57 protein-coding genes are annotated in these 56,735 nt (G+C 69.5%); 29 read left to right on the top strand and 28 right to left on the bottom strand.

The genetic code is table 11. The features are described from left to right. The first annotated feature begins 28 nt into the window (after positions 1–28). Genes OG205_RS17400 through prcA form a run of 3 tightly spaced genes read left to right on the top strand, consistent with a single transcriptional unit; the run spans position 29 to position 1,920 of the window. Positions 29–223 carry a ubiquitin-like protein Pup gene (locus OG205_RS17400; RefSeq protein ID WP_319973119.1) on the top strand — a complete coding sequence of 65 codons (195 nt, stop codon included), beginning with the start codon at positions 29–31 and terminating at the stop codon, positions 221–223. Between the two features lie 49 nt (positions 224–272). After that, positions 273–1,121: a proteasome subunit beta gene (gene prcB / locus OG205_RS17395; protein WP_330277293.1), complete on the top strand. Its 849-nt coding sequence runs from the start codon at positions 273–275 to the stop codon at positions 1,119–1,121. A 34-nt stretch (positions 1,122–1,155) separates the two neighbouring features. Continuing rightward, on the top strand, positions 1,156–1,920 hold the full coding sequence (gene prcA / locus OG205_RS17390; protein WP_330277292.1) for a proteasome subunit alpha: 765 nt from the start codon (positions 1,156–1,158) through the stop codon (positions 1,918–1,920). 54 nt (positions 1,921–1,974) lie between these two features. On the opposite strand, the gene OG205_RS17385 is transcribed toward prcA, so the two are convergent. From OG205_RS17385 to OG205_RS17370, 4 genes are read right to left on the bottom strand one after another with little or no spacing between them, the layout of a single operon-like run. Next, complete coding sequence (locus OG205_RS17385; RefSeq protein WP_330277291.1) at positions 1,975–2,607, bottom strand: alpha/beta fold hydrolase; 633 nt, start codon at positions 2,605–2,607, stop codon at positions 1,975–1,977. 9 nt (positions 2,608–2,616) lie between these two features. Continuing rightward, positions 2,617–5,253 carry an FtsX-like permease family protein gene (locus OG205_RS17380; RefSeq protein ID WP_330277290.1) on the bottom strand — a complete coding sequence of 879 codons (2,637 nt, stop codon included), beginning with the start codon at positions 5,251–5,253 and terminating at the stop codon, positions 2,617–2,619. Continuing rightward, on the bottom strand, positions 5,250–5,954 hold the full coding sequence (locus tag OG205_RS17375; RefSeq protein ID WP_330277289.1) for an ABC transporter ATP-binding protein: 705 nt from the start codon (positions 5,952–5,954) through the stop codon (positions 5,250–5,252). Before OG205_RS17375 ends, OG205_RS17380 begins: the two co-directional genes overlap by 4 nt. Beyond that, positions 5,951–6,496 (bottom strand): PadR family transcriptional regulator, encoded by a 546-nt coding sequence (locus OG205_RS17370; RefSeq protein WP_330277288.1) that lies wholly within the window; start codon positions 6,494–6,496, stop codon positions 5,951–5,953. Before OG205_RS17370 ends, OG205_RS17375 begins: the two co-directional genes overlap by 4 nt. Positions 6,497–6,701: 205 nt before the next feature. Between OG205_RS17370 and OG205_RS17365 the strand changes: the two genes are divergently transcribed. Then, complete coding sequence (locus OG205_RS17365) at positions 6,702–7,244, top strand: GNAT family N-acetyltransferase (RefSeq protein WP_330277287.1); 543 nt, start codon at positions 6,702–6,704, stop codon at positions 7,242–7,244. Here OG205_RS17365 and OG205_RS17360 read toward each other — a convergent pair. After that, positions 7,234–7,842 (bottom strand): maleylpyruvate isomerase family mycothiol-dependent enzyme, encoded by a 609-nt coding sequence (locus tag OG205_RS17360; RefSeq protein ID WP_330277286.1) that lies wholly within the window; start codon positions 7,840–7,842, stop codon positions 7,234–7,236. The two genes, OG205_RS17365 and OG205_RS17360, sit on opposite strands and share 11 nt — an antisense overlap. A gap of 77 nt (positions 7,843–7,919) precedes the next feature. Here OG205_RS17360 and OG205_RS17355 point away from each other — a divergent pair, with 77 nt between their 5' ends. Together OG205_RS17355 and OG205_RS17350 are read left to right on the top strand one after the other, a co-directional pair. Next, positions 7,920–8,339, top strand: a complete 420-nt coding sequence (locus OG205_RS17355) for a MarR family winged helix-turn-helix transcriptional regulator (RefSeq protein WP_330277285.1) — start codon at positions 7,920–7,922, stop codon at positions 8,337–8,339. 126 nt (positions 8,340–8,465) lie between these two features. Continuing rightward, positions 8,466–8,660 carry a hypothetical protein gene (locus OG205_RS17350; protein ID WP_330277284.1) on the top strand — a complete coding sequence of 65 codons (195 nt, stop codon included), beginning with the start codon at positions 8,466–8,468 and terminating at the stop codon, positions 8,658–8,660. On the opposite strand, the gene OG205_RS17345 is transcribed toward OG205_RS17350, so the two are convergent. From OG205_RS17345 to OG205_RS17330, 4 genes are read right to left on the bottom strand one after another with little or no spacing between them, the layout of a single operon-like run. Beyond that, positions 8,657–10,177: a glycerol-3-phosphate dehydrogenase/oxidase gene (locus tag OG205_RS17345; protein WP_330277283.1), complete on the bottom strand. Its 1,521-nt coding sequence runs from the start codon at positions 10,175–10,177 to the stop codon at positions 8,657–8,659. The two genes, OG205_RS17350 and OG205_RS17345, sit on opposite strands and share 4 nt — an antisense overlap. Next, entirely contained in the window at positions 10,170–11,660 is a 1,491-nt protein-coding gene (glpK, locus tag OG205_RS17340) for a glycerol kinase GlpK (protein WP_442916788.1), read from the bottom strand. Before glpK ends, OG205_RS17345 begins: the two co-directional genes overlap by 8 nt. A gap of 46 nt (positions 11,661–11,706) precedes the next feature. Beyond that, positions 11,707–12,462 carry an IclR family transcriptional regulator gene (locus OG205_RS17335; protein ID WP_330277281.1) on the bottom strand — a complete coding sequence of 252 codons (756 nt, stop codon included), beginning with the start codon at positions 12,460–12,462 and terminating at the stop codon, positions 11,707–11,709. Positions 12,463–12,503: 41 nt separating this feature from the next. After that, on the bottom strand, positions 12,504–13,868 hold the full coding sequence (locus OG205_RS17330) for a bifunctional phosphatase PAP2/diacylglycerol kinase family protein (RefSeq protein ID WP_330278176.1): 1,365 nt from the start codon (positions 13,866–13,868) through the stop codon (positions 12,504–12,506). A 116-nt stretch (positions 13,869–13,984) separates the two neighbouring features. Between OG205_RS17330 and pafA the strand changes: the two genes are divergently transcribed. The 15 genes from pafA to OG205_RS17255 all read left to right on the top strand — a co-directional run bounded on the left by pafA (position 13,985) and on the right by OG205_RS17255 (position 30,073). Then, entirely contained in the window at positions 13,985–15,343 is a 1,359-nt protein-coding gene (gene pafA, locus OG205_RS17325; protein WP_093587937.1) for a Pup--protein ligase, read from the top strand. A 32-nt stretch (positions 15,344–15,375) separates the two neighbouring features. Beyond that, positions 15,376–16,380, top strand: coding sequence for an oxidoreductase (locus OG205_RS17320; RefSeq protein ID WP_330277280.1), 1,005 nt, complete (start codon positions 15,376–15,378; stop codon positions 16,378–16,380). A 13-nt stretch (positions 16,381–16,393) separates the two neighbouring features. After that, a complete protein-coding gene (locus tag OG205_RS17315; protein WP_330277279.1) occupies positions 16,394–17,026 on the top strand; it encodes a uridine kinase family protein in 633 nt (210 codons plus the stop codon). Between the two features lie 58 nt (positions 17,027–17,084). Then, positions 17,085–17,936: an alpha/beta fold hydrolase gene (locus tag OG205_RS17310; protein WP_442916787.1), complete on the top strand. Its 852-nt coding sequence runs from the start codon at positions 17,085–17,087 to the stop codon at positions 17,934–17,936. A gap of 61 nt (positions 17,937–17,997) precedes the next feature. After that, positions 17,998–18,963 carry a helix-turn-helix transcriptional regulator gene (locus tag OG205_RS17305; protein WP_330277277.1) on the top strand — a complete coding sequence of 322 codons (966 nt, stop codon included), beginning with the start codon at positions 17,998–18,000 and terminating at the stop codon, positions 18,961–18,963. Next, entirely contained in the window at positions 18,960–19,931 is a 972-nt protein-coding gene (locus tag OG205_RS17300; protein WP_319973100.1) for a helix-turn-helix transcriptional regulator, read from the top strand. Before OG205_RS17305 ends, OG205_RS17300 begins: the two co-directional genes overlap by 4 nt. An 18-nt stretch (positions 19,932–19,949) precedes the next feature. Next, the gene (locus OG205_RS17295; protein WP_330277276.1) at positions 19,950–20,222 is read left to right on the top strand and encodes a bacteriophage holin; all 273 of its coding nucleotides are present in this window, start codon (positions 19,950–19,952) and stop codon (positions 20,220–20,222) included. Next, positions 20,215–20,505 carry a Sec-independent protein translocase subunit TatA gene (tatA, locus tag OG205_RS17290; RefSeq protein WP_330277275.1) on the top strand — a complete coding sequence of 97 codons (291 nt, stop codon included), beginning with the start codon at positions 20,215–20,217 and terminating at the stop codon, positions 20,503–20,505. The genes OG205_RS17295 and tatA overlap by 8 nt, the downstream gene beginning before the upstream one ends. A gap of 112 nt (positions 20,506–20,617) precedes the next feature. Then, the gene (gene tatC / locus OG205_RS17285; protein ID WP_330278175.1) at positions 20,618–21,526 is read left to right on the top strand and encodes a twin-arginine translocase subunit TatC; all 909 of its coding nucleotides are present in this window, start codon (positions 20,618–20,620) and stop codon (positions 21,524–21,526) included. Next, complete coding sequence (locus OG205_RS17280; protein ID WP_330277274.1) at positions 21,523–22,383, top strand: diacylglycerol/lipid kinase family protein; 861 nt, start codon at positions 21,523–21,525, stop codon at positions 22,381–22,383. Before tatC ends, OG205_RS17280 begins: the two co-directional genes overlap by 4 nt. Before the next feature lie 43 nt (positions 22,384–22,426). Further along, the gene (htpG, locus tag OG205_RS17275) at positions 22,427–24,271 is read left to right on the top strand and encodes a molecular chaperone HtpG (protein WP_330277273.1); all 1,845 of its coding nucleotides are present in this window, start codon (positions 22,427–22,429) and stop codon (positions 24,269–24,271) included. A gap of 115 nt (positions 24,272–24,386) precedes the next feature. Continuing rightward, the gene (locus OG205_RS17270) at positions 24,387–27,134 is read left to right on the top strand and encodes a DEAD/DEAH box helicase (protein WP_330277272.1); all 2,748 of its coding nucleotides are present in this window, start codon (positions 24,387–24,389) and stop codon (positions 27,132–27,134) included. Between the two features lie 96 nt (positions 27,135–27,230). Continuing rightward, entirely contained in the window at positions 27,231–27,959 is a 729-nt protein-coding gene (locus OG205_RS17265) for a DUF4333 domain-containing protein (RefSeq protein WP_330277271.1), read from the top strand. Positions 27,960–28,014: 55 nt separating this feature from the next. Further along, positions 28,015–28,866 (top strand): hypothetical protein, encoded by an 852-nt coding sequence (locus OG205_RS17260; RefSeq protein WP_330277270.1) that lies wholly within the window; start codon positions 28,015–28,017, stop codon positions 28,864–28,866. A gap of 37 nt (positions 28,867–28,903) precedes the next feature. After that, complete coding sequence (locus OG205_RS17255; protein WP_330277269.1) at positions 28,904–30,073, top strand: GNAT family N-acetyltransferase; 1,170 nt, start codon at positions 28,904–28,906, stop codon at positions 30,071–30,073. On the opposite strand, the gene OG205_RS17250 is transcribed toward OG205_RS17255, so the two are convergent. Further along, a complete protein-coding gene (locus OG205_RS17250) occupies positions 30,070–31,014 on the bottom strand; it encodes a 5'-3' exonuclease (RefSeq protein WP_330277268.1) in 945 nt (314 codons plus the stop codon). The genes OG205_RS17255 and OG205_RS17250 overlap by 4 nt on opposite strands. A 28-nt stretch (positions 31,015–31,042) precedes the next feature. On the opposite strand from OG205_RS17250, the gene OG205_RS17245 reads away from it, so the two are divergent. Further along, positions 31,043–32,164, top strand: coding sequence for a M24 family metallopeptidase (locus OG205_RS17245; RefSeq protein ID WP_330277267.1), 1,122 nt, complete (start codon positions 31,043–31,045; stop codon positions 32,162–32,164). After that, positions 32,161–32,607, top strand: a complete 447-nt coding sequence (locus OG205_RS17240; RefSeq protein ID WP_319973090.1) for an Lrp/AsnC family transcriptional regulator — start codon at positions 32,161–32,163, stop codon at positions 32,605–32,607. Before OG205_RS17245 ends, OG205_RS17240 begins: the two co-directional genes overlap by 4 nt. Here the strand turns inward: OG205_RS17240 and OG205_RS17235 are convergent. From OG205_RS17235 to OG205_RS17185, 11 genes are read right to left on the bottom strand one after another with little or no spacing between them, the layout of a single operon-like run. Next, on the bottom strand, positions 32,580–33,197 hold the full coding sequence (locus tag OG205_RS17235) for an ATP-binding cassette domain-containing protein (protein ID WP_330277266.1): 618 nt from the start codon (positions 33,195–33,197) through the stop codon (positions 32,580–32,582). The genes OG205_RS17240 and OG205_RS17235 overlap by 28 nt on opposite strands. Then, the gene (locus tag OG205_RS17230) at positions 33,194–33,754 is read right to left on the bottom strand and encodes an ATP-binding cassette domain-containing protein (protein ID WP_330277265.1); all 561 of its coding nucleotides are present in this window, start codon (positions 33,752–33,754) and stop codon (positions 33,194–33,196) included. The genes OG205_RS17235 and OG205_RS17230 overlap by 4 nt, the downstream gene beginning before the upstream one ends. A 35-nt stretch (positions 33,755–33,789) precedes the next feature. After that, positions 33,790–36,234, bottom strand: coding sequence for an ABC transporter permease (locus OG205_RS17225; protein WP_330277264.1), 2,445 nt, complete (start codon positions 36,232–36,234; stop codon positions 33,790–33,792). Between the two features lie 21 nt (positions 36,235–36,255). Next, complete coding sequence (locus tag OG205_RS17220) at positions 36,256–36,930, bottom strand: hypothetical protein (protein WP_330277263.1); 675 nt, start codon at positions 36,928–36,930, stop codon at positions 36,256–36,258. Then, positions 36,931–37,797 carry a hypothetical protein gene (locus OG205_RS17215; protein ID WP_330277262.1) on the bottom strand — a complete coding sequence of 289 codons (867 nt, stop codon included), beginning with the start codon at positions 37,795–37,797 and terminating at the stop codon, positions 36,931–36,933. It lies immediately after the preceding gene. A gap of 17 nt (positions 37,798–37,814) precedes the next feature. Further along, positions 37,815–38,807, bottom strand: a complete 993-nt coding sequence (locus OG205_RS17210) for a proline racemase family protein (RefSeq protein ID WP_330277261.1) — start codon at positions 38,805–38,807, stop codon at positions 37,815–37,817. Then, positions 38,804–39,697, bottom strand: a complete 894-nt coding sequence (locus OG205_RS17205) for a dihydrodipicolinate synthase family protein (RefSeq protein WP_330277260.1) — start codon at positions 39,695–39,697, stop codon at positions 38,804–38,806. Before OG205_RS17205 ends, OG205_RS17210 begins: the two co-directional genes overlap by 4 nt. After that, on the bottom strand, positions 39,694–40,887 hold the full coding sequence (locus OG205_RS17200) for an FAD/NAD(P)-binding oxidoreductase (protein ID WP_330277259.1): 1,194 nt from the start codon (positions 40,885–40,887) through the stop codon (positions 39,694–39,696). Before OG205_RS17200 ends, OG205_RS17205 begins: the two co-directional genes overlap by 4 nt. Next, positions 40,884–41,066, bottom strand: a complete 183-nt coding sequence (locus OG205_RS17195) for a 2Fe-2S iron-sulfur cluster-binding protein (protein WP_319973081.1) — start codon at positions 41,064–41,066, stop codon at positions 40,884–40,886. Before OG205_RS17195 ends, OG205_RS17200 begins: the two co-directional genes overlap by 4 nt. Next, a complete protein-coding gene (locus OG205_RS17190; RefSeq protein ID WP_330277258.1) occupies positions 41,063–42,142 on the bottom strand; it encodes an NAD(P)/FAD-dependent oxidoreductase in 1,080 nt (359 codons plus the stop codon). Before OG205_RS17190 ends, OG205_RS17195 begins: the two co-directional genes overlap by 4 nt. Positions 42,143–42,169: 27 nt before the next feature. Next, positions 42,170–42,715, bottom strand: a complete 546-nt coding sequence (locus tag OG205_RS17185; RefSeq protein ID WP_330277257.1) for a helix-turn-helix domain-containing protein — start codon at positions 42,713–42,715, stop codon at positions 42,170–42,172. 30 nt (positions 42,716–42,745) lie between these two features. Here OG205_RS17185 and OG205_RS17180 point away from each other — a divergent pair, with 30 nt between their 5' ends. After that, positions 42,746–43,132 carry a hypothetical protein gene (locus OG205_RS17180; protein WP_319973078.1) on the top strand — a complete coding sequence of 129 codons (387 nt, stop codon included), beginning with the start codon at positions 42,746–42,748 and terminating at the stop codon, positions 43,130–43,132. 16 nt (positions 43,133–43,148) lie between these two features. Here OG205_RS17180 and OG205_RS17175 read toward each other — a convergent pair whose 3' ends face one another. Beyond that, positions 43,149–44,015, bottom strand: a complete 867-nt coding sequence (locus OG205_RS17175; RefSeq protein WP_330277256.1) for a DUF4231 domain-containing protein — start codon at positions 44,013–44,015, stop codon at positions 43,149–43,151. Between the two features lie 182 nt (positions 44,016–44,197). Here OG205_RS17175 and OG205_RS17170 point away from each other — a divergent pair, with 182 nt between their 5' ends. From OG205_RS17170 to OG205_RS17160, 3 genes are read left to right on the top strand one after another with little or no spacing between them, the layout of a single operon-like run. Further along, the gene (locus tag OG205_RS17170) at positions 44,198–47,071 is read left to right on the top strand and encodes a CBM35 domain-containing protein (protein ID WP_330278174.1); all 2,874 of its coding nucleotides are present in this window, start codon (positions 44,198–44,200) and stop codon (positions 47,069–47,071) included. Positions 47,072–47,115: 44 nt separating this feature from the next. Further along, positions 47,116–47,955: a hypothetical protein gene (locus OG205_RS17165; RefSeq protein ID WP_330277255.1), complete on the top strand. Its 840-nt coding sequence runs from the start codon at positions 47,116–47,118 to the stop codon at positions 47,953–47,955. Between the two features lie 36 nt (positions 47,956–47,991). Then, positions 47,992–48,822, top strand: a complete 831-nt coding sequence (locus tag OG205_RS17160) for an oxygenase MpaB family protein (RefSeq protein ID WP_330277254.1) — start codon at positions 47,992–47,994, stop codon at positions 48,820–48,822. Here OG205_RS17160 and OG205_RS17155 read toward each other — a convergent pair. The 3 genes from OG205_RS17155 to OG205_RS17145 form a co-directional block, all read right to left on the bottom strand. After that, the gene (locus OG205_RS17155; RefSeq protein ID WP_330277253.1) at positions 48,819–49,061 is read right to left on the bottom strand and encodes a hypothetical protein; all 243 of its coding nucleotides are present in this window, start codon (positions 49,059–49,061) and stop codon (positions 48,819–48,821) included. The genes OG205_RS17160 and OG205_RS17155 overlap by 4 nt on opposite strands. A gap of 168 nt (positions 49,062–49,229) precedes the next feature. Beyond that, positions 49,230–49,826, bottom strand: coding sequence for a hypothetical protein (locus OG205_RS17150; RefSeq protein WP_330277252.1), 597 nt, complete (start codon positions 49,824–49,826; stop codon positions 49,230–49,232). A 19-nt stretch (positions 49,827–49,845) separates the two neighbouring features. Beyond that, positions 49,846–50,610 carry an alpha/beta fold hydrolase gene (locus tag OG205_RS17145; protein ID WP_330277251.1) on the bottom strand — a complete coding sequence of 255 codons (765 nt, stop codon included), beginning with the start codon at positions 50,608–50,610 and terminating at the stop codon, positions 49,846–49,848. A gap of 94 nt (positions 50,611–50,704) precedes the next feature. Between OG205_RS17145 and OG205_RS17140 the strand changes: the two genes are divergently transcribed. Continuing rightward, complete coding sequence (locus tag OG205_RS17140) at positions 50,705–52,186, top strand: chitinase (protein WP_330277250.1); 1,482 nt, start codon at positions 50,705–50,707, stop codon at positions 52,184–52,186. Between the two features lie 39 nt (positions 52,187–52,225). On the opposite strand, the gene OG205_RS17135 is transcribed toward OG205_RS17140, so the two are convergent. Next, complete coding sequence (locus OG205_RS17135) at positions 52,226–52,867, bottom strand: transcriptional regulator (RefSeq protein WP_330277249.1); 642 nt, start codon at positions 52,865–52,867, stop codon at positions 52,226–52,228. Positions 52,868–52,936: 69 nt separating this feature from the next. On the opposite strand from OG205_RS17135, the gene OG205_RS17130 reads away from it, so the two are divergent. After that, positions 52,937–53,263 carry a DUF6204 family protein gene (locus OG205_RS17130; protein WP_330277248.1) on the top strand — a complete coding sequence of 109 codons (327 nt, stop codon included), beginning with the start codon at positions 52,937–52,939 and terminating at the stop codon, positions 53,261–53,263. Here the strand turns inward: OG205_RS17130 and OG205_RS17125 are convergent. Both OG205_RS17125 and OG205_RS17120 read right to left on the bottom strand, forming a co-directional pair. Beyond that, positions 53,238–54,488 (bottom strand): amidase family protein, encoded by a 1,251-nt coding sequence (locus OG205_RS17125; protein ID WP_330277247.1) that lies wholly within the window; start codon positions 54,486–54,488, stop codon positions 53,238–53,240. The genes OG205_RS17130 and OG205_RS17125 overlap by 26 nt on opposite strands. 60 nt (positions 54,489–54,548) lie before the next feature. Beyond that, the gene (locus OG205_RS17120; protein ID WP_330277246.1) at positions 54,549–56,678 is read right to left on the bottom strand and encodes an RICIN domain-containing protein; all 2,130 of its coding nucleotides are present in this window, start codon (positions 56,676–56,678) and stop codon (positions 54,549–54,551) included. Positions 56,679–56,735 lie beyond the last annotated feature (57 nt).

Genomic DNA, 56,735 nt, shown 5'->3' with positions numbered 1-56,735 from the left:
TTGTCAGGCGAGTGAGCGGGAGGCCGAGATGTCCCAGGAACAGAAGCAGCGCCAGGGTGGTGGCGACGGCGACGACGGTGGCGACGACGCCGCAGGAGCCGGTCAGGAACGCCGCGAGAAGCTCGGCGAGGACGTGGACGCGATCCTCGACGAGATCGACGACGTGCTTGAGGAGAACGCGGAGGACTTCGTCCGCGCCTACGTGCAGAAGGGCGGTCAGTAGGCCTTCGGGGGCCTGTTGACCACCTCGGGGACGGGAGAACAACCAACACATGGACCACAGCTCGACCGGGCGTTACCCGGCCGCGGCGCTGCCCTCGGCGTACCTCACGCCGGGCTCGTCGTCGTTCACGGACTTCCTGCGGGCCCAGGCACCCGACATGCTGCCCAGTGCCCGGAAGCTCCCGGAGGGGACCGTCCAGGCCCCGCACGGGACGACGATCGTCGCGGCCACCTACAAGGGTGGGGTCGTGATCGCCGGTGACCGGCGCGCGACGATGGGCAACGTCATCGCCCAGCGCGACATGAAGAAGGTCTTCGTCACCGACGACCACTCGGCCGTCGGCATCGCGGGCACGGCGGGCATCGCCATCGAGATCGTGCGCCTGTACACGGTGGAACTGCGCCACTACGAGAAGATCGAGGGCGTGCCGCTGTCGCTCGACGGCAAGGCGAACCGTCTCTCGGCGATGATCAGGGGCAACCTCGACGCGGCCATGGCCGGCCTCGCCGTGGTGCCTCTGTTCGCCGGGTACGACACCTCGGCCACCGACTCGGAGCGTGCGGGCCGCATCGTGTCCTACGACGTCACCGGTGGCCGTTACGAGGAGTCGCAGGGCTACCAGGCCGTCGGCTCGGGCTCGCTGTTCGCGAAGTCGGCGCTCAAGAAGCTCTACGACCCGGACGCGGACGTCGAAGCCGCGATCCGCTCCGTCGTCGAGGCGCTCTACGACGCGGCGGACGACGACTCGGCGACAGGTGGCCCGGACCCGGTCCGCCGCCTCTACCCGATCGTGGTCACCATCAACGGCGCCGACGGTGCCGTCGAGGTGCCGGAACCGCAGGTCGCCACGATCGCGAACGCGGTCGTCGAAGGCCGCCGGTCCCGCCCCTCAGGCTGAGTCCCCCACCGGTTCGACGTCAGGAGCACCACCCATGACGATGCCGCTGTACGCATCGGCGGAGCAGGTGATGCGCGATCGCTCGGAGTACGCCCGCAAGGGCATCGCCAGGGGTCGCAGCGTCATCGTGCTCAAGTACGCCGACGGCATTCTCTTCGTCGCGGAGAACCCTTCCAGCACGCTGCACAAGGTCTCGGAGATCTACGACCGCATCGGCTTCGCCGCCGTCGGCCGCTACAGCGAGTTCGAGAACCTCCGCCAGGCCGGCATCCGGTTCGCCGACGTGCGCGGGTACCAGAACGACCCGCGCGACGTGACGTCCCGGTCTCTCGCGAACGTCTACGCCACCACGCTCGGCACCTACTTCACCGAGCAGATCAAGCCGTTCGAGGTGGAGATCGCCGTGGCCGAGGTCGGCGACACCGCCGCGTCGGACACGCTGTACCGCCTGACGTACGACGGGTCCATCGTGGACGAGCCCCAGTTCATCGTGATGGGTGGCACCGTCGACGCCGCCAACACGGCGCTGAAGGAGGCCTTCGCGGACGGTCTCACGCTGGCCGAGGCCGTTCCGGTCGCGGTGAAGGCGTTGTCCGCCGGGTCATCGTCCACCGCGAACAACGCCTCCGAGCTCCTTCCGGCCGCCAAGCTGGAGGTCGCGGTGCTGGAGAGGGCTCGGCCCCGCAGGGCGTTCCGGCGGATCGCCGGTGCCGCGCTGGACGGACTGATGCCCGCGCCCACCAAGGACGGCAAGTCCGTCGAGGACGTCGAGCTGCCGTCGGACGACGAGTCCAAGTAGGTCTGCTTGCCGCGAAGGCCCCCGGTTCGCCGGGGGCCTTCTGCTGTGTGGATGTCAGGTCGCGCAGGCCATCAGCAGGTCGGCCAGCTCGTTCGGCTTGCTCAGCGACGCGCAGTGGCCCGCCGCCAGTTCCACCGGCTCGACGCCCAGCCGGTCCGCCACCACCTCGCGCATGAAGTCCGGGGTGAAGAAGCGGTCCTCCGTGCACAGGACGAAGTGCGTCGGCACGTTCGGCATCGCGTCCAACGGCCACGGCTTGGCCATCGAGTTCTTGGACATGCCGCGTTCCCGCTTCTGCGCCTCCGCGACCAGGTCGGCGGGGACGTCGTGGAAGAACTGGTCGTCCAGGCCCGAGCTGGTGTAGCCGGTGTTGGCCCACCAGTCACCAGGAGTCTCGCCTGGACTCGGCACCATCGCCGTCACCAGGACCAGGGCCCTGGCGTTGACGCGGGCGGCGACCAGGGGAGCGACGAAGCCGCCGAACGAGTGGCCCACCGCCACCACGTCCGAAGTGGACGGGAGGGCGTCGACGATCGTCGACGCCCAGTCCGTCAGGTCCTTCGACTCGTCCTCGATGGGGAGGTCCGGTGCGACGACGGTGTGGCCCTTGGCCCGCAAGGCTTCTGCGACCAGGTGCCACGACCAGCCGACGTCGCCCCCTCCGTGCGCTATCGCGAAGGTCGTCATGGCCGCAGCCTATTCGCGGCGCTCGATCGGCAGGCGGGAACGGGTGAAGAGGGCCGCGCCCAGCATCGCCACGGCCGGGACCACCAGCAGTGAGATCGCGATGGTGGGCCAGGGGACGGTGAGCGGGTTCGGTTCCGGTTGGGGCCAGAAGCCGGAGTAGCCGACGTTGAGAGCAGCCAGCAGAGCCAAGGCAGAGCCCGCGCCCGCCGCCGTGCCCAGGAAGCCGCCGATTCCGGCGATCACGCCCGCCTGGCTCAGGGAAAGGAGTTTGCGCAACGTCGGTGTCGCGCCGACCGCGGCCAGCGTCGTGAGGTCACGACGGCCGTCGGCTGCCGCCAGGCCCGTGGCGAGGGCGGCGGCCGCGAGGGTGATGATGCCCGCCACCAGGCCGAGGACGGTCAGGGCCTGCTGCACGTCGGACTCCGTCGGGCGGTCGACGTTCACCTCGTACTCGCCGCCCAGTGCCGCGGTCAGGGCTTCCTGTTCCGCCTCGGTGGGCATGCGGGTCGTGGTGGCGTACATGGTGAACGTCGTGACGTCGTAGCCCAGTGATCGGGCGGTCTCCTCGGTCATCACGGCCAGCGGCGCCGGATGTCGTCGGGGCGCGGCGAAACCTGGGGCCGGGGTGGTCGTGGCCTGGGTGCCGGTGGCCAGGAGGACCTGGTCGCCGGACACGAGATCCGGGTCGTTGACGACGATCCTGCCTGCGCGCAGGGCTGCCTGGGCCGCCGCCACGTCGTCGGAACTCAGGTGCAGCAAGGACTGGACGGCCTCCGGAGTCGCCACCACCAGGAAGCCGTTCGGGGTGGTGTAGGTGCCGAAGTAGCGGTGGGTGCGGCCCGCGCCGGCACAGCGGTCGTCGGCCAGTGCGGATCGCTGTTCTGGCTCGGTGGGATCGCGGTGCAGGACGTCGAGGGTGTACGGGCATTCGCGGTCCGCCGGCGGGCGGACGTGGGCGAAGCAGGGGCCGCCGTCGCACGAGAGGAGTTTGAGCTCGTGGGTCTCGGCCACCGGCATGGTGTTGCGGAGGGCGCCGGCCACCGAGGGCGGGATGGGGGCGGTGCTGGACTTGGTGAGGTCGTCCAGGCGGTAGACGGTGACGTCGCCCATGCTGCCCGCGAGCTGGCCCGCCTCCTGCTGGGACTGCGAGGTGAGCAGGACGCTCACGGCCACCGCGCCGATCACCGCGGCCATCACGGCCGAGATCGCGGGGGCCGCGGCGGTGCGGTTGCGGGAGGCGTCGCGCAGGGCGATGCGCAGTGCCACCGGCAGCCACCGGCCTGCGCGTGCCAGCAGGCCCAGCAGCGACGGGGTGCAGAGGACCAGGCCCACCTCGGTGAGGACCAGGGCCGCCAGGATGCCGACGAACTGCATCCGGATCGCGCTGAGGACACCCACGGCGACACCGGCGGCGACGAGCGTCAGGCCCAGCACCACCCAGCGGCGGCGCGAGCGGGTGATGCCCCGCCTGCCCGCCAACGCCGTGACCACGTCCTGGCGGGACGAGATCCACGCGGGAACGAGCGCCGCGAGGACACCGGTGACGATCGCCAGCAGGGCCAGAGCGGCCAGAGCGGACGGGTAGAAGCGCTGGGCGGCGAACCGTTCGGCCAGCAGCCACTCGATCAGTGGACGGCCGGCCACCGCCGCCAGGACACCCAGGATCACGCCGCTCACCGCCGCCACCGTGCCCATGACGACGCCGTCCGCCAGGACGATGCGGCGGACGTGCGCGGGAGAGCCACCGACCGCGGCCACCAGCGCGAGGTCGCGTTTGCGGCGGCGGGCGCCGACGGCCAGCGCGGAACCCGCCAGCAACGACATCTCCAGCACGGCCAGGCCCGCCACCAGGACGAGGACGTCCGCGGTGATCTCGTGCGAGCCCGGGAGTTCCGGGTAGCGCTCGGACGCGGGCGGCAGGTCGTTCAGCACGGTGCGGGACAGCGCCGCGATGCCGACCTTGTTGAGCTCCTTGACCTTCGACCACGACAGCGGCGTGGTCACCAGCCAGGAGCGGTCGGTCCGCTCGAACGTGCCGGGCAGCGCCACCAGAGTCGTGTTGTCGAGGCGGTCCGGTTCCTCGACGACGCCCACCACGGTGAACGTGCGGCCGTCCTCGGTCGTGAGGGTGCCGCCGAGCGCGGCGCCGGTGCGGTCCATCGCCTTGCGGGACAACGTGATCTCGGTGGCGTTCGCGGCCGCCCTGCCCTCCAGCACCGTGATCATGCCGTGGGTGACCGGGTTGGTCAGGTCGAGCATGCGGACACCGGCCCGGCCGACACCGGCCGTCGTGTGGATGCCGGCGCCACCGCGGTCGACGGGAACGAGTTCGGTGCCGGGGAGCAGGGCCTTCAGGCGTTCCTCCGACGGGTCCTGGCCCTCGGCGTTCGTGGTCGGGATCGCGAAGTCCCTGGTCGGTTCCTGGATGACTGGACCTCGGTAGGGCCAGCTGACCAGGGCCTGCGCGGCGCCCATGCGGCGGTCGGCGTCCTCGTCCGGGGTGAGGCTGGTCGAGTCGTGGACGATCGCGGTGAACGACAGCGCGGCGACCGGGACCGCGATCAGGGCGATGACGAGAGCCGAGCGGCCAGCGGACCTGCGGGCCTCCCGCCAGGCGATGCGCAGTGCCGCGCGCCACCCGTTCACGGCGTGCTCAGCAGTTCTTCTGGCTGGTCGCGGGACGAGACGTCGACCACGACGCCGTCACGCAGGAAGACCACGCGGTCGGCCCAGGCGGCGTGCCGGGCGTCGTGCGTGACGAGGACGGCGGCGGCTCCGGCGTCCACTTTGGAGCGCAGCAGCCGGAGCACGGTCTCGCCGGTGCGGGAGTCGAGGGCGCCGGTCGGTTCGTCGGCGAGCACCAGGCGGCGTTCGCCGATCAGGGCGCGGGCGATGGCGACGCGTTGCTGCTGGCCGCCGGACATCTCGTCGGGGAACCGGTCGGCGTACCCGTCGAGGTCCACCTCGGACAGTGCCTGCTCGGCCTGCTGCCGCGACTTGCGGACGCCGTCGAGGTCGAGGGGGAGCACGACGTTCTCGGCGGCGGTGAGGCTCGCGATGAGGTTGAGGTCCTGGAAGACGTAGCCGATCCGCTTGCGGCGCCAGGCGGCGAGCTGCTTGCGGGACAACGACCGCAGGCTCGTGCCGTCGACCAGCACCTGTCCGCTGGTCGGGCTGTCGAGGCCGCCGCAGAGGTTCAGCAGCGTCGACTTGCCGGAGCCGGACGGGCCCATCACGGCGACGAGCTCACCCGGTTCGACGGTGAGGGACATGCCGTTGAGGGCGTTGACCGCCGTCTCGCCGGTGCCGTGGACGCGATGCACGTCGCGCAGTTCGAGGACGGTCATCTCGGCACCTCGACGTCGGTCGCCGCGGGGACGGCCTTGGGCTCGTAGCGCAGCAGGCTCGACTCGCAGTGGTCGAGCCAGCGCAGTTCGGCCTCGCCCTGGAAGATCATCGCGTCGAGCACGAGCAGCCACGGCAGGTCGCCTGGCTGGGTCTTGAGCCTCGTGTACTCCTGCAACGTGCGCATCGTGGCCGTGCGCTGGGTCATCACGACCTTGGCGACGTCGACGCCCGGCGTGGTGATGGCGAGGGCGAGCTTGATCGCCACCTCGTCGCGCGGCCGGTCGCCGCGCTGGACGGGAGTCGCGAACCACTTCTTCAGCTCGTCACGGCCCTGCGCGGTGATCTCGTAGGGCCGCTGGCCCTCGTTCTCGGGCAGCGCGGCGACCAGATCGTCGCGCTCCAGGCGCGACAACGTCGTGTAGACCTGCCCGATGTTCAACGGCCACGTGCCGCCGGTGGCCGAGTCGAACGCCACCCGCAGCTGGTAGCCGTACATGGGCCCGCGCTGCAACAACGCGAGCAGACCGTGTTTGACCGACATACCTACTGAGTATGCATACCGAGTATGTTCCTGGCAAACGGTGACGCGGAAACAGGAGTGCGAGCGGTCCCCGCATCAGGAACCCTGGACCGTGCCGGAGACGTCCGGCGGGAAGTGGACTGGGGGACGAGTGGTGGACGCCGCACCGGGGCGAACAGGAGAAGCGCGCCGGCTTGGGGCATCGGGCAGGTCCAGGGGCAGGCCGGTGAAGATCAGGAGCTACGAACCGGCGGACGAGGCTTCCTGGCTGAGGTGCCGGGTGCTCGGATTCCTCGCGACGAACTACTTCGACGACGTCTGGCAGGCCAGGCGCCGCACCGACCTGGAACTCGTCGCGCTCGACGGCGGCGTGGTGGCCGGAATCCTGGACGTGTCGATGCCCGGCGCGGAGGCGACCATCGACACCGTGGTCGTGCACCCCGACCATCAGGGCGAGGGGATCGCGACGGCACTGCTCGCGGAGGCCGTGCCGCGACTGGAACGGTGCGGGGCGCGGACGCTCGACGCCTGGACCCGTGAGGACGGACCCGCGCTGAACTGGTACGCGCGCAACGGTTTCACGGAGTCGGAGCACTACCTGCACGTGCACGCGTCCGCCGACGAACTGGCCACGGTGCTCACCGCGAAGCACGGCCTGGTGCCGGCCGGGGCGTTCCTGCACGCCCGGATCGAGCGGGAAGCCGAGATGCGCCAACGGTTCGAGCGCGTCTACGTGTGCCGCAGGATGGTGCGCGAACTCAGACCGTGATGCCGGTCAGCCGCGGGATCGTCGCGGTGCGCCCGGCGAGCAGCATCACGAGCGCCTCGATCGGCCCGCTGATCTCCGCACCCTCGCCGACGGCCCAGCCGGCGTCGGTGGCGACGAGCCGATGCCCGGCCAGCCTGCGGCGCGCGTGGAACGGGAACCCGATCCGCCACAGGTCGTTCGCCGCGACCACGGCGGCGTCGAGGGGCATGTGGCGTTCGATTCCGAGTGGCAGTGCGATGTCCTGGGTGTGGACCATGGTGTCCATCAGCGCGTTCTTGAGCGTCTGGCCGGGCGCGAGCCGGTGGAACCCGACGGCGCCGCGCAGGTCCGCGACGAGTTCGGCGGCCGGTCTGCGCGCCTCGTCGCGGGCGGTCTGGTCGACCATGCGGTCGAAGCTCCCGCGAGCCCGGACGAACGCCTTGAACGCCGTGCCGACCCGGATCCGGTGCGCGAGCGACAGGTGGGCGGCGACCTCGCGCACCGTCCAGCCCGCGCACAGCGACGGGTAGGTCCACTCGACGTCGGTGAGGCCCGCGAGCAGGTCCGCGGTCGCCGCGCGTTCGGAGTCGATCGTCTGCCAGATCTGCGTCTCGTCCATCGGCCTCTCCTCTTGATTTAGTTCGAGAGACTGACTACTTTAATCAGAGTCTCTGACCAAAAGCAACGGGAGTTCGCGTGAACATCGGGCTGCTGCTCTTCATCCCGAACCGCGACGTGGAGAACCGCGTCCTGGCGGCGGTCAACGCGGCGGGCTTCGACGTGACGCAGGCGCAGGCGCGGGTGCTCATGCGGATCGACCAGGAGGGAACGCGGCTGACCGTGCTCGCGGAGGCGGCCCAGGTGACCAAGCAGACCGCCGGTTTCCTCGTGGACCAGCTGGAGAAGGCCGGGTACGTGGAACGCGTGCCCGACCCGGCGGACGGCAGGGCGCGGCTGGTGAAGGTCACCGCGAAGGCACTGGGCGCGGTGCCCGTCGCGAACGAGGAACTGGCCAGGATCGAGGCGGAATGGGAACGACACCTGGGCAAGCGGCGCATGGGGCAACTCCGTGAGGCGCTGGAGATGCTCGGCGAGATCACCGACCCGTACCGCTGACCCGCGTGGTGCCGGTGGCGTTCCAGCCGGTCGCGCCGACGGTCTACCGAGTGGTGTCGGCAGTGCCCGAACCCGGTCGGCGCCGACCTGGGACAGCTGCTCGTGGGCCTCGCCCAGGAGGGACGGATGGCGGTCGCGGACCTGCCGCCCGTGCGCGAGGCGATCATCGACGCCTATCTCGACGGACTGCGGCTCGAACACCGTGCGGTATCACGGGAGGAGGTCGTACTGGGGTGCGACGGGACGCTGGCGGTGCGCAGCGCGTTCCACTCGGAACCCGGACTGGCCGAATACCTCGTGGAACGCGCCACGGCCCTCTAGGAGGCCAGCAGCTCCGACACCCGCGAACGGACCTCGGGGGAGTCGAGGCCGCGGACCATCACGGTGGTGCGGCGGCGCAGCACGTCGTCCACTTCGGACGCCCACTCGGCGCGGCGGGCGTGCTCGACCTGCGCCCAGATGTCCGGGCCGTCCGGGTGGACGCGCTCCAGCAGCGCCGGGTTCTCCAGGCCGAGCGCGACGACCTCGTGCGACGTCGTGCCGTAGTGGGTGGCGAGGTGGCGGACCACGTCGTCGGGCAGCGCGTCGAACGCGTGGCCCAGCACGGAACCCACGGTGTCGGGCGACGCCGAGCCGGGGAGCGCGACGCCGTCCAGGGGGCCGTCGAAGGTGCGGCCGAGTTCGGAGTTCACGCGGGCCAGGACGGTCGCGCCGATCTTGCGGAACGTCGTCCACTTGCCGCCGGCCACGCTGATCATGCCGCCGGACCCCGCGGTGATCACCGTTTCGCGCTTGGCGTGCGAGGTGTCGCCGGGGCCGCCGGGCAGCACCCTCAGACCCGCGAACGTGTATGCGATCCGTGAACGGTCCAGACCGGACACCGCGACGCCCGCCTCGTCCAGGATCTGGTCGATGTCGGCGTCGGTGCACGCGACCGCGGCCGGGTCGCCCTCGTAGGCCTCGTCGGTGGTGCCGAGCAGGAGGTGGCCCTCCCACGGGATCGCGAACGACACGCGCACGTCGTCGACCGGGATCGTCAGCGCGGCCTTCCACTCCGAGGTCGTCTTCAGCACCAGGTGCGAGCCCTTGGAGAGGCGGATCGACGGGTCGGCGGCGGCATCCTCCATGCGCCGCAGCACGTCGAGCCACGGACCGGTCGCGTTCACGACGACCTTCGCGTCCACACCGAACTCGCCGAGCGAGTCGCGCAGGTCGACCCCGGTGACCTTCGCACCGGTCTTGCGCAGGCCCACGACCGAGATGTGGTTGAGCAGCACGGCACCGGCCTCGGCGGCGGCGCGGGCGGCGGTGATCGCCACGCGGCTGTCGTTCATTTGGTGGTCGTAGTACATCGCGGCACCGCGCAGACCGTCGGCGCGCAGGTCAGGCACCCACTCCTGCGCCTTCCGCGCAGACAGGACCTTCCCCATGCCGTCGCCGAAGCCCGACAGCGCGGAGTACAGCGTGACGCCCGCGCCCAGCACGAACCGGCTGTGCGGGCCTCCTTTGTAGACGGGGACGAGGAACGGCAGCGGCCGCACCAGGTGCGGGGCCAGGTGGTCGCCCAGCGCGCGGCGTTCCTTGTGGTTCTCGTGCACCATCGGCACCGCCGACGGGCCCATCGCGAGGTAGCGCAGGCCGCCGTGCACGAGCTTGGACGACGCGGACGACGTGGCGCCCGCGAAGTCGCCGCTCTCCACCAGCGCCACCCGCAGTCCCGAACGCGCCGCGGCCCACGTGGTCGCGATGCCCAGGATGCCGCCGCCGATCACGACGACGTCGAACTTGCCGTGCTGCAGCTCTTCGCGAGCCCTGTCTCGTTGTGAAAGGTCAGTCATCGTCCTCGTCCATCCAACCGACGGTCCGCTCGACCGCCTTCTTCCACTTCCGGTAGCCCTTGTCGCGGGCATCCGGATCCATTGACGGCTCCCACTCGGCCGCCTTGTGCCAGTTGGCTTTCAGCTCGTCGGTGGTGCTCCAGTAGCCCACCGCGAGGCCTGCCGCGTACGCCGCGCCCAGGCACGTCGTCTCGGCCACGATCGGACGCACCACCGGCACGTCCAGCACGTCCGACAGGAACTGCATGAGCAGGTTGTTCGCCGTCATGCCGCCGTCGACGCGCAACGTCGTGAGGTCCGCTGCCGAGCGGGCATTCACAGCGTCGGCGTTCATCGCGTCCACGACCTCACGCGTCTGCCATGCCGATGCCTCCAGCACGGCCCGTGCGAGGTGCCCGCGCGAGATGTAGCCCGTCAGTCCGGCGATCACGCCACGCGCGTCACTGCGCCAGTGCGGTGCGAAGAGTCCGGAGAACGCGGGCACGAAGTACGCACCGCCGTTGTCGTCCACGGTCCGTGCGAGCGTTTCGATCTCCGCCGCCGACGAGATCAGCCCGATCTTGTCGCGGAACCACTGCACCAGCGCGCCCGTCACCGCGACCGCGCCCTCCAGCGCGTACGCAGCCGGCTCGTCGCCGATCTTGTAGCCGACGGTGGTGAGCAGGCCGTTCTGTGACCGCACCGGCTTGCCACCGGTGTTGATCAGCAGGAACGCGCCGGTGCCGTAGGTGCACTTGCCCTCGCCGGGCTCGAAGCAGGTCTGGCCGAACAGCGCGGCCTGCTGGTCGCCCAGCGCCGACGCGACGGGCACGCCCTCGTAGGTGCCGTACACCTCGGAGGAGGACCGGATCTCGGGAAGCATCTCTCGCGGCACGTCCATCGCGTCGACGAGCTCCTGGTCCCAGTCGAGGGTCTCCAGGTTCATCAGCATGGTGCGCGACGCGTTCGTGACGTCGGTGACGTGGCGGCCGGTCAGGTTCCAGATCAGCCAGGTGTCCATGGTGCCGAACACGACCTCGCCGCGTTCGGCCCGTGCGCGCAGGCCGTCGACGTTGTCGAGCAGCCAGCGCAACTTCGGGCCGGAGAAGTAGGTGGCCAGGGGGAGTCCGGAGCGTTCGCGGAACCGGTCCTGGTCGCCGAGCTGTTTGATCAACGCGTCCGTGCGCGTGTCCTGCCAGACGATCGCGTTGTGCACGGGCTCGCCGGTCGCCTTGTCCCACACGACCGTCGTCTCGCGCTGGTTCGTGATGCCGAACGCGGCGATGTCGGCGTACGTCAGTGACGCGTGAGAGAGAGCGTCGCGCACGACGGCCTGCACGTTCGTCCAGATCTCGGTCGCGTCGTGCTCCACGCGGCCCGGCTTCGGGAAGATCTGGCGGTGCTCGCGCTGAGCGACCGACACGATTCCGCCGGACTGGTCGAACACGATGCACCGGGACGACGTGGTGCCCTGGTCGATCGCCGCGATGTAAGCCACGTGCACACTCCTTTGTGCGAACCATTCGACATTGTCGAACGATTCCACAGTACTACCAGGAGAGGCCGCCGAGCTCCCTCGAAACGCTGCGAGCTGCCTCACGTACGTAGGACACGAGTTCGAGGCGCGGCGGCTGGTCGGGTGAGTCGCACAGCCGCTCGACCGGCCCGGAGATGCCGACCGCGCCCACGACCACACCGCGTTTGTCCCGGATCGGCGCCGCCACCGACGCCTCGCCCTCGACCAGTTCATGCAGGTCGTAGGCCCAGTCGCGGTCGCGGACCTCGTTCATGGAGTCGGCGAGCTGCTCGGGGTTGAGGGTGTGCCGAGTGAACCGCTGTAGGTCGCCGTCCGGCCACTCGCCGAACGCGACCAGCGCCTTGCCCAGGGCCGTCGCGTTCCACGGCAGCAGGGCGCCGGTGTCGAGCGTCTGCCGGCTGTTGTCCGGCCGGAACACGTGATGTACGACGAGCACGTGCTTTCCGTGCATCACGCCGATGCGCACCGCCTCGCGCGCACGCATCGCCAACGTGTCCGACCAGTTCAACGCCTTGGCGCGCAGCTCGTTGCCGTCCAGGTAGCTCGTGCCGATCTGGAACAGCGCGGCACCCAGGCGGTACTTGCCGCCCTCGACCTCCTGCTCGACGAACCCGACCTCCTGCAACGTCCGCAGGATGCCGTGCACCGTCGGTTTCGCGAGGTCCAGGGCGCGCGCGATCTCGCCGACGCTCAGCTGGTGCGCGCCGCCGTGGGCGAGCAGCTTCAGGACCTCGGCCGCGCGCTGAATGGACTGAATGGGTCCGGGCACGCACCCCACTCTAGCTGCGCACGTTCGACAATGTCGAACACTTACGGCCGATAGATTCCCAGCGCGGCCGCCCGCGAACGGAACTTGAAGTGGTTGGCCTTCTCCCGGACCTCGCCGTCCGTCGCGATCGAGATGGGCGCACCGTGCACCTCGACGTTCAACGAGGCCACCTCGAAGTGCTTGTACATGCGCGAGTGCTCCAACGCCCCGAGCAGGGCGCCCAGGAAGAACCTGGTCCGCGAGTACTTCCGGTCCGCACGGACGAAGCGCACGTCGAGCAGCCCGTCGTCCAGCCGGGGCCGCATGGTCGGCGCGAAGCCCTTCGGCCGGTACGGCCCGTTGCCCACGAACAGCATCCACACGAGGTGCTTGTCGCCGTCGATGGTCATGTGCAGTGGCTTCGCGCGCTGCAGGACACGGAACATCGCGATCCCGGCCGCGGGCCACTTGCCCCAGCGCTTTTCCAGCTTCTCGCGGATCCGCACCATGTCCGGGTAGCCGCCCAGCGACGCCGTGTTGACGAACCACTGGTCGTTGACCTGCGCCAGGTCCACCCGCACGCCCACGCCGTCGGCGACCGCCTGCGCCGTGTCGTGCAGACCGGTGATGCCCACGTCCCGCGCGAAGTGGTTCAACGTGCCGGAGGGGATGAGCACCATCGGCAGGTCGCGCTCGGCCGCGATGGCCGCCACGGTGGCCACGGTCCCGTCGCCACCGGCCACACCCAGCGCCTTCGCGTCGGGCAGGTCGTCGAGTTCCTCGACCGAGACGATCTGCGCCTTCGGCCACTCCTCGGTGATCTGCGGCGTCGGATCCGGCCCGATGCCCGAGAACGGGTTCACCACCACGACCAGGCCTTCGCCGTCCTGCAACGACGTCAGGTCGGCGTGTTCGTAGGCCGACGCGGGCTCGTTCAACCCGAGTGGCCACCAGCGGCGCGTGAGCACCGCGGCGCCGACACCCACCGCGGCGCCGGCCGCGACATCTGTCGGCCAATGAACGCCCGTGTGAACGCGTGAATACGCGACGGCGGCGGCGATCGGCGCCACCACCATGCCTGCTTTGGGGGATTCCATCGCTACCGCCGTGGCGAAAGCGGCCGCTGACGCGGAGTGACCGGACGGGAATGACGACGACGTCGGACGCTTGGACAGCCTGCGGTCCATCGCGAGCAGATCCGCGGCGGGTCGCCGGCGCGGAAAAAGTGACTTCCCGACGAGGTTCGCGCTGGCAGAGGCCCCGGCGATGGCCGCAAGACCCCGCATCGCACCACGCCGGTACGGGCCTTTCCTGGTCGCCAGAATCGCCGCTACGACGAACCACAGCAGGCTGTGGTTGGCGGCTTTCGAAAGCCTCTTCAAACCCCTGTCGAGCCTGCTCGCAGGCAGTCCGGCAGAGGATGCCATGAGCTTCTTGTCGAGAGCGCTGACCCGTTTCCACACCCCTCCGACACTAAACCGCAACCGGCGTGCCGCCCGAACGGATCACCCTGCTCCGCCTGAGAGTCGCCTACTGTTGAGGCATGCAGCGGCGGATCTTCGGCATTGAGACAGAATTCGGGGTGACCTGCACCTTCCACGGGCAGCGTCGTCTGTCCCCGGACGAGGTCGCGCGGTACTTGTTCCGCCGCGTCGTCTCGTGGGGACGTTCTTCCAACGTCTTCTTGCGCAACGGCTCCCGGCTCTACCTCGACGTCGGCTCCCACCCGGAGTACGCCACGGCCGAGTGCGACGACCTGGCGCAGCTCGTCACGCACGACAAGGCGGGTGAGCGGATCCTCGAGGACCTGCTCGTCGACGCCGAGCGCAGGCTCGCCGACGAGGGCATCGGCGGCGACATCTTCCTGTTCAAGAACAACACCGACTCGGCCGGCAACTCCTACGGCTGCCACGAGAACTACCTGGTCGCACGGGCCGGCGAGTTCTCGCGCATCGCGGACGTGCTGCTGCCGTTCCTGGTGACCAGGCAGCTGATCTGCGGCGCCGGCAAGGTCCTGCAGACCCCGCGCGGCGCCGTGTACTGCCTCTCGCAGCGCGCCGAGCACATCTGGGAGGGCGTGTCGTCCGCGACCACCCGCTCCCGCCCGATCATCAACACCCGCGACGAGCCGCACGCCGACGCCGAGCGTTACCGGCGCCTGCACGTCATCGTCGGCGACTCGAACATGTCCGAGGTGACGACGCTGCTGAAGGTCGGCAGCGCGAACCTCGTGCTCGAGATGATCGAGCAGGGCGTCCAGTTCCGCGACTTCTCGCTGGACAACCCGATCCGAGCCATCCGCGAGATCTCCCACGACCTGACCGGCCGCCGCACCGTTCGTCTCGCGGGCGGCAAGGAAGCGTCCGCGCTCGACATCCAGCGCGAGTACTTCGAGAAGGCCGTCGAGCACTGCGCCAAGCGCTCACCGGACCCGATGGCGGAGCGCGTCCTCGAACTCTGGGGCCGCACCCTCGACGCCGTCGAGGCCCAGGACCTGACGAAGATCGACCGCGAGATCGACTGGGCCATCAAGAACCGCCTGATGAACCGGTACATGGAAAAGCACAACATGGACCTGTCCAACCCGCGCATCGCCCAGATCGACCTCGCCTACCACGACATCCGTCGCGGCCGCGGCGTGTTCGACCTGCTGCAGCGCAAGGGCCAGGTCGAGCGAGTGACCGACGACGGCGAGATCGAGGCCGCCAAGGACACCCCGCCGCAGACCACGCGGGCCAAGCTGCGCGGTGACTTCATCGCCGCCGCCCAGGCCGCCGGTCGCGACTTCACCGTCGACTGGGTGCACCTGAAGCTGAACGACCAGGCGCAGCGCACCGTGCTGTGCAAGGACCCGTTCCGCGCGGTGGACGAGCGCGTCGAAAGGCTCATTTCGTCGCTGTAGCGAGACTGTGAGAAGTGGCAGAGTGCCGTCGCATGAGGATCATCGCGGCGGCACTCGCTGCTTTCCTGATACTTCCCGGGGTGGCTTCGGCATCGGACGACACCTTCTGGGACCTGAAACCCACCGGCACCGACGCGCGCTTCCGAGGCCTGTCCGCGGTCAGCGGGCAGGTCGCGTGGGTCAGCGGCTCCAAGGGCACCGTCCTGCGCACCACGAACGGCGGCCGGTCCTGGGACTCCGTGGGGCCGCCCGGCACCGAGGCGCTGGAGTTCCGCGACATCGAGGCCTTCGACGCGCGCAACGCTGTGGCGCTGTCGATCGGTGAGGGCGAGTCGTCGCGGATCTACCGCACGTCCGACGGCGGTAAGAACTGGCAGGAGGAGTTCCGCAACACCGATCCGAAGGCGTTCTACGACTGCGTGGCGTTCTTCGACCGGTTCCGCGGGCTGGCGTTGAGCGATCCCGTGGACGGCAAGTTCCGGGTCCTCAGGACGTGGGACGGCGGTCGGTCGTGGCACGTCAACGACACCAAGGGCATGCCGGACGCGTTGCCGGGCGAGTTCGCGTTCGCGGCGTCCGGGCAGTGCGTGACGACCAGTGGCAACCACGCGTGGATCGCGACCGGCGGCGGCGCGAAGGCACGGGTGCTGGAGTCGCGGGACGGTGGGCGGTCGTGGAGGGCCTCCGACACCCCGTTGCCCACCGGTGAGGCGGCCGGGGTGTTCGCGGTGGCGTTCAAGACGCCGTGGCGGGGTGTGGCCATTGGCGGGGACTACCTGAAGCCGACCGATCCGACGCCGGCGTTCGTCACCAACGACGGTCGCGGGTGGACGGCGGGCAAGCAGGCTCCTGTCGGGTATCGGTCCGGCATCGCCTACCGGGGTGACGGGCTGGTCGCGGTCGGTCCGTCCGGGACGGACACCAGCAGGGACGGCAAGTCCTGGAAGGTCGCGGACACGGGGAGTTTCGACACTGTGGACTGCGTCGGTTCCACCTGCTGGGCGGCCGGGGAGAAGGGGCGCGTCGGCCGGACCTGAGAGGAGACGGGGGATGCGTCTGCATCCGGGTGAGACCGAAGCGGCGGGGTGGCGGGTCACAAGGCTGGCCGACGTCGTGCGGCGACTGCGGGAGGAGGCGCCTGATGGGCGTCCTCTGCTCGTCGCGGTCGACGGGCGCGGCGGTGCCGGGAAGTCCACGCTCGTCGAACGGCTGCGGAGGATCGTTCCCAGGTCCGAAGTGGTGCACACCGACGACATCGCCTGGAACCACGCGTACTTCGACTGGGGAGATCTGCTGGTCGAGAACGTCCTGGCGCCCCTGCACCGGGGTGAGCCGGTGACGTTCCGGCCGGCGGCCTGGGTCGAACACGACCGGCCCGGCGCGATCCACGTCGTGTCCGGGTTGGACGTCGTGTGGATCGAGGGCACCGGGATCATCCGGGAGCAGTGCGCTCCGTGGATCGACGCCTCCCTCTGGATTCAGGGTGATCTGGACGAGCAGGAACGGCGACTGGTCGCCCGCGACGGTGACTCCGCCGATCAGCAACGGCACGTCGCCGCGTGGCTGGCCGAGGAGTTGCCGTTCCTGTTACGCGAACGGCCGTGGCGCACGGCGACCGTCGTCGTGGCAGGTACGACCACGCTCGACCACGATCCCGAGTCCGAGATCGTCGTCGGGGTGTAACGCCTGCGGGGCGTCTGGCGAAAAAGGACGTGTCGGCCGCTCCCGAGCGGGGTAGCCGGTGCAGGTGTTCGACGGATTCTCGTTGCGTTGCAGGGACGTTGGCGAGGCCAATCTGCGAGTGAGGACCGGTGGTGCAGGGCCGCCGGTCCTCCTCTTGCACGGCCATCCGCGCACCCACACGACATGGCACCGCGTCGCACCGTTGCTCGCTGACGACTACACGGTCGTGTGCCCGGATCTTCGCGGTTACGGCGAGTCCAGCAAACCCGGTGACTACTCGAAACGCGCCATGGCGCGCGACTTCGTGAACCTGATGAGCCAGCTGGGCCACGAGAAGTTCGCCGTCGCCGGTCACGACCGGGGCGCCGCCGCGGCCATCCGGCTCGCGCTCGACCACCCGGAGAGGGTCACGCGGCTCGCCGTGCTCGACGGGCTGCCGATCGGCGCCCACCTCAGTCGCTGCGACGCCCGGTTCGCGCAGGACTGGTACCACTGGTTCTTCCTGGCACAGCAGGAACTCGCGGCCGCGATGATCAACCAGGACCCCGGCCTCTGGTACGGCCGCCGCTACCACGACACCCCGCTGGCGATGGGCGTGGAGAACTGGGCCGACTTCCAGCGGGCGATCCACGACCCGGAGACCGTGCTGGCGATGTGCGGTGACTACCGCGCCGGTCTGGAGGTCGACCGTCAGCACGACGACGAGGACCGTGCCGCCGGGCGGAAGATCTCGTGCCCGGTGCTGGCCCTGTGGTCCGCCGGGGACGACCTCGGCGACCTGTACGACGACCTGCCGGGGATCTGGGCCGAGTGGGCGGATGACGTGCGAGTACGTGCCCTCGACTGCGGGCACCACATGGCCGAGGAAGCACCTGTCGAACTGGTCCGGGAACTGCGGACCCTGTTCTGAACTGACCGTTGACGACAGGTGGTGATGAGGTTTCGGTGCGCGCACGCGTTAGGGTCTCTCCGTGGCCATCGCACGCGCCGAACGCCTTGTCAACCTGGTGCTGTGCCTGCTGTCGACCCGTCAGTACCTGACAGCGGAGCGCATCCGCGCCATCGTCCCCGGCTATCACGAAGCGCCGACGGACGAGGCGTTCTTCCGCATGTTCGAAAGGGACAAGTCCGAGCTGCGGGATCTCGGCGTGCCGCTCGAGACCGGGCGGCAGTCCAACGCCGAGGGCGCGGAGGACGGGTACCGGATCGCGCGGCGTGACTACGAGCTCGGCGACATCGACCTCGAACCCGACGAGGCCGCCGCCGTGGCGCTGGCCGCCCGGCTCTGGGACTCGCCGCAGCTCACGGGCGCGGTGCACGGGGCGTTGATCAAGCTGCGGGCCGCCGGCGTGGACGTCGACCAGGACACGCCCGCAGCCGTCGAGCCCAAGGTGCGCGCGAACGAGCCCGCTTTCCCGCCGTTGCTGCAGGCCGTGCAGGCGGGACAGGTCGTCTCGTTCGAGTACCGCAAGCCGCCGCCCGGCGGGTACAAGGAACGCACGGTCGAGCCGTGGGGCGTGGTCGCCTGGCGCGGCAAGTGGTACCTCGTCGGCTGGGACCGCGATCGCAACGACACGCGCTGCTTCCGGCTCTCACGCGTCATGGGACAGGTACGGCCCGTGGGCAAGCCCGGCGTGGTCACCGTGCCTGAAGGCACGGACCTGATGAGCCTCATCGCGCGCACGGAGGTCGCTCCGCACCACACGGCGCCCGCCAAGATCTGGGTGGCCAAGAACCGGGCGCAGGGGCTGCGGCGGCACGCCAAGGTCGTCGAGGAACGCGACGGCGGCGACGTCGTCGAGATCGACCTGAAGTTCCCCGACTCGGCGGCCAAGTGGCTCGCCGGGTTCGGGCCCGACGTCGTGGTGCTGGAACCCGAGGTCCTGGCCAAGTCGGTCCGCGACCGCCTGCAGGGCGCACTGGAAGGAGCGCGGTGACCGCGTCGAACGAACGGCTGCCGCGCCTGCTCGCACTCGTGCCGTACCTGCTCACGAGGCCCGCCATCACCATCAAGGAGGCCGCGGCCGACTTCGGCATCACGCCCAAGCAGCTGCGCAAGGACCTCGAACTGCTGTGGATGTGCGGCCTGCCCGGCTACGGGCCCGGCGACCTGATCGACCTGTCGTTCGAGGGCGAGACGATCACCGTCTCGTTCGACGCGGGCCTCGACCGGCCGCTGCGCCTCACCGCGGCCGAGGCGGCGTCGCTGCTGGTCGCGCTGCGGGCGCTGGCCGACACGCCCGGTGTGGTCGACACGGACGCCGTGCAGCGGGCGCTGGCGAAGATCGAGGCGGCGGTCGGCAAGGCGCAGCCCGCGGGCATGGTGGTCGGGCTCGGCGCGTTCGAACGCGGGGAGACCGCGGAGGTCCGCGCCGCCGTACAGGACGCCGTGAAGCGCGAACGGGCCGTGCGCATCCGTTACTACTCGCAGTCGCACGACGCGATGAGCGACCGAGTGGTCGATCCGATGCGTCTGCTGCTCGTGGAGGGGCGCGGTTACCTCGAAGGATGGTGCCGTTCGGCGCTCGGCGTGCGGTTGTTCCGGCTCGACCGCATCGACGAGGTCGAGGTGCTCGACGAGCCGTCGTCGCCTCCGCCGCACGCCCAGCTGACCGATACGTCGGAGGGGTTGTTCCACCCCAGGGACGACCAGAAGGTCGCGGTGCTGCTGCTGGAACCGGACGCGCACTGGGTCGCCGAGTACTACCCGGTCGATCACTCCGCCGAGCTCTCGGACGGCCGCACGCGTGTCCTCATGCGCTACGACGACCCGTCCTGGATGGTCCGCCTGCTCCTCGGGCTGGGCGGCGACGTGCACGTAGAGCAGCCGGCGGAACTGGCGGACGAGGTGGTGCGCCAGGCGCGGGAGGCATTGCGCCGGGCAGATCACCTGCTGTCCACCTAAGACGTATAGGTTGTGGTTGTGCCGTCGACACCGACCCTGGCGCTGATCGCGCTCGGCCTGATCGTGCTCGTCGCGATCATGGTCCGAGTCCTCGGATCCTTGCGCCGATTCGCCCGTGCCCGCACTCTGGTGGGGGACAGGGTCGGGGACGGCGTGGGCATGCTCAAGGCGCGATCGGCTGCGCTGAAGGTGGCCTTCGCACAACGACGCCCCAAGGAACAGGCCCGCACCAGGGCAAACCCCGCGTACGATCGTCGTGACGGGGGAGACAGGAGGATCACCAATGGGTAACCTCGGACCCACCGAGCTGATCATCATCGCAGTGGTGATCATTCTGCTGTTCGGTGCGAAGAAGCTTCCTGACATGGCGCGTTCGCTCGGCAAGTCGGCGAAGATCTTCAAGGCTGAGACCAAGGGCCTGCGCGACAACCAGGACGCGGACGACGCGCCGGTGCAGCAGCAGCCCGTGCAGCAGCCGGTCCAGCAGCTCCCCCCGGCTCAGCCGCAGCCGATCCAGCAGCCCCAGGTCGCGCCTCCCATCGAGCAGACCACGCAGAACAAGGCGAACAACTGACCTTCCGGTCTCCTGACTTGTAAGGACGGTCGACGCGGTGGCAAGTCCGTTCCGGTGGGTGGCTGAACGCCGGGAACGCGGCAGGCGCCGTCGGGGAAGCGCCGACGGCACGATGTCGCTCAAAGAGCACCTTTACGAGCTGAGGTACCGGCTCGGCCTGGCGATGCTGGTCATCGCGGTCGGAGCCATCTTCGGTTTCATCTGGTTCCAGGTGCGGCTCGGCCCGATCCCGTCGCTGGGTGACATTCTGACGGGGCCGTACTGCCAGCCGGATCTGGAGAAGTACCGGGCCAAGATCACCAACGACGGCACCTGCGCGTTGCTGCAGACCGAGCCGTTCGAGATCTTCCTCGTGCAGCTGCAGGTCGGCACGGCGGCGGGCGCGGTGCTGCTCAGCCCGCTGTGGCTGTACCAGATCTGGGCGTTCATCACGCCCGGCCTGTACCTGAAGGAACGCAAGTTCGCCCGCGTGTTCGTCGGCGCCGGCGCGCTGCTGTTCGTGGCCGGCGCGGTGCTCGCGTACCTGGTGGTGCCGCAGGGCCTGAAGGTGCTGCTCGGTTTCGGTGGCGACAACTGGGTCACGGCGCTCACCGGTAGCAAGTACATCAACTTCGTCATCACGATGCTGTTCATCTTCGGGGTGAGCTTCCTGCTCCCCCTGGTCGTGGTGATGCTCAACCGCGCGGGCGTGCTGTCCTACGAACGGCTGTCGAAGTGGCGGCGCGGCCTGCTGATGGGCCTGTTCGTGTTCGCCGCGATCGCGACGCCCGGCACCGACCCGATCTCGATGGTCGTGCTGGCCCTCGCGTTGTCGGTGCTGTTCGAGATGGCGATCCAGATCTCCCGCGTGCACGACAAGCGCAAGGCGAAGCTGCGCGCGGCCGAGGGCCTGGACGAGCTCGACGACGACGAGGCGGCGCCGTTCAACTACGTGGCGTCCGACGACGACGGCAACGACCCCGGTGAGAAGGCCATCGCTTCGGAGCCCTCGAAGCGCGTGAACTACGACGACGCCACGTGACGCGGGCCGCCTTACTGGTGTGCCCCGCGTCGGGCAAGGGGCGGGCGGCCCGGATGGCCGGGTCGACCGCCGCCGCGTTGCGTCCGCACGTCTCGTCGCTGCGGCAACTCGTCGCGCACGACGCCGAGGGCACGCTCGCGATGGCCCGTGAGGCCGTCGCGGACGGTGTGGACCTGCTGGTCGTCCTCGGCGGTGACGGTGCCGCCCACCTGGGTCTTCAGGCGGTCGCGGGCACGTCCACTTCGCTGGGCATCGTCCCGGCCGGCACCGGGAACGACCTGGCCGTGGCCGTGGGGTCGCAGTCGGTCGAGGACGTCGTGCACGGCACGAAGAAGACCCTGGACCTGGGCCGGTTGTCGACGGGGCAGTGGTTCGCGACGGTGCTGTGCGCCGGGTTCGACTCCGCGGTCAACGAGCGGGCGAACGCGATGCGCTGGCCTGCCGGTCCGCGCCGCTACGACCTCGCGATCGTGGCCGAGCTCGCGTCGCTGAAGTCGGCGCCTCTGGTCGTGACGACCGAGAACGAGACGTTCGAACTGGACGCGACGCTCGTGGCGATCGGCAACACGCCGAACTACGGCGGCGGGATCCCCGTGTGCCCTGGTGCGGACGCCAACGACGGTCTGTTCGACGTGACGGTCGTGGAGCACGGCAGCCGCACGATGCTGATGCGGATGCTGCCGACGTTGCGCACGGGCAAGCACACCGAACATCCGGCGGTGCGGACGTTCCGGGCGCGTGAGGTCTCTCTTTCCGGTGGCAACGGCTGGATCGCTTACGCCGACGGCGAACGCCAGGAGGCATTGCCCGTCTCAGTTCGGACGGTTCCAGGCGCTCTCACAGTCATGGGTCGCTAAATTGTCGGACTGTTCGGTTCGTTTCGTTTTTCGGTAGGGATGCATGGAGACTCTGCAGTTTCAGTCCGAGGCACGTCAGCTGCTGCAGCTGATGATCCACTCGATCTACTCGAACAAGGACACGTTCCTGCGCGAGCTGGTCTCGAACGCCTCCGACGCGCTGGACAAGCTGCGGCTGGAATCGTTCCGCGACAAGGACATGGTCGTCGACGTCGACGACCTGCACGTCGTGATCGAGTCCGATCCGGCCGAGCGCACGCTGACCGTGCGGGACAACGGCATCGGCATGACCCGCGAGGACGTCGTGCGGCTCATCGGCACGATCGCGAAGTCCGGCACCGCGGAGTTCCTGAAGCAGCTCAAGGATCAGCAGTCCGGCAGCACGTCGGACCTGATCGGCCAGTTCGGCATCGGCTTCTACTCGTCGTTCATGGTGGCGGACAAGGTCACCCTCGTGACGAAGTACCCGCACGCCGAGAAGGGCGTGCGCTGGGAGTCGTCCGGCGAGGCCACGTACACGATCGACGACGTGGACGACGCGCCCCAGGGCACCTCGGTCACGTTGCACCTCAAGCCGTCCGACGACGAGGACCGCCTGCCCGACTACACCGAGCCGGCGAAGATCCGCGAGATCGTCAAGCGCTACTCGGACTTCATCACCTGGCCGGTGCGCCTGGGCGGCGAGGAGATCAACTCCCGCAAGGCCCTGTGGGCGCGCCCGGCCTCCGAGGTGACGGAGGAGGAGTACGCCGAGTTCTACCGCCACATCAGCCACGACTGGAACGCGCCGCTCGAGACCATCCGCATGCAGGCGGAGGGCACGTTCGAGTACCAGGCCCTGCTGTTCCTGCCCGCGCAGGCGCCGATGGACCTGTTCATGCGTGACGGCAAGCGCGGTGTGCAGCTCTACGTGAAGCGCGTCTTCATCATGGAGGACTGCGCCGAGCTGATGCCGGAGTACCTGCGGTTCGTGAAGGGTGTCGTCGACGCGGCGGACCTCTCGCTGAACGTCTCGCGCGAGATCCTGCAGCAGGACCGCCAGATCCAGCTGATGCGCCGCCGTCTGGTGAAGAAGGTGCTCTCCTCGATCAAGTCGCTGCAGTCCTCGCGTCCCGACGACTACGCGAAGCTGTGGGGCGAGGTCGGCGCGGCGCTGAAGGAGGGCCTGCTCTCCGACTCGGACAACCGCGACGCGATCCTGGAGGTCTGCTCCTTCGCCTCGACGAACTCCGCGGACTCGATGACGACGCTCGCCGAGTACGTCTCGCGGATGAAGGACGGCCAGGAGCACATCTACTACATGACCGGCGACTCGCGGACGTCCGTCGAGAACTCGCCGCACATGGAGGCCTTGCGCGCCAAGGGATTCGAGGTGCTGATCCTCACCGACACGATCGACGAGATGTGGGTCGACTCCGTTCCCGCGTTCGACGGCAAGCCGTTCCAGTCCGTCGCCAAGGGTCAGGTCGACCTGGAGACCGACGAGGAGAAGACGGCCAACGAGGCCAAGGCCGCGGAGTTCGGCGACCTGCTGACGTGGCTGAAGGAGCAGTTGGAGGACGACGTCAAGGACGTGCGTCTGTCCACGCGCCTGACGACCTCACCGGCGTGCGTCGTCGGTGACTCCTACGACATCACTCCGACGCTGGAGAAGATGTACAAGGCGATGGGACAGGAGCTGCCGAAGATCAAGCGGATCCTGGAGCTCAACCCGTCGCACCCGCTGGTCGAGGGGCTGCACGGGGCGTTCGCGGCGGGCGAACGCGAGTCGTTGGCCGACACGGCCGAGCTCATCTACGGGCTGGCGCTGCTGGCTGAGGGTGGCGAGCTCGCCGACCCGTCCCGTTTCGTGAAGCTGGTGGCGGACCGGGTGCAGCGCACGTTCTGACAAAACCGCAGGTGGAGGGCGATGTCCGAGGGACATCGCCCTCTGTCGTTTCAGTGTTGATTGAAGTTAATCTATCTCGGCGGCGATTGTCGGTGTGATGTGAAAGCCTGATGGAGTGTCAAGTGCTTCGCGGTCCCCGGCCGAGGCCTACGCCGACTCCCGGCGTCGTGCCGAACGGCCCAAGCTGACCGACTTCCGCTCCGTCATCTCGTTCGAGCTGGACCCGTTCCAGCGCCAGGCCTGCGAGGCCCTGGAGGACGGTCACGGAGTGCTCGTCTGCGCCCCCACCGGTGCCGGCAAGACGGTGGTGGGCGAGTTCGCCGTGCACCTGGCCCTGACCGGCGGCCGCAAGTGCTTCTACACCACGCCGATCAAGGCCCTGAGCAACCAGAAGTTCGCCGACCTCACCGCGCGGTACGGGGCGGACAAGATCGGCCTGCTCACCGGTGACACGAGCATCAACGGCGGTGCGCCCGTGGTCGTCATGACCACCGAGGTGCTGCGGAACATGCTCTACTCGGGTTCGTCCACTCTGGACGGACTCGCGTACGTCGTGATGGACGAGGTGCACTACCTCGCGGACAGGTTCCGCGGCCCCGTGTGGGAAGAGGTCATCCTGCACCTGCCGGAGCACGTGCAGGTGGTCGGCCTGTCCGCGACGGTCAGCAACGCCGAGGAGTTCGGCGAGTGGCTGGTCGAGGTGCGCGGGGACACGGCGGTCGTCGTCGACGAGCACCGGCCGGTGCCGCTGTGGCAGCACATGCTGGTGGGCAACCAGATGCTCGACCTGTTCGAGGGCGACCAGACGCACGCGCGGATCAACACCCAGGTGCTGCGCAAGACCGAGGAGCTCACGCGCTACCACGTGCCGTTCAGCCGCGGGCGCAACCGCGGCGGTGGCGGCGGCCCAGGCCGCCCGGCGCGCAACAGCGGGTTCAAGCCGACCTCGCGCACCGACATGATCCAGCGGCTCGACGCGGCCTCCCTGTTGCCCGCGATCGTGTTCGTGTTCAGCCGTGCGGGTTGTGACGCGGCGGTCGCGCAGACGGCCCGTGCGGGACTGCGGCTCAACACGCCGGAGGAGACCGAGCAGGTTCGCCGGATCGTCGACGAGAAGACGCGCGACCTGCCGGAGGCCGACCTGGCCGTGCTCGGGTACTGGGAGTGGCGTGAGGCCCTGGAACGGGGCATCGCGTCTCACCACGCCGGGTTGCTGCCCGCGTTCAAGGAGACGGTCGAGGAGCTGTTCGTCCGCGGGCTGGTCAAGGTCGTGTTCGCGACCGAGACGCTCGCGCTGGGCATCAACATGCCCGCGCGGACGGTCGTGCTCGAAAAGCTCGTGAAGTACAACGGCGAGGCGCACGTCGACCTCACACCGGGCGAGTACACGCAGCTCACGGGTCGTGCGGGGCGTCGTGGCATCGACGTCGAGGGGCACGCGGTCGTCGTCTGGCAGCCGGGGGTCGACCCCAAGGCGGTCGGCGGGCTCGCGTCCACGCGCACGTACCCGCTGCGGTCGTCGTTCCGGCCCGGCTACAACATGGCCGTCAACCTCGTGGCCCAGCTCGGCGCCTCGGCCGCGCGCGCGATCCTGGAGCAGTCGCTCGCGCAGTTCCAGGCGGACAGGTCGGTGGTCGGGCTCGCCCGCCGCATCGACCGCAACAAGGAGGCGCTCGCCGGCTACACCGAGGCGATGACGTGCCACCTCGGCGACTTCACCGAGTACGCGGGGCTGCGCCGCCGCATCGGCGACCGGGAGAAGCAGCTCGCGAAGCAGAACACGAACTCGCGCCGCATCGACACGGCCAAGTCGCTCGAACGGCTGCGCAAGGGCGACGTGATCGCCGTGCCGTCCGGGCGCCGCAGCGGTCTCGCCGTGGTCGTCGACCCCGGCCTCGAACCGATGGGCGAGGCGAAGCCGCTGGTCGTCACCGAGGACCGCTGGTCCGGCCGCCTGACGTCGGCGGACTTCCCGTCGCCGGTCGAGGTGCTGGGCCACATCCGGCTGCCCAAGCAGGTCGACGTGCGCTCGCCCAAGTCGCGGCGCGACCTCGCGTCCACGATCCGCAACACGGGCATCACCGTGCCGTCGCGGGGCCGCAGGCAGACCACCGCGGACGACGACCCCGAGCTCGCGACGCTGCGCCGCGCCCTGCGCGCGCACCCGTGCCACGGCTGCGACCAGCGCGAGGACCACGCCCGGTGGGGCGAGCGGTACCACCGGCTGCTGGCCGAGACCGAGCAGCTGGAGCGCAAGGTCGCGGCGACGACGCACTCGCTGGCGCGTCAGTTCGACCGCATCCGCGCGTTGCTGCGCGAGCGCGGCTACCTCAGCGAGGCCGAGGAGATCACCGCCGACGGCAAGCGTCTGACCAGGCTCTACAGCGAGTCGGACCTGCTCGCCGCAGAGTGCATCCGCAACGGCGTGTGGAAGGGCCTCAAGCCGGAAGAGCTCGCCGCCGTCGTGTCGTCGCTGGTCTACGAGGCGCGCAGGGACGGCCCGGTCGAGGCGCGGCTGCCGCAGGGCCCGGTCGCCGACGCGATGCTCAAGACCGTGCGGCTGTGGGCGGAGATCGAGGACGACGAGCGCCGCCACAAGCTCGAACGCATCACCCGCCAGCCGGACCCCGGCTTCGCCTGGCCGGTGTACCGCTGGGCGCGCGGCGAGTCGCTGGAGAAGGTGCTGAGCGCCGCCGAGGCCGGTGGCAACGAACTCGGCGCCGGCGACTTCGTGCGCTGGTGCCGGCAGGTGATCGACCTTTTGGACCAGATCCGTGAGGTGGTCGGCCGACAGGACCCGGTCGGAGCGGCCGCGGCCAAGGCCGTCGACGCGCTGAGGCGCGGAGTTGTGGCGATGATGTGACATGGGCCTGACGAAGGTTTTGCGAGTCGGAGTAAAGACTGACGTCAACGGTGTGATTGGATTTCGCCGCAACGTCGTACACGTGGAGGTCGACAGATGAGCAGCCCGTACGGACCGTCCGGAGGGAACGATCCGCAGCAGCCGTGGGGCCAGCAGCCGCAGCCGCCGCAGCAGCCCTATGGAGGCGGTTTCCCTCCCGGCACGCCGTCCGGCGGCTTCCCGGCCCAGAACCCGGGACAGCAGAACCCCTACGGCCCGCCGCAGCCCCAGCAGGGTCAGCCCCAGCCGGGCCAGCAGCAGCCGTACCCGGGTTTCGACCCGTCGCAGCAGCAGACGCAGCAGTACGGCGTGCCCGGCCAGCAGCCGCAGTCGAACCCCTACGGCACTCCGGCCCAGGACCCGTACGGCCAGCAGACGCAGCAGTACGGCATGCCGGGCCAGCAACAGCAGCCCAACCCGTACGGCCAGCAGCCGGGCTACGGCCCGCCGGTGCCGCCGAAGAAGAAGTCCAGCGCGGCCATCTGGGTCGCCGCTGTGGTCGTCGTCCTGCTCGTCGGTGGCGTGCTGTTCACCGGCTTCGTGTCGCCGGCGTTCTTCAAGAAGAAGATCTTCGACAACACCGCGGTGCAGAGCGGCATCGTCCAGATCCTGAAGGACGAGTACAAGATCTCCGACGTCGGCGCCGCGACCTGTTCCGGTGAGAACGAGGTCAAGCCCAACACCTCGTTCGAGTGCAAGGTGCAGGTCGGCGGCAAGGACAAGAAGGTCAAGATCGTCGTCAAGACCGAGGACGGCGAGTACGAGGTCGGCCAGCCCACCGGCTGATCCTCCGCCTTTCGCGTTAGCCTTCCCCCGGGAGTTCCTGGGGGAAGGCTTTCTTTTGCGCTACTTCGTGTTTCCGGCCGAGGAGCGGGAGCCTCTGTGTCCGACCGCGGTGGTGCGGGTCGAGGACGATGGGACCGAGCAGGCGTTCACCCGCGAGCTGCGCTGGGAGCCGTTGTCCGTGCGGCCCCAGACGCCGCCAGGGCGCGACGCGTGGGAGGTCGACTCGGACTGGGCCGAGATGTTCATGATCGACATGATCGTCGCGATGCGCCGGGCCCGGTACGGCGATTCTGACCCGAGCATCCGCGTCCACTACGACGTTGACGGCGTGTGGGGACAACGGCGCACCAAGCCGGAGATCGACCTGGGCGACGGTGAGGCCGTGCTCGTGGAGCGCGCTCCCGCCCCGTTCCGCTGGCACGTGTCGAAGCAGGGCGCCCGCGAGCAGATCGTGCTGAGGGTCGCGCCCGACGGCACCGGGCAACAGTTCACCGATGACCTGCACTGGACCCCCTCGGACCGGCTCCCGGCGCGGGATCTGGAAGAGGTGGACGAGCGCACCGCGTTGTGGCGGGTCGCCCACGTGATCGAACGGGTGCGCGGTGCGTGGTCGCACAACTGGCCCGGCCCGTACTGCTTCGCGATCTTCAACCAGGGCCGGCAGGCGCTCCACCTGGACGACGCGTTGCACGTGGTGCGGACGAACGCCGGCCACGACTCCCATCTCGCAGACTCCTTCGGGATCGGCCGTGACTGGCATCCGGCGACCACGTTGCGGGAGTTCGCCATGGCTGACCATCGCGGCATCAAGATCCCGATCGCCGCGTCCGAGGCGGACCACCTCGTCGAGGTGATCCTCCGGCGCCGCGAGCAGTGGGGCCGGGCGTACTGGACGCTCGGAAACTGAGGTGCGTTCGCGGTCGTGCTGAGTCAGGATCGCGGGCGTGACCGAGATCCGCGTTCTCACCGACGAAGCGCAGTATCGCGCCCACCACGGGCTCTTCCGCCGTGCGATGCACTGGAGTCCGGCCGAGGACGACAAGTGGGAGGTCATCCGGCAGACCTACGAGCCCGGCCGGACGCACGCCGCGTTCGAGGGCGACGAGATGGTCGGCTCGACGCAGACCTTCGGCTGCTCGATGGTGGTGCCCGGTGGTGCTGTCGTACCGCACGCTGCCGTGTCGCGCGTGGGGGTCCGTGCGGACTACACGCGCCGTGGCGTGCTGAGTGCCCTGATGCGCGAGCAACTCTCCACGCTGTCGGAACCTGTCGCGACGTTGCGTGCGTCGGAGGGCCGCATCTACGGCCGCTTCGGTTACGGGCTCGCCGGGCGGGTGCGGTACCTGAGGATCGACGCGCGCAAGGCGGTGATCCCGGGTTCGCCGGTCGGGCGCGTGCGGATGGTGGACCCCGACACCTCGGACAAGCTCCTGCCGGAGTTGCACACCGAGATCGGCCTCGACCGGCCAGGGCAGATCTCCCGCTGGCCCGGCTGGTGGGCGATCCACCAGGAGCGCAAGGGCGCGGCCGAGAACCTGGTCACCGTCGTCCACAGTGGACCTGACGGCGACGACGGCTTCGTGTCCTACAAGGTGTCCGAGGACAAGGACTTCAAGCACACCATGGAGATCGAGGACTTCGCGTGGGCCAACGCCGACGCGTGGCGCGACCTCTGGATCTACCTGACGCGGCTGGACCTGGTCGACGAGATCCACGTCGACGCGGCGCTCGACAACCCGCTGAACTGGCTCTTCGAAGACCCGCGCGTCGTGTACACGAAGGACGTCTACGACCAGATCTGGCTGCGGCTGGTGGACGTGCCGCGCATGCTCGCCGCCCGCACCTACGGCGTCGCCGAGCCCGTTGTGATCGAGGTGCGCGACAAGCTGCTGCCCGCCAACGACGGCTGCTACCGCGTGTCGCCGGACGGTGCCGAACGCGTCGAGGGGCCCGCCGACATCACGATCTCCGTCGAACTGCTCGGAGCCGTCTACCTCGGCGACACGAAGTTCTCGGACCTCGCGGCCGCCAAGCGGATCGAGGGCTCGCGGTTCGACGAGGCCGACGCGTTGTTCGCCGTCCCCGTCGCGCCGCTCTGCTCGACGTTCTTCTAGGAGCGCCGCTCCATCGCGTTCACCAGGCGCGGCACCGAACTGCCGAGGCCCCAGCGCTGCGTGAGCTCACGCAGCCGCTCGGGGTCGGCGGGCACGCGCGGCACCTCGTCGGAGCGGTCCAGCACGACCGGGGCGTCCAGCGCGGTGCGGACGACCACGGGCGCCACCGCCAGGTAGTCCTCGGCGGCGATGAGCGCGTTGCGGGCCTTGGTGGTGAGCTTGCGGTCCATCGGGTCGGTCACGGCCTTGAGGACGGCGTCGAGCGAGCCGAACTCGGTGATGAGCTTCGCCGCGGTCTTCTCGCCGATGCCCGCGACGCCCGGCAGGCCGTCGGACGGGTCGCCGCGCAGCACGGACATGTCGGCGTACGCGGAACCCGCGTTCTCGACGGGCAGCGAGTACTTGGTGGCCAGTTCCTCCGGGCCGAGGACCTCGGCCTTGCTCCAGCCGCGGCCGACGTAGACGACGTGCACGGGCGTGGGGTCGAAGCGCACGACCTGGAACATGTCGCGGTCGCCCGTCACCACCTCGACGCGTGACTTCTTCTCGTGGTGGGCGAGCGCGCCGATCACGTCGTCGGCCTCGTACCCGGCCGCCTCGCCGGTGCAGATGCCGGCGGCGTCGAGCACGTCGAGGATGATCGGGATCTGCGGCGTCAGCGTGTCCGGGACCTCCTCGGACCCGTCCGTCGCGTTCTCGGCGACGCGGTGCGCCTTGTAGGACGGCAGCGCCTTGACCCGGAACTCGGGCCGCCAGTCGGCGTCGAGGCAGGCGACCAGCCGGGCCGCGCCGCGTTCGGTGATGACGCGGGCGATCGTGTCGACGAACCCGCGCACGGCGTTCACCGGCGTGCCGTCGGGCGCCGTCATCGAGTCCGGCAGCGCGTAGTACGACCGGAAGTAGAGGCTCGCGGAGTCGAGCAGCACCAGGGGAGAGCTCACGAATGGACAAGCTACTAGGCTTTCGGTCATGGCAACGATCACCGGGCCCATCGACGTGTCCGCGCTGCGTGCGCGACTTGACCGCGCGACCGCCGCCGCCGAGCAGGCGGGCGTCGACGCCCTCCTCATCTCGCCCGGCTCGGACCTGCGGTACCTGATCGGTGCCGGTGGCGACTCGTTCGAGCGGCTCACCTGCCTCGCGCTGCCCGTGGGCGGCACGCCGACGCTGGTCGTGCCGAAGCTGGAGCAGCCGGGGTACGCGGCCATCCCGACGGACGAACTCGGTGTCGAGGTCGTCACGTGGGTCGATGGTGAGGACCCGTACGCGCTGGTCAAGGCCGCGCTCAAGGGCAGCAGGACGGCTGTGGCGGACATGATGCCCGCGCTGCACACCATCAAGCTCGGCCACGCGATCGGCGGCGAGCAGTCGCTGGCCGGGCCGATCATCCGCGAGCTGCGCATGCGCAAGGACACCGCCGAGATCGACGCCCTGCGCAAGGCCGGACAAGCGATCGACCGCGTGCACGCGCGCATGGGCGAGTTCCTGCGTGTGGGCCGCACCGAGCGTGAGGTCGCCAAGGACATCGCCGCCGCGATCGTCGAGGAAGGCCACACGGTCGCCGACTTCGTGATCGTCGGCTCCGGGCCCAACGGCGCGTCCCCGCACCACCGCGACTCCGACCGCGTGGTGCAGGCGGGCGAGGTCGTCGTCATCGACATCGGCGGTCCGGTCGCCGAGGGCTACAACTCCGACTCGACCCGCACCTACGTGATGGGCGAGCCCACTTACGACGACGTCCGGGACACCTACGCGGTGCTCCAGGCGGCGCAGCGGGCAGCGGTGGAAGCCGTGAAGCCCGGCGTGACCTGTGAGGAGATCGACGCCGTCGCCCGCAAGGTCATCACCGACGCGGGCTTCGGCGAGTACTTCGTGCACCGCACCGGCCACGGCATCGGCCTGGACGTGCACGAGGAGCCCTACATCGTCAGCGGCAACTCCCTGCCGCTCGAAGCGGGCATGGCCTTCAGCGTGGAGCCCGGCATCTACCTGCCCGGCCGCTGGGGCGCGCGCATCGAGGACATCGTGGTCGCCACCCCGGACGGCGTCGAGTCCTTCAACAACCGACCTCACGACCTGGTGGTGCTTTGACCCTCGAGCAGATCGACAGAGCGATACTGAAGGAACTCGCCTCGGACGGCCGGTGCAGCTTCACCGACCTCGCCGAGCGCGTGGGCCTGTCCGTGTCGGCCGTGCACCAACGCGTGAAGCGCCTCGAACAGCGCGGCATCGTGAAGGGCTACGCGGCCCGGCTGGACGGCGCCGAGATCGGCCTGCCGATGTCCGCGTTCATCTCGCTGTTCCCGATCAACCCGGCCGAGCCGGACGACTACCCGAAGCGCCTCGAGCACCTCACGGAGATCGAGGCCTGCTACTCGGTGGCGGGCGACGCCTCGTACGTCCTCCGCGTCCGCGTCGGCTCGCCGGTCGCGCTGGAGGAGCTCCTCCAGAAGATCCGGGAGTCGGCGAACGTCTCGACGCGGACGACGGTCGTGCTGTCCACGCCTTACGAGGACAGGCCGCCGGCCGTCTGAACCTGCCCGTCGGCCAGCAGCAGCACACGGTCGGCGACGGCGTGCACGGCGTCGTGGTGCGTGGCGATCAGCACCGCGGCGCCTTCGTCGGCGACCCGCCGCAGCAGCCCCACGGCCGCCACGGCGCTCACCGCGTCCAGGTGCGCGGTCGGTTCGTCCGCGAGCAACGCCGACGGCCGCGCCACGACAGCGCGGGCCAGCGCCGCCCGTTGCTGCTGCCCGAACGACACCTGCCCCGGATACCGGGCGCCCAGCCCGGAGATCCCCAGCTCCGCCAGCAGCTCGGAGACGCCGGAGACCGCTCGTCCCGCCAGCCGCAACGGCAGCGCGACGTTCTCCTCCAGCGTGAGCTCGGAGGCCAGCCCGAGCGACTGCGGCAGAACGGCACAGGCCGACCACGAGGCCGGCCCTGGCGACACCGAGCCGCTGTCCGGGAAGTCGAACCCGCACAACAGGGACAGCAAAGCGGTCTTCCCGGACCCGGACGGCCCGCTCAGGGTGACCAGCTCACCGGCCGCGACGGCCAGGTCCACCCCGCGCAGCACGGACACACCGCCAAAGGCCCGGTGCACCCCGTCCGCGCGGATCATGACGCGGCCAGCGGGATGCACAGGTCCGCCAGCGACACGAGCCGCGGGTCGTGCGACGCCACCACGGCGGGCACCGGCAAGGACTCCAGGGTCTCCAGCACGAGATCGGCGGACCGCACGTCGAGCTGCGAGGTCGGTTCGTCGGCGATCACGACGGACGCGCCACGCGCCAGCGCGCACCCGAACGCCAGACGTTGTTGCTGCCCACCGGACAGCGCGCCGATCCGCCAGGTCGCGGACCCGCCCAGCCCGAGCTGATCGAGCAACGAATGATCCTCGGCACCGGCCGCGCGGAGGTTCTCGCCGACGGTCAGGTGCGAGATCAGGTTGTCGGCCGGGTTCTGGAAGACCACGGCGATCTCCTTGCGCCGCAACGCCCGAAGCTCCGTCCACGACAGGGACGAGGTCGCCACGTCGTGCACGAACACCTCGCCCAGTGACGGGCGTTCGATCAGCGAGAGCACGCGCAGCAGGGTCGACTTGCCGGACCCGGAAGGGCCGGACAGGACGGTGAGGCCGGGCGCGATCGACAACGACATGTCCGCGACGGCGCGCACGGAACCGTAGGACACTCCTACGCCACAAGCGCGAATCACCTGAGCAGTTCTCCCATCCGTGCGGTTCTCACACCGCGCAACGCGAGCCAGGCCGCCACGACGACCACCAGCGCGCCGCACGTCACCATCGACACCAGCAACGGCAGCAGGTCCGGCAGCATCGGGGCCGGGTTCAGCCACGGCGCGGGATCCAGCCGCGGTACGGCCGCTCCCGCGCTCAGGAACGAGGCCGCCGAGCCTATCCCCAGTGCCAGCGACGCCAGTGCGCCCACTTCCAGGAGATGACTCGACCACAGCACGGACGGGCGCATGCCCATGCGGGTCGACAGCGCGCCGGAGACGGCGTTCTGGCGGCGGCGGACCTCGACGGCCAGCAGCAGCGCCACGGCGGCGACCACGGCCAGGACCACACCGATCGCCGCCACGAACCCGAAGGTCCACTCGACGGTCAGGAACGGCAACCCGTCGAGCACGCGGGCGCGGTCAGCGACGTTCGTGTAGTGGATGCCTTCGGCCTGCAGTGCGGAAGTCAAGGTGGACAAGGGAAGCGACGACCACAGGTGCCACGAGCCGACCTGTTCGGCGGCGGGCACCGAGTCACGGGCCACCACGTAGCCGCGCGTGCCGAGCTTCGGGAACGACGGCAGCGACGCCACGGGCTTGAGCAACGGCAGGCCGGGGACCTGGATCTCCTGGTTCGCCGAACGGCCGATGCGCACGGCGGGCGCGATCTCGCCTTCCCGCCGCAGACCCGAGAGCAGCGAACGCACCGAGGCGGCGTCGTCCAGCACCGCGGCGTCGGTGAACGTCAGCGGGTCCACCACCAGCGCACCCGTGCTCACGCCGACGAGCGTTGTGTTGCCCCGCAACGAGGACGGCAGCGCGACCCGGCCGAGCGCGACGTCCTGCGACACCTGGACCGTGCTGTTGGCGCCGACGAACACGCCCGACTTCGAGTCCAGCGCCGACTGCTGCGCGCCCGCCACCGCGCTGCCGACGGCGATGGTGCCGACCGCCAGCACACCGACGAGCAGCACGCCGGTCACGGGACCGGCGGCTGCGGCCAGGCGGCGCACCGCGAGTTGAGCGGCCGGAACCCGCCACCACTGCACGTGGTGCGACCAGCCCAGCGACCACCGCAGCAGCCTGGTCGCGAGCAAAGCGGCCGCCAGCACCACGAGCAGCGGGAACGCCAGTGCGGCCACGTCGATGCGCGGCAGCGAGCCCGACTTCAACGCCGTGCCCAACCCGTTGTGGGACAGGCGAATCCACGCCAGCACGGCCAGTCCTGCGACGACCAGTTCCCACGGCACCAGCGCGAGGCGCCGCCTCCGGGCCTGCGCCTGGAACGTCCGGTGCACCCGCCAGGCCGCCACCAGCACGGTCACCGCCAGGCTCAGCACCACCACGGCCAGCACGAACCCCAGCGCCACCCAGAGCGTTCCGGAAGCCAGCACGACCCCTGGCGCGTACAACGGCAACAGCAGCCGCGCGGCCACCAGCCCGAGCAGACCGCCCAGGACCAGCGGCAACCCCAGCTCCAGCACGCCGCGGAAGCCCAGGGACAACGGGCTCGCCCCACGCACCCACAGCAGCCGCAGCTCGGAATGCCGGCGTTGCGCCCACTGCACGGTCACGGTGCCCACGCCCGCCAGCCCGACCAGCACGCTGATGATCACCAGCGGCAGCAGCGCGGACGAGACGTTGCGCTCCGCGGTCCTTGCCGCCGTGACAGCGCCGGACAGCAGGTCCGTGCGCGTCAGTCGCAGGCCGAGCGAGGTCAGGAGCGCGTTCCCGGAGTCCCGCATCGTCTCCGCCTCGGCGAGCGTCGCCGGTGGCTCGACCGGGAAGCGCAGCGACACCGACGCGTAGTCCGCGAACTCCGGCGGTAGCGCCGCGAGGTCGGAGGCCTGTGCCACCCAGATCACCGAGGTGCTGGCACCGTCGCCGCCCAACGGGTTCGGGACCACGGTCTTCGCCTCGGAACACCACCACCCGGACACGGGCTGCGTGAGGTCGGCGTAGATCGCGGTCACCACCAGCGAGGACCCGGTCAGCCGATCGCCGATCTTCACGCGGGCGGCCGTGGCGATCGTCTGCGGCACCCACAACCCGGTGCCACCGCCCTGCACCACGGTCAGGTGCGACAACGCGTCCGGCCGGTAGCCGAAGCGGCCGTAGGTCGCGAGTCCGTTGAAGTCAGGCCGGCCGATGTGCGTGTAGGCGGCACCCAGGTCGCTGCGCGCCGCCATCTCGACGGCCGCTGCCAGCGGCATCGCGTCCCCGTCCAGCGACGGGTGCACGGAGTGCGGGCACATCCGGCCCTGCTGGTAGGCGAGAGCGGCACTGCCCGCCGCGGAGGAGTGCAGTGCGGCCGCGGCCACCACGAAGCCCAGCAGCAACGTCGTCGCGATGCTCACCAGCAATGTGAGCGGACTCGACAGCGCCGCCCTGGGCGCGGCTCTCCACGGCAACTGCACCTGCGCACGCTAACCGGCGACTCAGATATTTGGGAGGCTTTCGACGGTAACGGAACGCATGACCCCGAACCGGGCTCCGAACGGGTCGACGAGCACCGCGATCCGGCCGACCCCGTCCAGGTCGTGGGGTGCGAGGAGCACCGGGGCCGAGGCCGCCGTCTGATCCACATCGGCCACCTCGAAGTACGGCAGCCAGAAGGCCTGCGTGTCCGCGACGATGGCGCCGAACAGCCGGCCTTCGCCCGCGCCCGCCGGCCGCAGGAACTGGCCCGGCGCACCGGGAATCAGCTCGATCTCCCACGAGAACAGCGACCGGTAGAAGGTGGCCGACGCGCTGGGCGCGGGGGAGTGGAGTTCGAGCCACGTCAGCGATCCCGGGATCGACACCGCGCCGATCCCAGGGCGTTCTCCTGCCTGCCACACGCCGAACTCGCCGCCGTGCGGATCGGTCAGCCGGACGTCGGCCGCCGGTTCCGCGCCGGACGCGGCGAAGTGGACGGTCCACGAACCGGACTGCGAGGGCACCTGACCGGCCACCGTCCGGCCGGCGTGGGTGAACACACCGGTGCCCGGGGTGTCGAGCGGCTGGTACCCCCAGCCGAGCACGCGCCCGTAGAACTCCGCGGCGACGGCTTCGTCGGACGTGCCCAGATCGATCCAGGCAGGCGCTCCGGGCACGAAGTCGGTAGTGATCATCTACGCCCACCTCCAGCGGATACCTACCCAGTTCACCGACACATCAGTCTCGAAGTGGTGCACGGAGTTCGTGTGGTCGAGTTCCAGGTCGATCGTCCGGTGCGGTTCGGGCTCCTCCCAGTCCTGGAGGTAGACGTGCGGGTCGACGGGCGGCGCGGCCGGGTCGAAGTGCACCTCGATCAGGCTCTGCGCGAGGAAGCACCGCACGCCGTGCGCGTACTCGATGCTGTCCAGCCGTGTCGGGTCGTGCGCGACGAACTCGAAGACCCAGGTCTCGCCTTCCAGCAACGGCTTGTCGAACAGCAGCTCGTCGACGACCACGTGCTCGGTCTCGTCGCGGGTGGACCGGCCGAGACGGCAGTTGCGCACGGGTTCCTGGCGCAGTTCCGCCGTCTCCGCCGAGTCGTCGCAGAAGTAGTGCGCGTAGAAGCGGTCGACGCCGTCGCGGCGGGCCCGGACGACCATCTGCACGTCGACACGGGACGCGTGCCGGGCGGCGTCCACGAACACCCTGTCGTGCCGGGAGAGGATCTCCAGGTCGTTGGCGTTGAAGCCGGGCATCATGCCTGGCACGACGTCCGGCCAGCCGCTCGGGCCGGTGTGCTCCAGCAGGGTCCGCAGCGCGCGGGGCGGCACCTCCAGCAGCTCTTCCAGCACCGAGACGGCCCTGAGCGACTTCGGGGAGATCGGCCGCACCCGGCCCTGCTGCCAGTCGCTCAGCGTCGACAACGCCACCGCCACGTCCTGTTGCGCGAGGCGGAGCCGGAGCCGTTCCAGCGTCAGGCCACGCCGGCGGATGGCCGCTCGCAGCGCCGAGTGGAACGGTCCGATGCGCAGCAGCGCTTCCAGACTGGGCGTCGTTGTCACGCGCATGACTCTAGTGACTACAACGTGAATCCCTCTGGAAACGGATCGGTCTCGTCCAGAAGATACTGACCCATGCCGGTGATCCACGCGCGTCCGGCCACTGTGGGCACGACGGCCGTGCGATCGCCGAGCGGGACCTCTTCGAGCAGCCGGCCGATGAACCTCGTCCCGATGAACGACTCGTTCACGAAGTCCTCGCCGATGCCGAGCCCGCCGCGGGCGTGCAACTGGGCCATTCGGGCGCAAGTGCCTGTGCCGCAGGGTGATCGGTCGAACCAGCCGGGGTGGATCGCCATCGCGTTGCGCGAGTCGGCGCCGTCCTGGCCGGGTGCGGTGAACTGGACGTGCTTGCAGCCGCCGATCGCCGCGTCGACGGGATGCACCGGCCGGTTCACCGAGTTGATCTCGTCCATGATGGACAGACCGGCGGCCAGAATTCGTTCTTTCTCCACACGATCGAACGGGATGCCGAGGTCCGCGAGGGGCACGATCGCGTAGAAGTTGCCGCCGTACGCCATGTCGTAGCGCACTTCGCCGAGTCCGGGCACGGTGACGACGGCGTCCAGCTCGTGCGCGTACGCCGGGACGTTGCGGATCGTCACGAGCTTCGTGCGGGTGTCGTAGTCGGCGAGCACCAGCCCGGCCGGGGTGTCCAGGCGCACGGTCGTGACAGGTTCTGTCAACTCGACCATGCCGGTCTCGACCAGCACCGTCGCGACGCCGATCGTGCCGTGCCCGCACATCGGCAGCAGGCCGGAGACCTCGATGAACAGCACGCCCCAGTCCGCGTCCTGACGGGTCGGCGGCTGCAGGATCGCGCCGCTCATGGCCGCGTGCCCGCGCGGCTCGTTGACCAGCAGCTTGCGGATGTGGTCGTGGTTCTTGATGAAGTTCAGGCGCTTCTCGGCCATGGTCTCGCCGGGGATCACCCCGACACCGCCCGTGATGACGCGTGTCGGCATGCCCTCGGTGTGCGAGTCGACGGCGCTGAAGTACTTGGCGAACCTCATGAGGTCGCCAGCTTCATGTCGGCGTTCACCTGGTCGATCTGGGCCTGGGACAACGGGCCGCGCGGCGGGCGGCACGGGCCGCCGTAGCGCCCGACGAAGTCCATGGACAGCTTGATGGCCTGCACGAACTCGGGGCGCGAGTCCCAGCGGAACGCCGGCACGAGCTTCTCGTACAACGCGCGCGCCTCGTCGAGCTTGCCCTCCAGCGCCAGGTCGAACAGCTGCTTGCTCTCGGCCGGGAACACGTTGGGGTAGCCCGCGAACCAGCCCGTCGCGCCCATCAGCAGGCTCTCCAGCACGACGTCGTCGGCGCCCGCCACGACGGTGAGGTGCGGGGCGGCCGCGCGGATCTCCAGCACGCGCCGGACGTCGCCGGAGAACTCCTTGACCGCCACGACGTGCTCGATCTGGCCGATCTCGGCGATCAGGTCCGGCGTCAGGTCGACCTTGGTGTCGATCGGGTTGTTGTAGACCATGATCGGCAGTCCGGCCTTCGCGACCTCGCGGAAGTGGTGCACGACCTCGCCGCGGTTGGCCCGGTACATCGTCGGCGGCAGGCACAGCACGCCGTCCGCGCCGTCCTCGGCCGCCAGTTCGGCCCAGTGACGGGCCTGGTGCGCGCCCACGCCGTGCACGCCGATGACCGCGATTCCCCGGCCCTTGACCGCGGCGATGGCGGTCTGGGCGACCTCGCGGCGTTCCGCGTCGGTCAGCGACGAGTACTCGCCCAGCGACCCGTTCGGGCCGACGCCGCGGCAGCCGTTCTCGACGACCCACCGGCAGTGCTCGGCGAACTTGTCGAGGTCGGGGCGCAGTCCGGCCGGGGCGCTCGGGTCCTCGGCATAGGGGAGCGCGGTGGCGACGATGACGCCGTCGAGGCGTTCGGTCATGACTTCTTCTCCTCCGGGAGTGCGGCGAGTTCGCCGAGGGGGATCGGGACCGCGATCACGCGGCGTTGGCCGTCGAACGGGACGCCGGTCAGTTCGGCGGCGTTGCGGGCGCAGATGCGGCCCTGGCAACGGCCCATCGCGACGCGGCTGGTGAGCTTGAGCTCGCGCATGCTGGTCGCGTCGGTCAGGTCTTCGAGGCTGACCTTCTCGCAGCGGCACACGGTGGTGTCCGGGTCCAGCCACGTCTGCCAGCCCGGTTGCACGGCGTGCGCCCTGGCGAGGGCCTGGGCGAACAACCTGCCCTTGCGCACGGCTTCCACGGCCTTCGGCGGCGGCTCCTGCCCGGCCGCGGCGGCTCCGGCGATGACGCCCTCGGCTTCGGCGAGGTCGGCGCCGCCGATGCCGGTGACCTCGCCGGCCGCGTAGACGTGCTCGACCGACGTCCGCTGCTGGTCGTCGACGTCGTAGAAGTCGTCGGTGCGGCTCGCGTCCGGCAGGAGATCGGTGCGGGGCAGGAAGCCGTAGCCGATGCAGACGAGGTCGGCCTGCACGGTGCGGTGGCTGACCGGCCGCCACTGGCTGTCGAGCTTCGCGACGGTCACGCGGTCACCGTGCTTGGCGATCACGGCGGTGCGGGTCTCCAGGCGTGGCAGCACTTTCCGGTAGCCGGCGAGCTCGCCGATCTTGTGCCGGTTCGCGGTGATCGCCTTGGCCTCGCGGAGCCATCTGGCGGGGGAGGACGCCTCGTAGACGCCGACGAGCGTGGCGCCGAGGTCCTGCAGCGCGGTGGCCACCGGCAGCAGGAACGGGCCGGTGCCCGCGACGATCACGCGTTCGGCCAGCGTGACGCCCTGCTTCGCGAGGGCCTGGGCGGCGCCCGCGGTGATGACGCCGGGGCCGTCCCAGCCGGGGAAGGGGAGCGGCCGGTCGTAGGCACCGGTGGCGATGATCAGCGCGTCGAACCGCAGTTGCGCCGGTCCACGCAGGTGGAGCGTGTTCCCCTCCACCAGCCAGGCCTCGGTGTTCTTGAGGTGGGTGACCCCGGCGTGGCCGAACTTGGCCCTGCCGCGCAGGTACTGGCCGCCGGCCTCCGGTTCCGAGTCGACCATCACGACCTCGGCGCCCGCGTCGGCGGCGGTTCTGGCGGCGGCCATCCCGGCCGGTCCCGCTCCCACGACCACGACCCTCATGACGTCGTCCTGATCACGTCGCCGTCGCGCAGCGGGTGGCGGCACGCGCGGACCTCGGGCACGCCGTTGATCTCCGCGACGCAGCCGAAGCACACGCCGATGCCGCAGAAGAACCTGCCGGGCAACAACTCCGCGACGTGCGCGACCTCGTGCTCCAGGCCGTTGAACGTCACCTTCACAGCATCACCTCCGGCCGGTCCACGCGGAACGGGTGGGGATCGACCAGCGGGGACTCGCCGGTGAGCAGTTGCGCGAGCAGGCGCCCGGTCGCCGGGGCAAGACCGACGCCCGCGCCCTCGTGACCGGTGGCGTGCCACAGGCCGGGCGTGCGGGGGTCCTCGCCGATGATCGGCAGATGGTCCGGGGCGTACGGGCGGAAGCCGCCGTACGCGCGCATGACCGGGACGTTCGTCAGCATCGGGAAGAGCGCGATCGCCTTCAGCGCCAGCGCTTTCAGCACCCTGCTCTCGATCGTGTCGTCGAAGCCCTTGCGCTGGCGGCTCGACCCGATCAGCACCGTGCCGGCCTGGGTCGACTCGACCACGCCGGACGTCTGCAGGTCCGCGTCGCCGCTCGCGACCGCGCCGACGTAGTCCGCGTCGTAGACCTTGTGCCGGATCGTGCCGGGGATCGGGGTGGTCACGAGCACCACGCCGCGCCGGGGCAGCACGTTGACGCCGAAGTTCCGCGCCCACGGGCCGGTGGCGTTCACGACCGCGCCGCAGCTGATCACGCCGTCCGGGGTGGTGACGCTGCGGCCGTCCGTTGTGGACACCTCGGTGCGCCTGACCTCGATGCCGCGCAGCAGGGTCCGGGTGGCCTTGACGGGGTTGAGCTGCGCGTCCTGGAGGTAGTGGACGGCGGCGGTGATCTCCGGGTTGAGGTGGGGCTCGTGGGTCAGCGCGTCGGCGGTGGCGATCTCGCAGGCGTCGATGCCCGCGGCCCGTTGCTTCGCGGCGAAGGCCCGCAGCGGCACGACGGCCTCGGGAGTCGTGGCGACGACCAGTCCGCCCTTTTCCTCCCATTCGGCGTCCTCCGCCAGCTCCGGCCAGAGCTCGCGACTCGCCCGGGCCAGGTCGAGTTCGGGGCCGGGCTCCTTGTCGCTGACCAGGACGTTGCCCTCACCGGCCGCGCTGGTGCCCGACGCCGGTCCGTGACGGTCGACGACGACAACGCGGAGCCCGCGCGCTCGCAGGGCCTGCGCGCACGCCGCCCCGATGATGCCCGCGCCCATGACCACGACGTCCGGCTGCATCGCCACCTCCGTTCAATAGAATGAACGTTAGTGCTTCGGGTACTCCAGCACTAGTACCGAGCTGACCTCACCGTCGACGGTCTCGTACGAATGCGGCATCGAGCCGGGGAAGCAGACGTAGTCGCCGGGTCCCAGTTCGTACGGTTCGTCCGCCGGTCCCACGCGCAGCTGACCGCTCGTGACCAGCACGTGCTCCTTGCCGGGGTGTCCTTCGCTGGTCTGCGTGGCGCCGGGCCGGACGCGCTGGTCGTAGATCTCCAGCACGGTGTCCCCGATGTCCATCCGCCGCATCAGCCGCAGGTCGACGGCGTTGCTGCTGAGCACCTCGACGTCGCGGGCACGCACCAGCACGACCTCCGGCGGCGTCCGCGCGGTCACCAACTCCGACACCGGCACGTCCAGAGCGTTCGACAAACTGAACACTGTCTCGATCGTCGGGTTGCCCGCGCCGCTCTCCAGCTGGGACAGCGTGCCCTTGGCGATGGACGACCGCCGCGCGAGCTCCGACAGCGACAGCCCGCGCTGCTCCCGGAACGCCCTGATGTTGGCGCCAAGCACCTGACCCGCACTCATAGCCACTGATCGTTGCATAGGCTTGCGCCCATGACTGCGTACACGGAGGCGGAGGGGCAGACCCTCCGCACGGCCGTTTTCGGTGCCATGGTGCTGGTGTCCACTGCGGACCCCGGCTCGGTCGACGAGGAGAGCCAGGCCGGCGTCAGGGCCATCACCCTGCTCACGGACGACCTGCGCGCCATCATCGCCGCCGCGCCACCCTCGCTGCCGAAGGGCTCGGCGTCCGATGTGGAGTCCGGTGTCCTGGCGGCGCTGCGGGACTCCGTGGCGATCATCAACGCCCACGAACCGCGCGACGTCGCGATCTTCCGCGCCGCCGTGTCGGAGATGTGCCGCTCGGTGGCGGGCGCCGACGGCGAGGTGGCCGCGGCGGAACGGGCGATGGTCACCAAGGTCGTCGAAGCGCTGAGCTGACGGCGTTCCGCCTGGCTCAGGTCGCGCTGGGCCGCGACGCGAGCCAGGCGGCGTGCTCCTTGCCGATCACGGCCTCGGTCTCGGCGACCACGGCGGCCCAGTCGCTCTCCCGCACGAAGGGGAGCCGGTGGTCGATGTCCGCGAGCTCGCCGGCCGCGGCCGCGTAGGTGACCCTGAGGTTCTCGTACTGCCGCAGGCCGATCCAGGCCGCGCCGCCCGCGACGGCCGCGGCCATCACGCCGGACAGGTCGACGTCCCAGACGCCGTTGATGCGCAGGATGGCGAACACGATCGCGACGAGCTCGCCGACGATCATCAGGACGCGGAACACGTTCGCGCGGGTCTCGTTCATCGCTGCCCGGTCGCGGTACCACTGCACCTGCGGCTGGACGCGGGCCTCGCGGTAGGCGGTCCTGCGCTCGGCGAACGGCGCGGCGCGCAGCTCGGTCATGACCTGCTCGCCGGTGTCGTTCGCGCTGGTGAGCATGACCTCCCTGCGGTGTTCCCGCACCGCGTCGGCGATGGCGAGCTCCAGTTCCTTGCGCGGGTTCTGGGTGATGCCGTGGAACGGGTCGCCCGCCACGGCGTAGCGCCAGGCCAGCGACTTCACGCGTTCGGCGACCGTCCGGCCGGCGTTCCACTTCAGCTCCGGATGCATCACCCACAGCAGGAGCTCGCCGAACAGCGCGATGAGGAACCCGCCCAGCGCCACCCAGGCCCAGACGTCGACGCCGCCGCCGATCTGCCACTTGAACGCACCGCCGACCGCCGCGACCACCGCGCCGATCAGCCTCACCCGGCTGAACAGCAGGGTGAGGCGCTGTCCGAGCCGGGAGGCCGCCTCCGCGTCGTGGTAGAAGCCGGGCAGGTGCTCGTCGTTCATCCAGGTCCCGTCCCCGTGCGCCGAAGTTGATCGTGGTCAATTATCGCGATGGCGCCTTCTGATGGGCCGGAACCCTGATTGCTCCGATGAGTGCCTACTTTTCGAACGCGTTCGGGCCTTGACCCGGCTGGTTCCGGTTGCAATCATCGGATCTTCTCGCCGCCGCCCCGGACGAGAAGGCGATGGTCATGGGACTACGTCGTTGGTGCGTGGCTGTGGTGGCCGCGTTGCTCGCAGGTCTGCTCACCCCGGGCGCCGCTCAGGCCGAGGTGCAGCATCCGAGACAGGAGTGGCTGCGGCAGTCGACCGCCGGGTTGTTCCTGCACTGGGGCATGTTCACCGCCCCGAAGCACCTGAACTGCGCCGAGTGGGAGCGCGACGTCACCGGCGGCGGGTGGACCCCCGACTACTGGATCGACGAGGCGCGCAAGCTCGGCGCCTCCTACGTCGTGCTGGCGACGTTCCACTCGCGGCTGGGCTACGCGCGCCCGTGGCCGTCGAAGATCCCCGGCAGCTGCGCGACCGAACGGGACCTGCTCGGCGAACTCGTCCGCGCGGGCAAGGCCAAGGGCGTCAAGGTCGTCCTCTACATGACCGACGACCCGCAGTGGCACAGCGAGCAGGGCGTGCAGATGCTCGACTCGGCCGCGTACTCGGCTCATCGCGGCGAGCAGGTCGATCTGACCACGCGTGAGGGCTTCGGCAAGTACAGCTACGACCTGTTCTTCGAGGTGATGAAGAACTACGACGACCTGGCCGGCTTCTGGATCGACAACGACAACGAGTACTGGGAGCGCAACAAGCTCTACGAGCAGATCCGGCAGCTGCGGCCCACCTGGTTGCTGAGCAACAACAACGAGGACACGCCGATCATGGACACGGTCTCGAACGAGCAGAAGACCGGCATGTTCCCGTCCTACGACTACCCGGCGGCGACGTTCACGCCGATGCCCCGTCTGTCCGAGGCCTGCTACAAGCTGCCCACCACGGGCGACTGGTGGTACGACGGCGGAAACCACGCCGTCGACACGCGCCTGAACACCGGCCGCTACATCACCAACGCGGGTTCGTCGATCAAGTCGCTGATGGCCGAGACGCCGATGGTGAACGGCAGGATGCCGTTGGGGCAAGAGGCTTACAACAACTTCATGGCCTCGTGGGTGCCGCCGATCCGCGAGTCGATCCAGGGCGTCGAGGGCGCCGGGTACATGTACGGCGGCATGCAGCCGGGGTTCTGGAACGACGGCGCGCACGGCGTGATCACCATCAACCCCCGTACCGGCAAGCAGTACGTCCACGTCGTCACCCGGCCGCGCGCCGACTTCGTTCGCCTGCGGGACAACGGCTACCGGGTCACTTCTGTTCGTGATCTGCGCACCGGCGAACGGATGCGGTTCTCGCAGTCGGCCGGGCATCTGACGATCCAGGGGATTGCCCGGTGGGACGAGTACGACACGGTGTTCGCCGTGGAAACCGCTGGGCAGCAAGGTTTCTACACTGGCGTGAAGGCTTCGGCGACGTCTTCCTCTGATGGTTTCCCGGCTTCTCATCTGACGGATGGCAGCTACGAGACGTACTGGGACGCTGGCGCCGCGCAGCCCGTCTCGATCTCCTTGGATCTCGGGCGGCGTCGTGCTGCCGCGTTTCTCGCGATCAACCAGCGCGAGTCTTCGCCGACGCACGCCCGCGTGTCGTTCGGGCGGCCAGAGGATTCCTCGCGCATCAAGGATTATCAGCTAATGGCGTCCGTTGACGGCCGCAGCTGGTGGCACGTGCGCAGCGGGGCATTGCCTTCCGCGCGCGGGACGCAGTTCATCGACATCGGCTCGCAGGAGGCCCGGTATTTCAAACTGACCGTGCTGAACACCTGGGGCGGACCGCAGGCTCCCGTCTACTTCAAGCAGCTGAAGATCGACGAGATCCGGGTCGGCCACAGCTATCCACGTGGTGCCGGTGGTGGTGTGCCGGAAGCCGAGGACGCGTCACGGTCGGGTTCGGTCCGCGGCGAGTCCTGCGCGGCCTGTTCCGGCACGCGGCAGGTGACCGGGTTCGGGGGCGAGCGCGATGCCGTGACGTTCCGCGATGTTTCCGTTGGTGCGGCCGGTACTTACAGCCTGCGGCTCGACCTGACGTCCGCCGAGCCCTCTGTCGTTTCAGTCTCCGTGAACGGCGCGGCACCGATTTCCGTTGCGGTGCCACGTGATCGGCCCGACGTGCCGACCCCGACGTCGGTGGCGGTGCCGTTGAACGCGGGCCGCAACACGGTGAAGGTGTTCGGCACCGCCGAGCTCGGCCTGGACCGGATCTCGGTGGGCGGACCGCCACCGTCGACCTACACGCCGAAGACGACCTTGACCGTGGAACCCCATGGCGTGCAATGGGTCGCGCCCGGCCAGCAGTCCGTGAAGATCACCGCACGGCTGCGGCTCGACGCCGACGACCAGATCGACAAGGTGTCCCTCGCCCCGGTGCTGCCCGCTGGCTGGACGCTGACCGGTGCGACTGCGACGCGTGCGTCGATGCGCCTGGCCGGTCTGCTCGAAGGAACCTGGACCGCGACCTCGCCCGCTGGTGCCGACGCGGGTTCGGTGAGCATTCCCGTCACTGCCGCGTTCCAACTGGTCGGTTCCGACCGCAAGGTCTCGGGCACGGTGCCGGTGCGCACCAGACCCGCAGACCGCGTGTTCGTGCGCGAGGCCGAGGACTCCGCGAACCAGTTCGGCAGCACCGGACTGACTAGCTGCGGGCCGTGCTCGGGCGCGGAGAAGGTGCGCAACATCGGCGGCAGCGCGGACGCGTCGGTCACCTTCCCGAACGTGACGGTGCCGGAAACGCGCTCCTACAAGCTGTTCATCCAGTTCACGGTGAACGGCCCGCGGTCGTACTTCGTGACGGTCAACGGTGGTGCGCCGGTCGAGGTCAAGCTCGACGGGGTCGGCAACAACACGCCTTACGTGGCCGAGATCCCGGTGGCGCTGAACGCCGGCGCCAACACCATCAGGTTCGGCAACGACGGCGCGGGCGCCCCGGATCTGGACCAGATCGCGCTCGCTTGATCTCCTTGCCGGGACGGCATCCTCTCTCGGTAGGGTGCCGTCTCATGGGGGATGACTGGCTTGCCGAGTTGCACTGGGCCGCGGAGTTCGAGTCGCCGCAGGAGGTTGCGGAGCTGATCGCTCAGGCGGACGACGTCGACGCGATGGATGAGGAGCGCACCGCGTTGTGGCGCGCCGTGCACGCGAGCAGGCCCGAAAACGTCCAGGTCCTGCTTGCGGCGGGCGCGGATCCGGCGCGTTCGATGATGTACGGGTGGTCGCCGGCGCGGCTCAGCCTCACCACCGACCACCCGTTGCCGACCGAGGAAGTACTCACGGACGAGGAACGTGCCGCCGTCGTGGAACGTGACCGGCTCGTGGCGGTACTCGGCGGCGTTCCTCGCGACGACGGCTACAGCTTGGCGTGTGTCGCGGGCGTGGACGTGGAGACCGCGTTGCACAGGCTGGAGGCGGAGACCGTCGAGGTGACTCCCGAGATCTGGCAGTGGCGGGAGGATCCGCTCGAAGGCGGGGAGGTGCTCGGCGCGACCACCGTGCCCGGCGGGTGCGTCCTGATGCAGCCCAAGGGATTCGCGGCTTCGATGCCGGGCGTGCTCGGCCGGTTGTCGGTGGGCACCGTCGCGTTCGGCATGTTCGCCAACCCCAAGGGTGGCAACCACGGCGACATCCACCGTGACGGCGAATGCGAAGCGTCGGATCTGAACACCGGCGGTGGAGTCGACGAGGAGGAGACAGCGGCTGATGTGCTGCTGGCGCACCTCTACCAGGGCGAACCGGCGGCGTTCTGCCTCGCCTTCGCGGGGTTGCGGCCGACGGACGACCGCGCGTTCACCGCACCTGACCTGTGGCTGCGCCTTCCCGAACGCGATTACTGGGATTCCTGACCTGATTTCTCAGCGACCGGCGCGCATCATGGAGCGATGCTGGATGCACTGCGGCGGCAGCTGAGCGAGCGACTCTTCGAGAAGGTCGCGGGTCCGGAGCGGGCGAAACACGCACGCCGGATCCACGACTCGCCCGGCCCGCGCCTGTTCGCCGCCGACCGGCCGATCCGGCACGTGCACGCTGATCACGCCATGTTCATCGGCGGGCTGCGGGCGTTGCTGTTGCAGTCGTTGCACCCGCTGGCGATGGCGGCGGTCGCGCAGCACTCCGACTACCTCACGGACCCGTGGGGGCGGTTGCAGCGCACGAGCCTCTTCGTCGGTGTCACCACGTACGGCACGACCCAGGACGCGCTCAAGGCCGTCGAACGGCTCGGGCGCGTGCACCAGCACATCCACGGCACCGCGCCGGACGGCCGGCAGTACCGCGCCGACGATCCGCACCTGCTGGGCTGGGTGCACGTGGCCGAGGTCGACAGCTTCCTGTGCTGCCACCGGCGTTACGGCGAGAAGCCGCTCGACGACTACGACGAGTACGTCGCCGACATGGCCGTCATCGCCGACGCGATGGGCATCCCGGATCCGCCGCGCACGGTCGCCGAGCTCGACGCGAAGCTCGACTCCTACCGGCCTGAGCTGAAAGGCACGCACGAGGCGCGCGAAGCGGCCAGGTTCCTGCTGCTCAAGGCGCCGTTGCCGATGCTGGTGCGCGGGCCCTACGCGATCTTGAGTTCCACGGCGGTCGCCACCTTGCCGGTGTGGGCGCGGATGCCGTTGCGGCTGCCCTACCTGCCGATCGCGGAGGCCACCGGGGTGCGGTTCGCGGGCCACGCGTTGATGCGCGGCCTGCGGTGGGTGACCGGTTAGCGGAAGTCGGCGACGCGGAACGCGGAGATCATGTCGTCGTTGCGCTTGTTCTCGGGGCTGAAGGACGCTTCGACGCCCACCCAGCCGCGGAACTGGCCGTTGTCGTCGAGGATCTGCAGCATCGGCTTCACGTGGGAGTTGCCCTTGTAACAGAACTCCTCCTTGCCGGCCGAGTTGATGCTCAGGCAGCTGCACCAGTGCCAGTGCGTGTCGCGGCGGTCGGTGTTGGAGACGCGCACGACGTGGTTCTGGATCGAGGTGTCGCCGCCCTGCTTGCAGCCGCTCCCGCCCTGGCAGGAGTTGGCCGACTCGGGCTGGCGGTAGGTGAGGCACCACGAGGTGGTGGTGCAGGTCCGGTACAGGCCGATGTCGAACCCGCTGCCGTTGCTGACCGGGTTGCCCTTGTCTCAGCCGTGGAACTCCAGCCGCAGGTTGCCGGGGAACGACTGCACGCTCGCCATCTGGCGGCGGGTGGTGAGCGGGGTGTTGCTGCCGTAGCCGTAGCCGGCGGTGGCCAGGGCGTTGGACCGGAAGTCGAGCCTGGCGAGCGTGCCGTCGGGACTCGGGACGACGGCCCACTGCTCGTTCCACCCCGGCACGTCCCAGGTGATGTGCAGCTGGTCGCCGTCGAGCCGGTAGTTGCCGGGCGTCGACTCGTTCGGGGACGAGGTGAAACCGCCGGCGGTCATGACCTGACACGAGCGCACCAGGGTCTGCGGGGACGTCGCCGACGAGGTCGAGCACGAGCTGTCGGGCGTGGTGCCGGTGCCCTGGCGTGCGACCGGTTTGCTTTGCTGCCAAAGGTAGGTGCGCGCTCGCACCTTGCCGTCGGTCGTGAACGTGTAGTCGCTCAGCCGCATCCAGTTCGCCGTGCCCGTCTTGAACGAGCCGCGCGAGACGACGAAGTACGCCTTGCCGCCGGGCAGTTCGGTGGCCGCGGTGGCCGGAGCGGGCAGGAAGGCGAAGAACGACAGCACGAGAAGAACGAGAGGCGCTTTCCGCATTGCATCCCCCAGAGATCAGCTAGGCCTCCAGGAAGTCGACCACGAGTGGCGTCGCCTCGCTCGCGAACTCCTCGAAGTAACCGTGCCGGGCTCCCTCGATCAGGTGCATGACCGCGCCGGGAATCCGCTCCGTGATCAGGGGAGCGTTGGCGGTCGGGTTGAAGATGTCCTCGGTGCCGTGCACGACCAGGGTCGGTGCGGCGATCGACGGCAGCACGTCCCACGCGTCGTGTTCGGCGCTCGCGAAGAGGTGCCGCTTGCGTGCGTGCGGTGGCATCTGCGGGTCGCCGAGCGTGTTGTACGGGCCTCGATAGGCCGGTGTGTACATCAGTGCTTCCAACGCCCTGCGTGCCTTCATCGGGTCGACCTGGGCCAGCGACTTGCGGACCTCGGCGCTGCGCTCGATGCCGTGCGGGCCTCCGGGGGAGGTGCAGCCGAGTACGAGCCGGTCGACGTGCTCGCCGTGTGCGGCCGCGAGCCACTGCGCGATCCGGCCGCCCATCGACGTGCCGTAGACGTGCGCCCTGTCGATGCCCGCGTCGGCCAGGATCGCGAAGCAGTCCTCGGCGAACATCTTCGTGCTGTAAGGGACGTCCGGTTTGTCGCTGGAACCGGTTCCGCGGTGGTCGGTGACGATCGTCGTGAACCGCGCGGAGAAGTCCCCGCGGACCTGTGACCACCACTTCGACGAGTTCGCCTGGCCCGCGATGAGCAGCAGCGGAGGCCCGGAGCCCTCGACCGAGTAGAAGAGGCCGGTTCCGTCGGCGGCACGAGCGTGGGGCACGGAGAGAAGTCTAGAACCTTGACTTCCTGATAGATGGTCTAGTCCAATTCGGGGTGACCCCCTGCCGGCCGCCAACGCGTGAGGGATGGAACCCATGCTGTTGTTCGCTCGAATATCCGCGGTGGCCGCACTGGTGCTCGGCACCGTGATCGTGAGCCTCGCCCCCGCCAGTGCCGCCGGAGTCACGGCGACGTTCTCCAAGCAGGCCTGGAGCACCGGCTACACCGCGACGGTGACGATCAAGAACGAGACCAGCGCGGCCATCAGCTCCTGGAAGGTCGAGTTCGACTACCCGGCCTCGACCTCCGTCGGCGCCTACTGGGACTCGCTGCTCACCAAGAGCGGCAACCACAACGCGTTCGTCAACCGGGAGTACAACGGCTCGGTCGCGCCCGGTGCCAGCGTGTCGTTCGGCTTCAACGCCGCCGGCACCGCGGACCCGTCGAACTGCACGATCAACGGTGCGGCGTGCACGGGTGGCACGGGACCGACGACGTCGTCCACCACCACGACCACGACGACCACCACCACGACGACCACGACCGGTCAGCCGCCCACGGGGCAGTTGCCGCGCAAGGTGCTCGTCGGCTACCTGCACGCCAGCTTCGCCAACGGCTCCGGCTACATCCGCATGAAGGACGTGCCGGACGAGTGGGACGTCATCAACCTCTCGTTCGCCGAACCCACCAGCGCGACGAGCGGTGACCTGCGGTTCAGCCAGTGCCCGGTCGCGGAGTGCCCGAACGTCGAGTCCGAGGCCGAGTTCATCGCCGGCATCCGGGCCCAGCAGGCGAAGGGCAAGAAGGTCAACATCTCCATCGGCGGCCAGAACGGCCAGGTGCGGCTGGAGACCGCGGCGGCGCGTGACGCGTTCGTGCGGTCGGTCGGCGCCATCATCGACAAGTACGGCCTGAACGGTCTCGACGTCGACTTCGAGGGCCACTCGCTGTCGCTGAACCCCGGTGACCTCGACTTCAAGAACCCGACCACGCCCGTGGTCGTGAACCTGATCTCGGCGCTGCGTACGCTGAAGTCCCGCTACGGAGCCAACTTCGTGCTCACCATGGCACCGGAGACGTTCTTCGTGCAGGTCGGCTACCAGTTCTACGGCGGCACGGGCACCGGCGACGCGCGCACGGGCGCGTACCTGCCGGTGATCGAGGCCATGCGCAACGACCTGACGTTGCTGCACGTGCAGGACTACAACTCCGGACCCGTGATGGGCCTGGACAACCAGTACCACAACATGGGCGGCGCGGACTTCCACGTGGCGATGACCGACATGCTGCTCGCCGGGTTCCCGGTGCGCGGCGACGCGTCGAAGGTCTTCGCGCCGTTGCGGCAGGAACAGGTCGCGATCGGCCTGCCCGCCGCGCAGTACGCGGGCAACGGGTTCACGTCCGTCGCGGACGTCCAGACCGCGCTGGACTGCCTCACCAAGGGCACGCGCTGCGGCAGCTACAAGCCGAAGGGCGTCTACCCGAACCTGCGCGGCCTCATGACGTGGTCGATCAACTGGGACAAGTACAACAACTACGAGTTCTCCAAGGCCCACCGGGCCTATCTGCCCCGATAGCGGGTCGGGGGCGGCTTTCGTGAGCCGCCCCCGTTCCCGTCAGGCCAGCGTGGACCAGAACTGCAGTTCGTACGCCTGCAGCAGGCGGCCGTAGCGCCACGCGTGCTTCGGCTGCCAGCCGGCGTCGAGGGACGCCTGGATCGCGGCGACCGCACGGTCTTCGAGCTGTGGTGCGGGAGTGGCGAAGAAGTCGACGAACGCGCACGCCTCGTCGCTGAACCCGTAGTGCTCGCGCAGCCCCTTCGCCATGCGCGCGCAGTAGCCGCCCCACGCCGTGAAGTTCGCCAGGATCGCGAGGATCACGTCCGTCGGCTCCCCGTTGAGCGCCATCCACGCCTGGTAGGCGGGGTAGGACTGGCAGCCGGGGAACGGCTCGTAGCCGTGGAAGTCCTTGGCGGACATGCCCGCGGCCTTCGCGAGCGGCTCCAGCATCGGCAGCACCAGCTCCTCGCCGCCCGCGAGCAACGTGAAGAACGCCCGCGCGTTCGGCTCCTCCGCCTTCGCCGCCAGCGCCAGGAATGTTCGCCAGTCCGACGACACGATGTGGTTCTCCTCGGCGGCGAACGTGGCGATCACAGCGCGCGGAGCCTGTCCGGTTTCGATCAGTTTGACCACGAGGTTGTCGTGCTCACCGGGGTGCAGCTCCGTCCGGATGCGCGTGACCAGCTCTTTTGCGTTCATGGTCCCGATTCTTTCGCACTCGGGAAATCGTTCGCCAGAGCACGGGCCCTTCGGGGAGCATCTTCGCTCGTGGCTGAACACACCTACCGGGTACTCGTCCGCGGACGCTTCACCGACCTGACCGACGACCAGCGCGCCTCGTTGCGCGAGCGCCTGAAGGACTTCGACTTCCTGCGCGACGGCGGGTTCAGCGAGGAGGGCGCGCTGATGTTCGACGAGAAGCTCGACTTCTTCAGCTACCGCGTGATCCTGGCGGCGTCCGAGAAGCCCGACGAGGCGGGCCTGCGGCGCGCGACCACAGCCCTCGACGCGCTGGGCGTCGACTTCAAGGGGCTGAAGGCCAAGGTCACCGACGTGGACGAGATGAAGATCAACCGGCCGAAGCGGCTGGGCTGAGCGGGACTTCGATGGCTGCGGCGGCGTCCAGGGCCAAGTCCTCCCGGTACATCCGGGAGATCACCTGGACGCCGGTCGGCAGCCCGCCGCGCAACCCCGTCGGCACCGCCACCGACGGCACACCGACGAAGCTGCTCGCCTCGCACAGCTTCAGCGCGTCGAAGTACTCGCCGAGCGCTTCGGGGCTGCGGCGGTCCTGGTCCGGTACGAACGACGCGATGGTCGACACGGGCCCGAGCAGCACCGGGTAGCGGTCGAGCAGCCGCGCCCACTCCCGCTGGATCGCCAGCCGCGTTCCGGTGAGCGCGAGGAACTCCGCGAGGTCGAGACCGGGCCGCACCTCCAGGAGGTGGCGGGCGAACAACGCGACCTCCTCCCCAGCGAACGCGGCGAACTGCTCGTAGCCGAGCGAGATTGGCGTGGCGATCATCCGCAGGGACAGGTCCGCGGCCTCGTCCAGCCTGGGCACCTCGACGGCCTCGACCGCGTAACCGGCCTCCGCCAGGCGTTGTGCCGCCTCCTCGACGACCGGGTCGCCCGGCACGAACCCGGCCACCCGAGGCGCCGGTGCGCCGAACGCCGGTATCGGCACCGTGCGGGGGTCGGCCGGATCCGCGCCGCACAGCAGGCCGTGCACCTTCCGCAGGTCGGCGACGGTGCGGGCGAGCGGCCCCTCGACCGTCATGACCTGGGTGGGGAACGACGGATCGGGCTGGCCGAGCACACTGCCCTGCGGGTAGCGGCCGAGGCTCGGTTTCAGCGCGCAGACGCCGTTCAGGAACGCCGGCAGCCGCAGTGAGCCGCCGCTGTCGTTGCCGATCCCGATGTGCACCATGCCCGTGGCCACCGCGACCGCGTCACCGCCGGAGCTGCCGCCGGGCGAGAGAGTGCTGTCCCACGGGTTGATGGTGTGCCCGGCCAGTTCGCTGTACGTGTGCATGCCACGGGCGTTCAAGGTCGGCATGTTTGCGTGCGCGCTCGGTGTTGCCCCGGCCGCCCGAAGCCTTGCCACGATCGGCGCGTCGGATGACTTCACGTTGCCCGCCAGCGACTTCAGGCCGTGCGTGGTGGCGGCGCCCGCGACGTCGATGTTGTCCTTGACCGAGAACGTGACCCCGGCCAGTGGCCCGACCGGCTCGTCCTGGACATCGAACACGCTGGTCAACGCGTTGTAGACCGGGTTCAAGGCTTCGATGACGCGCAACTGCTCAGAAAGAATCCCCATGCTCCAGTCTAGGCGGACCGGAGCATGGGGATGTGGGATCTGAAACCACTCAGCGGAACATCACGGGTAGTTGGCCAGGTAGGCCTCGGTCGATCCGGCGGTCGCCGTCCCACCCGAGTTGTTGATGATCCGCTGGATGGTTCCCTTGCCGCCCAACGACACGGTCACCATGCTGTGGAACTTCACACCGGGGGTGTTCGGCACCTCGAACGCCCGATCGGCCACCACGGACGGGTTCGCGTTCATGAAGGCGTAACTGCCCAGGCCCCACGCCTCGTGCGTCGTGACGTTGTTGGCGACCTTGTACGCCGCGTAGCCGCGGGTCGAGCCGTTCATCCACGCCGCCTGGTTGGGCACCTCGTACGGCATCTCGTTCTGGTAGAAGTACGTCCGGCCGCCCTGGCCGTTCCAGATGGTCTGGTACTTCTGGTAGTGCTCGACGAACAGGCCGTACATCGTCACGTTGTTGCCGTTGACGATCAGGCCGGTGTCCGCCCGGTTCACGTCCCAGCCGACGCCGACGGAGTGGTCACCCCGCCACAGCCAGAGGTGGTCGCCGATCACGTTGTGGCTGTTGACCACCAACGAGGTCGTGGCTCGCCCGATGGCCGAACCGCCGATGCGCACGTAGAAGTCGTGCAGCGACGTCGGGTTGGCCGAGTGGTTGGCGTTGCTGCCCGGCGCGCCGATCTGTGCCAGCAGCGGCGAGTTGGTCGGGGCCGCGTCGAGGAGCAGGCCGGCGATCTTCACACCGTCCACATCGGCCACGTCGAGTGCCATGTTGCCGTTGGTGGGCATGACGGTCGCGAGACCGAGGCCCATCACGACGGTGTCGGGGCGGGTGACGCGGATGGGCTCGGAGACCTGGTGGACGCCCGGCGTGAGCAGCAGGTGCTTGCCGGCCGCGAGCTGCGCGTTCATCGTCGCCGCCGAGGTGCCCGGCTTCGCGATGTAGAACTGGGACAGCGGGATGTTCGTGCCCTGCTGGTTGCCCGACGCCCAGGTGGTGCCGCTGGTGTTGGAGCGCAGCGCCGGGACGAACACGTTGTAGTTGCCGCTGCCGTCGACGTTCAGGAACGGCTTCTCCCGCACGACAGGGGTCTGCGCGACGGTCGTGTACGGCGGCTCCGGGAACGTGTTCTGCGGTGCGTTGCGGGCACCGACGAACACCATGTTCCAGTTCTCGCCCGTCCACGAGCCCCACTCGGTGTTGCGCGACAGCCACTGCTGCTGCGAACCGGAGCGGACCTGGCCCGTGACCACGGAGTCGGCGAGGAAACCACCGCTCGACCAGCCGTTGTCGTCGAGCTGCATGTTGCCGTAGACCTTCGTGCGGCGCATCGCGGACGCCTGCGAGACGGCCCACGTGTTGGTGCCCGAAGGCGGCCGCACCGCGAGGTTCTCCGCGCCACGCCAGAAGTTGTGCGTCGCGTTGCCCTCGAACCAGTCGGCCTCGACGTGCACCTGGCCGTTGATCGTCACGCCGTCCGGCAGCAGGCCCAGGCCGAGGACCTGGGTGAAGAAGCCGATGTTGACGTCGACGTTGTAGTTGCCGGGCTTGAACATGATCGCGAACCGGCGCGCGTCGTACTGGCCCTCTTCCTGCTGACGGAAGACGTCGTCGAGCCGCGCCTGGATCGTGGCGGAGGACATCGACGGGTCGAAGATCAGCACGTTCGGGCCGAAGTCGGGCTGCCCAGGCTGCTGCGTGCCGCCGGTGAGGCGGAAGGTCTGCGCGTTGGTCCCGTTGCAGGTGTACTGGACCAACTGGACGTCACCGGTCGAGGCGCCGGGCACGTCGAGGCACTTGGCGCTGTTGCGGTTCACGAACCGGTAGGTGTCCGTGCCGACCGCTTCGGCGCGCCATTGCTGGTTGTTCGCGTTGAACGACTGCCACATGTGGACAGCCGCGTTGTCCGCGACCGAGACGTTCGAGACGTCCCAGACCTGGCCCTGGCCGACGGTGAAGTACCCGTCGCTCGTGGGCGTGAAGGTCCAGGTCTGTCCGGAGCATCCTTGTTGGCGGAGCTGTGCGCCGTTGGCCGTTCCCAGCGACTCCACGCACTTTCCGCTGCCGACGTTCGTCACTTGATAAGCGGTTCCGGGCACCACGTCGGCCTGCGCCGCGACCGTCCACACAGGAACGATCGCTGCTGCCGCCAACGCTGCCACCAGCAGGGGGGTTCTCACGGTCACAGGGTGGGGTGGTTTGTTGCAACCGTCAACGAACCTTACTGTTTCCGGTCC

Origin of the sequence: Lentzea sp. NBC_00516, from assembly GCF_036346835.1 — a bacterium.
In the GTDB taxonomy this organism is placed as follows: Bacteria; Actinomycetota; Actinomycetes; order Mycobacteriales; family Pseudonocardiaceae; genus Lentzea; species Lentzea sokolovensis.
The sequence above is the reverse complement of the archived record's forward strand: the minus strand, read 5'-3'. Positions and strand labels throughout refer to the sequence as shown.

Bases quoted from the DNA above. Each gene is read 5' to 3' on its own strand.
- OG205_RS17245 (WP_330277267.1), top strand. From the start codon at position 31,043: ATGGCAACGATCACCGGGCCCATCGACGTGTCCGCGCTGCGTGCGCGA.
- OG205_RS17180 (WP_319973078.1), top strand. From the start codon at position 42,746: ATGACTGCGTACACGGAGGCGGAGGGGCAGACCCTCCGCACGGCCGTT.
- OG205_RS17190 (WP_330277258.1), bottom strand. From the start codon at position 42,142: ATGCAGCCGGACGTCGTGGTCATGGGCGCGGGCATCATCGGGGCGGCG.
- prcB (WP_330277293.1), top strand. From the start codon at position 273: ATGGACCACAGCTCGACCGGGCGTTACCCGGCCGCGGCGCTGCCCTCG.
- OG205_RS17200 (WP_330277259.1), bottom strand. From the start codon at position 40,887: ATGAGGGTCGTGGTCGTGGGAGCGGGACCGGCCGGGATGGCCGCCGCC.
- OG205_RS17140 (WP_330277250.1), top strand. From the start codon at position 50,705: ATGCTGTTGTTCGCTCGAATATCCGCGGTGGCCGCACTGGTGCTCGGC.
- OG205_RS17205 (WP_330277260.1), bottom strand. From the start codon at position 39,697: ATGACCGAACGCCTCGACGGCGTCATCGTCGCCACCGCGCTCCCCTAT.
- OG205_RS17210 (WP_330277261.1), bottom strand. From the start codon at position 38,807: ATGAGGTTCGCCAAGTACTTCAGCGCCGTCGACTCGCACACCGAGGGC.
- htpG (WP_330277273.1), top strand. From the start codon at position 22,427: ATGGAGACTCTGCAGTTTCAGTCCGAGGCACGTCAGCTGCTGCAGCTG.
- OG205_RS17345 (WP_330277283.1), bottom strand. From the start codon at position 10,177: ATGACTGACCTTTCACAACGAGACAGGGCTCGCGAAGAGCTGCAGCAC.
- OG205_RS17320 (WP_330277280.1), top strand. From the start codon at position 15,376: ATGAGGATCATCGCGGCGGCACTCGCTGCTTTCCTGATACTTCCCGGG.
- OG205_RS17315 (WP_330277279.1), top strand. From the start codon at position 16,394: ATGCGTCTGCATCCGGGTGAGACCGAAGCGGCGGGGTGGCGGGTCACA.
- tatA (WP_330277275.1), top strand. From the start codon at position 20,215: ATGGGTAACCTCGGACCCACCGAGCTGATCATCATCGCAGTGGTGATC.
- OG205_RS17265 (WP_330277271.1), top strand. From the start codon at position 27,231: ATGAGCAGCCCGTACGGACCGTCCGGAGGGAACGATCCGCAGCAGCCG.
- OG205_RS17330 (WP_330278176.1), bottom strand. From the start codon at position 13,868: ATGGCATCCTCTGCCGGACTGCCTGCGAGCAGGCTCGACAGGGGTTTG.
- OG205_RS17235 (WP_330277266.1), bottom strand. From the start codon at position 33,197: ATGATCCGCGCGGACGGGGTGCACCGGGCCTTTGGCGGTGTGTCCGTG.
- OG205_RS17385 (WP_330277291.1), bottom strand. From the start codon at position 2,607: ATGACGACCTTCGCGATAGCGCACGGAGGGGGCGACGTCGGCTGGTCG.
- pafA (WP_093587937.1), top strand. From the start codon at position 13,985: ATGCAGCGGCGGATCTTCGGCATTGAGACAGAATTCGGGGTGACCTGC.
- OG205_RS17350 (WP_330277284.1), top strand. From the start codon at position 8,466: ATGGCGGTCGCGGACCTGCCGCCCGTGCGCGAGGCGATCATCGACGCC.
- OG205_RS17370 (WP_330277288.1), bottom strand. From the start codon at position 6,496: ATGTCGGTCAAACACGGTCTGCTCGCGTTGTTGCAGCGCGGGCCCATG.
- OG205_RS17150 (WP_330277252.1), bottom strand. From the start codon at position 49,826: ATGCGGAAAGCGCCTCTCGTTCTTCTCGTGCTGTCGTTCTTCGCCTTC.
- OG205_RS17165 (WP_330277255.1), top strand. From the start codon at position 47,116: ATGGGGGATGACTGGCTTGCCGAGTTGCACTGGGCCGCGGAGTTCGAG.
- OG205_RS17220 (WP_330277263.1), bottom strand. From the start codon at position 36,930: ATGATCACTACCGACTTCGTGCCCGGAGCGCCTGCCTGGATCGATCTG.
- OG205_RS17125 (WP_330277247.1), bottom strand. From the start codon at position 54,488: ATGGGGATTCTTTCTGAGCAGTTGCGCGTCATCGAAGCCTTGAACCCG.
- OG205_RS17175 (WP_330277256.1), bottom strand. From the start codon at position 44,015: ATGAACGACGAGCACCTGCCCGGCTTCTACCACGACGCGGAGGCGGCC.
- tatC (WP_330278175.1), top strand. From the start codon at position 20,618: ATGTCGCTCAAAGAGCACCTTTACGAGCTGAGGTACCGGCTCGGCCTG.
- OG205_RS17400 (WP_319973119.1), top strand. From the start codon at position 29: ATGTCCCAGGAACAGAAGCAGCGCCAGGGTGGTGGCGACGGCGACGAC.
- prcA (WP_330277292.1), top strand. From the start codon at position 1,156: ATGACGATGCCGCTGTACGCATCGGCGGAGCAGGTGATGCGCGATCGC.
- OG205_RS17160 (WP_330277254.1), top strand. From the start codon at position 47,992: ATGCTGGATGCACTGCGGCGGCAGCTGAGCGAGCGACTCTTCGAGAAG.
- OG205_RS17375 (WP_330277289.1), bottom strand. From the start codon at position 5,954: ATGACCGTCCTCGAACTGCGCGACGTGCATCGCGTCCACGGCACCGGC.
- OG205_RS17360 (WP_330277286.1), bottom strand. From the start codon at position 7,842: ATGGACGAGACGCAGATCTGGCAGACGATCGACTCCGAACGCGCGGCG.
- OG205_RS17170 (WP_330278174.1), top strand. From the start codon at position 44,198: ATGGTCATGGGACTACGTCGTTGGTGCGTGGCTGTGGTGGCCGCGTTG.
- OG205_RS17135 (WP_330277249.1), bottom strand. From the start codon at position 52,867: ATGAACGCAAAAGAGCTGGTCACGCGCATCCGGACGGAGCTGCACCCC.
- OG205_RS17185 (WP_330277257.1), bottom strand. From the start codon at position 42,715: ATGAGTGCGGGTCAGGTGCTTGGCGCCAACATCAGGGCGTTCCGGGAG.